Source organism: Thalassobacterium sedimentorum, from assembly GCF_031127905.1.
Lineage (GTDB): Bacteria > Verrucomicrobiota > Verrucomicrobiia > Opitutales > Coraliomargaritaceae > Thalassobacterium > Thalassobacterium sedimentorum.
On the sequence record NZ_JARXIC010000003.1, the window covers coordinates 172488 to 217805 of the forward strand.

The window sequence follows — 45318 nt, forward strand, 5'->3', positions numbered from 1 at the left end:
TGACGCCGATTCACGCACAATTACAGTCAATATGAACGGACGCTCCGAGCGCCTGACGCTAATGAGCGTCAGCGACGCCCCCCTCCCTGTGGTATCCTCGACCACTCAGCCCAAGCAAAGCGCAAACACTGCGACGCTCCCCCCAGGTCTGGAAAATGCAAACAACACGAACACCAACACCAGCGATAACCGTCGGCGCGTCATCCCCCGCAGACGTGTCATTTTACCGAAGAAGTAAACCACTCGGACACTTCGCTGAAGCAATCGGGCTTACTACGATGCCTGGTGCCCCCACTGAGAACCGAACCCTATTTTCCAGACCCATAAATACGCTATTTACAGCAACTTACAAATTCATGTAATTACGTCTTGTATGGCTTAATGCGTTATTGTATGTATGGGATTGTATGAAATCCAAGGTTCGATTCCCTAAACGCCTAGTCCAAGGTAACACCAAAATTACGATTTACCGCACCAAACACGGCAAAACAGCTGCCGGGCATATCTATCAAGTGGCTTGGTATGGTGCTGATGGCGCTCGCCGCATAAAACAATTCACTGACGAAGATGAAGCATTGAAGGACGGGAAACGACGCCTTGAGCAACTAGCAGCGGGAGAGGTGGAAGCAGCGGGAGCGACTAACTCAGATTTACGCGAACTGGCAAAAGCCCGCGAACTGGCAGGAGAAGTTCCTCTGCTAGCTGCACTTGAGGAATGGAAAGCAGCACGTGAGTTCGCCGACGTCCATTTGATCGAGGCCGCGAAGGAGTGGAAGGAGAGGCAAGGCCGCGCCGCGATGGATAAGACCTTTGAATTCGTTTATGCTGAGTTCCTTAAGGCGAAGCTAAAAACAGGCAGAGCAGCGGCAACATACACAAAACACCTTGACGCCTTCAGCGCGAAATATGGCAGCTTGAAGATAACAGAACTCAAAGAACCTACGCTGCAAACATGGCTCGACTCGTTCGAGAATCCGAGCACGCGCAACACAAAGCGCAAACGACTTGTGACGCTCTTTCGCTGGGCTCAGAAGAAAGGATACGTATCGAGGGCGATAAAGACAGCCGCCGAAATCACCGACACTGCCGAAGAAACGAGAGGTATAATCGAGACGATCACAGCGCCGTCTTTATTCGGCTTACTGGATTTCATGAAGCAACATCACCCGCAATACGTCGCACCACTTGCGCTAGCTGGCTTGTGCGGTCTTCGTCGTTCCGAGGTGCAGGGGCAACTATGGGATGACATAAATCTAGAGCGCAGATTCTTGAGAGTATCGAGCGCCAAGAAGGGCACACCCGCAAATCGCATCGTTCGCTTATCTGAGAACGCGCTCAAGTGGTTGTCAGTTTCAGCTCAACCCGCTGGTGAAGTTTGTCCCGGCACGACGTGGGCAATGGACAGGATACGCGACATAGGGCAGACAGGCAATCGCTTCACACTGCCCCCTAATTGCTTTCGCAATGGCTATATTTCGCACCTTGTGGCGCTCAGTGGTGACATGGCGCGAACAGCCCTCGAGGCTGGCAATTCCCCCGAAATCATCCGCAAACACTATCTGGAGCTATTCACCCGAGAAGATGGCAAGGAGTGGTTCGGTGAGTTCCCCGATATGACAACCAAGGCGGAAAGAAAAGAGACAGCAGTTAGAAAGGCCGCGAAGTAATGACTACTCAAAAACAAAAACCAAATCCGAGAATTCCAGCGATAGCCAATACGCTGAACGCTGACCTAATTCCAAAAGTCAAAAAGTGGTTAGAAAAAAAGCATCCTGAAGCGAATTTCACCGACTCCAATCTCTCAACACTCATGTGTTACGCGCTCGCACCCGATGACTTCAAGATGACCACGGCGACGGATGCGGTAAACGCTTGCAAGAACGGAAAGTCACTGAACCTAGAAGACGCACTCACTCTACTTCCTGACGCTGGAATTATCCTTGTTCATAAACTCATGACGCGTCATCCGATTGCCACCGTCGCAACTCTTGCACAGTTCCAGCATGAGGACCAGAAGCTAATGAAGAACAAAATCCGCAAGGCCCTCAGGCGTGAAAATCTGGAATTCCAGAGTGGTAATGAACTCGTTCAATACCTAGCTGACAAGGGGCAGATACATCCCGACCAGATCGACAGCGCACGTCGCAGACTCCAAGAAATGCGCAACGAAGATCTGCAGAACATCGACTCTAAAAACAGAAGGTATCATGATACCGGATACAAAGAATAGGGGTTAGCGGAAAATAAAAAAATTCCGCTAATATTTTTAGGGGGTGTTGTATGGTTTAATAGAGCCATCATGAACGACACCAAACAAAACCTAATTCCTAGTCGGCAAGTAATGGCGCGTCTGGGCTACACCAACCGCGCAAGCTTTCTCGAATTTATAAAAAGAGAGGGATTGCCATTTTATCGACTAGGCGCACGCCGTATAGTGTTCGACCCCGATGAGGTCGAAGCATGGCTCGAACGTCACCGCGTAGGAGGCATCCATAAGTGATCGACCTCGATCAGATTAAAGCGGCCGTAACCATCCCGGACGCATGGCGAAAGCTGGGCTTACCCGGCGAACCTCGCCCCGGTTGTATCCGCTCGCCATTTCGCGAAGACCGCAAGCCGAGCTTTTCGATAAGCAGCGACGGCAAGCGCTTTAAAGACTTCGCCACCGGTGAAAGTGGCGACGTGCTCGACTTCGTGATGGAAGCAACAGGCAAAGACTTCACGGAGTCGCTCGCATGGCTGACAGGCGGCACCCGTGCCTTCACCCTCAAGGCTACACCGAAACCCGCACAGCGCAGCACAGAGCCAACGCGACCGTTTACGCTGCCAGCGATCGACGACGGCAGTATCGAAGATCTGGATACAGTAGCCAGATCACGCCGCTTCGATGGGTGGTATGGTCTGCAGCTGGCAATTAGCGCGGGGCATCTCGGCTTTTGCCAGTATCGTGGCCGCCGTTGTTGGATAGCTTACGACGACGCCGGGCGCGTGGCACAAGTTCGCCGCGTGGATGGCTTACCATTCAACAATGGCGCCAAAGCACTCACCCTGTCCGGCTCGAATGCTCGCTACCCCATAGGGGCATCGAGTATCCGCGATATGACTACAACAATATATCTGTGTGAGGGTCTAGGCGACTGGCTATCGGCAATCTCCATGCACGCTTTCGAGGATGAAGGCGAATGGAGCGCGGTCTGTATGCTTGGTGCGTCCATGAAGATCGACGAGCTATCACTGGCAAAGTTCGTCGGCAAGCGAGTAATAATCTATGCGCAGCACGACGATGCCGGGCGCAACGCTGCGCAGGTTTGGGCGAACCAGCTAAAACCATTCGCCGCGCAGGTCACGGCGATGATGCCCGATATACCGGGCAGTGATCTTAATGACGCTTTTGTCGAACAACTGGAGAGCGAAAACAATGAGTAATTTAAGCGAACTCCCTATCGACCAGCCGAAAACAGGCGGGCTACTTCAGAAGCTGAAGCGGGCGACCATCAGTAGCGATGACCGAATTTCCGCAATGGAGAAGAAGCGCGTCGAAGCCGTCGAAGTCATTCCAGGCATGGCGCTGCAGGGGCAATCGACGGTATTTTACATGGAGCAGAACGGCGGCAAGACGCTGATAACCTTCGCGCTGTTGATTCAATCCATTCGCAATGGCACCATTGACGGCGACAACTTGTATTACATCTTGGCGGATGACACTTTCAATGGAGGTATCGAAAAAGCGAAGCTCGCCGCCAGTGTGGGCTTCAATCTTGTCGTTCCCGATTCGGACGACGACGCATTGAGTCTGAGTGATGTTGTCCCCCTGCTTATCGAGCTAGCGCAGTCCGGGGAAGCCGCGAAGAACATCATCGTCATCGACACGCTGAAGAAGGTTGTCAGCATGATGCACAAAAGCGCCAGCGCGGACTTCGGCAAGGTGTCACGGTCATTTGTGCAGGCGGGAGGAACACTGCTCACACTGGGACACGTCAACAAGCACAAAGGCGACGATGGCAAGGCGGTATTCGAAGGAACCAACGACATCGTGAATGATTTCGATTGTGCGTACGTGGGCTCAATCGACACAGATAAGGAGGATCCGAAGCGCCAAATCACCTTTAGCAATATCAAGCTTCGTGGACCTGTTCGAAGGAAAGTCAGCGTGTCGTATGACGCGAACTCGACGACACCATGGATTAAAAAGCTTGAATCCGTAAAGATACTATCGAGCGACGAGGCTGAAAAGGTCCGGGAGTTGAACGAGAGCCAGAAGCAATTAGAGCAAGACCTCAATATTGTATGCTGGATCTACGACTTCCTTGACGATGGCGCAAAGCTGCAAACGGCAATCAAGACCGGCGGTTGTCCTTATGGCGGTCAGCGGAGAGTGGAAGACGCATTGAAGCGGTATGGGAATATGCATAAGCACGAGCAATTCAGATTCTGGACGTGCCAAGTAGGGAACAAAAACGCACGAATTTATTCACGCACGATCAATGACCCGAGGGTCATAATTGAAGATAGCAGTGCGGGGGTGATTTTCTGAATAACTTGCATAACAGGACCACAGCACAGTCACCCAATCACCCCGCAAGCCGCATATATACTGAGATATTTAAGTTATGCAAGTTTGGCAGTAATGCACCCCCACCCAAAGGAATAATTCAGTTATTCAAATCGTATCCGCTTACTGGATACAATCCAATCACCACACCAACTAAAGGAAAAAACATCATGCACGACACCACCACAGACATCACGCCGAACGACTCACGCGTCAATTACATCACAGTGCCGCTCATAGCCAGCGCACCCGCCGGGCCTAATAGCCGCAATGCCACCACGAACGGCGATTGGTTACGCGCTGAGTGTCTTGCCTTCCTGCGCAACAGTGTCGACGTGGTTATCGTGGAAACCGACGCGACGCATCAAGCTTTAACATACCGCAGGCAGCGACTACCCGAGGACGTCATTGTGTTCCCACCACAGGGAGCCGCACACGCCGCCGCACAGGGCTAGCAGTATGAAGGTATCGGAAACGTTGATACGACGCCGCACATCGCAACGTCATGCAAGCAATGGGGCAATACGTGCCGCGGGAAAGCTTTGGGTCCTTACTGGGGATGGGTGCACACGGATTGGTCGCCTCGGTTGCACGAAAAATACACGCCACACCTTCCGTCACATGGATACCGAAAAATTTACAGCCGAAATAAACAAACCACATAAACATGAGTAAAAAGAAACCAGAAAACACCGATAAAACGGCCGACAAGGCCCCGCACGAAATCACCCCAACGGAGTTGTCACGAATGACAGGATGGAGCCGCGACAAGGCAAAAGCCCTTTGCGGGACACTCCGGCCGGTCCGTCACCGTGGCCGCACGGTCTTCTATGATCTTGGCGAGTGCATCCGTGCAGCACTCGATACGCGAGAGACGCAAGATGAGCGCCGGGCCCGCCTTCAAGGTGACATCGCCGAAGAACGTCTCAAGCGCTTGCGCGGTGAAGTGGTCGATAAAAAGGCCGCGCTCGACTTACTCACGGACGTATTGGTAACATTTCGCAGCACCGTTTGCCACATGACGGAACTCCCCGACGCGGTGCAGCGACGGCTACTAGACCACTGCCAACTTGAAATAACGAAAGTCCCCGGGCTGATCAACGAAAGCGTTTTTTCTGGCGACTATCTTTTTGAGCATGGAACCGGCGGCCAGCCATTCCCCCCGGAAAAACATGAACGTGTTCTGAAAAAAGTTAAGCAGATCACCAACACGCAAAAGTAAACAACCATCATGACCATCACACCAGCAACCACACAAGCAACCGAGCGCGACAAAGCCGCCGCTCTCATGCTAGACGTTCTCGATAAAGTCTTCACCGACGCCATCGAAGAATTGCAGCAGCAGATTAACGAGAAAGAAGAAGATGAAAAAAGTTCGCAATAAACTTGCGCGTATCCACATTATGGATACACATTGAAATCTTCAATCATTGTATTTCAACGGGGCGTTCGGCGCTTAGGCCGAAACCATAGCGCCAGACGCCCCAATTAATGCAAAAACGTTCTTTCGATCGACCACACGCAAGACAGCAGCTCGCCGTAGAACTGCCTTACCACTGCCGCCAGCGGTGCCACTCGCAAACCCGATCAAAGGCCCGCTCAACAGCCACACACACGCCGCCTGACCGCCGCGCCAAGTCACACAGCACAGCCAGCTGCATGACCGTGATGAAAGCCACCAGAGCCACCAAGGCCGCCAGCCGCCAGCGTCATTCGGAAAGTCATCGAAGCGCAGACCGAAGCCAAAGCGACCTTGTTTTGAAAACCACACACGCCAGCCGCAACACGTCGCAGCGGTGGCACAATTTCCAAGCCGACGAAATTTTATTTTATTATGAGCACACTTTCAGAGCGCGATCGTATCGCCGAATTACACCGCCTAGGCGCAAAATACAAAGTCGCACCGTCAACAATTCAAGACTACGTTGAACGCGGTGCATCTGTGGAAGCGTTTCAGAATCAATTGCTGCAAGTTCATCGCAGCACGCCAATTGCGATCGAAGATGCCGATAGTTTCGGCGACACCGAGCCCGTAGGCATGAGCCCTCGTGAGCGCAAAAGTTATTCGCTTCAACGCGCCATTCGCGCAAAGGCCGAAGGAAAACCGCTTGACGGTATTGAGCGCGAAGTGTCCGACGCAATCGCCAAGCGTATCGGCCGCGAAGCGAAGGGTTTCTATCTCCCCGTGGCTGAGCTGTCCGTGTCACGCTCGTTTTCGTCACGCGGAATGAGCGCGGGTATTGCGAACGCCGGGGGCTACACCGTGCAGACGGATGTTCGCGGTGAGTCTCTCATTGAGCTACTGCGGAACCGCACCGTATTGCATGATTTGGGCGTGAAATCCCTTAACGAGCTTCAAGGCAACTTGCAGATTCCTAAACATGACAGCACGGCGACTGCATATTGGGTTGCCGAAGGCGAAGAGGTCGAAACCAGCGCACCGACAGTCGGCAGCGTGAATCTCACACCGCACACGCTCGCCTCGTGCTCCGTCTTCACGAAACAATTACTCGCTCAATCGTCGATCGACATCGAAGATTTCATCCGCACCGACCTCATCGCAGGCTTGGCCGTCGAGACTGACCGCGCCGGCATCTGTGGCAGTGGCGTAGCCGGGCAGCCTTTGGGAATCATGAACACAGCGGGAGTCAACACTGTGACCTTTGGCTCAGCGCCAAGCTGGTCGAAGGTTGTTGAATTCGAGACGAAGGTGTCAGCCGATAATGCCGACGTCGCGACAATGGCATACCTTGCGAATCCGCTTGTTCGTGGTGCTTGGAAGTCAACAGTGAAGGCAGCAGGAACGGCTAGCTTCCTATGGGAGGAAAATCAGGTCAATGGTTACGCCGCTGTAGCATCCGCGCAGGTGCCTGATAGCCGCGTGCTATTTGGCAACTTCGCTGACGCCTTCATCGGCCGCTGGCAAGGCGTAGACCTGATCATAGACCCTTACAGCTTAGCTCGCCATGGGAAAGTCCAAGTTTATACAAGCTCTATGATAGACTTCGGCCTGCGCCACAGCCAAAGCTTCGCTGTCAGCACCGACTCAGGCGCGCAGGGCTCTTAACATTTCAGCGCCGCAGACGATAGGCCGTGATACAGCCTAGGGCGCGTGAAAAGCAGGGTGCCACTCATAGGGCGTTCCCTGCCCACACTAAGCCACGATTCGACCTGTCACCCCGAATCGTGGCTTTTTTGTGCCTGCACTACTCGCAGTCACGCACCGCGCAACCGTGAACCGTGGCGAGACGATCGAAGGCAAGGGGAACGCCGTGACGCAACTTGCCCGTCAGCGCTTGGCGCGCTGGATCTGACACGGCACCACAGAAGGCGCGCCGCTGGACTGCGTGAGTATTGACCGCCTTAATCAGCGCGCACCCAGCACGACGCACGCACCGTCACGGCCGCAACGGGCGAGGAGGGCAGTGAATGTGGCGACGCATCACGGCCCTCCGTCGAGCGCGCGAGGGCAATACGCAAGCACGGCGTGCCGGAGTTAGTCGAGGCGGTCGAAAATGGAAAGCTCACTGTCACAAAGGGCGTGTGTGTGTGGTTTAGTCCCCAAAATCTAAATTCCTAAAACCGCCACAGTGTATGGCATCTGTATGAAATATTATAGATGATTCTACAAACAGCTGAAAATCAATATACTTACAAAATTTCATGGTGCCCCCACTGGGACTCGAACCCAGATCGACTATTTAGGAAACAGTTGTTCTATCCATTGAACTATAGGGACCGCTGCTCATGAAATACTGGCAAATCATGAACAACTTCAAAAACGACATTCTCTAAGTCAAGCGCCCAAGTGTGTGCTCGTATGAAGTAAAGAACATCTTGTCTGAATACATTTGACCGAATGATCAACACAAGATCAAGAAAAGTACCATGAGCAGTGTTCTACCTGCAAAAAGCTTAGCTTCACTAAACAATCCAAAGCGATACGACGCTGCCACATGTAATAATATTTATCAAAAGTACATGAATTCCCCACAACAGGAATCAGCTGAAATTTGAAAAAGAACTCAAAGTATACATACTCCTCAAAATGGAAATGGGAATCACACTCGAAGAGCTATTTCGCTATGTTAGTTTAATGGGAATCGCCTATGTATTGGCTTTACCGATCGGGCTCAACCGCGAAATGAAAGCGCACGGTGCCGGACTTCGCACCTTTCCAATTGTCGCAATCTCTGCCTGCGCCTTCTTACTAGTCGGCCGCGCAGTCTTACCTGAAGGCGATCCACAAGCACGACTCATGTATGGCTTAATGACTGGCATCGGCTTTATTGGCGGCGGCGCCATCATAAAAGGTAATGGTGAAGTAAGCGGCACTGCCACAGCTGCTAGTATCTGGGCCACCGGCGCCATTGGCATGGCAGTCGCCTACCAGCAATACGCGATTGGCATCGTCCTGAGTGCCGCGAACTTCCTAACTCTTTATCTGGGCATGTCTGCAAAAAAAGAGCTGAACTGCGATCGGGAAGAAAAGAGCTAAGCAAGCAACAAGGCCATCATTCGACCAAGTGCACGAGTTAGGCTTGGCAATCGCATGAACATTTGCACAGTCATAGATTATGACTCCTGAATCCGCTCTGCAAAAATACTTTGGCATGCCCTCCTTTCGGCAGCCGCAGCAAGCGATTATCGAAGCTGTACTAGAGAAAAAAGATACTTTAGTGGTGATGCCGACGGGGGGCGGTAAAAGCCTCTGCTTTCAATTGCCCGCGCTACTGCTACCGGGGGTGACACTGGTGGTCTCACCGCTGATTGCATTGATGAAGGATCAAGTGGACGCGCTGCAAGCACGCGGCCTCCCTGCGGGGCTGCTCAACAGCTCGCAGACGCTGGAAGAGCAGCGCGCCACCCTCGACGCGATTCGCCAACGCACGCTGAAACTCGTCTATGTCGCGCCTGAGCGATTCCGCTCTCAAAGTTTCCTCAATGCGCTGCCGAAAGACGCCATCAGCTTGTTCGCCATTGACGAAGCGCACTGCCTCTCCCAGTGGGGGCACGATTTCCGGCCCGATTACATGCGACTGGGTGAAGCGCGCAAAGCACTGGGCTCGCCCCCATGTATCGCGCTGACAGCCACCGCCACCCCCGATGTGCAGAGCGACATCATGCAGGTGCTGGAAATGCGCGATCCTGCGGAATTCGTGGCAGGCTTTGCCCGTGAGAACCTAAGTTTTAAGGTGCGCAAAATCGGCTCCAACGCCGATAAGCAGGAGGCTCTACTGCGCCTGATCAAACAGCATAAGACTGGCATCATCTATTGCGCCACACGTAAGTCGGTCGATAAAGTGGCTGCCGCCATTGAGCCATTGGCAGGCTCCGTCATTCGCTACCACGGCGGGCTATCCGACAAGGAGCGCACGCAAGCGCAGGAAATTTTCATGCAGCGCAGGTCGGACGTAGTCGTCGCCACCAATGCCTTCGGCATGGGAATCGACCGTGCCGATATCCGCTTCGTGTGCCACTACGAAATGCCGGGGAGTGTGGAAGCTTACTATCAGGAAGGCGGGCGCGCAGGGCGCGATGGCGCCCCTTCGGTCTGCGAAATGCTCTTCTCCTACGCGGACAAGCGGGTGCAGGACTTTTTCATCGAAGGTGCCAACCCTGGCAAAGAACTGATCGCCCGGGTATTTGACATGCTATGCGCCGAAAGTGACGAAAACCACGAGGTGCGGCTGCCTGTCGATGACCTCTGTGAGCGTCTAAATACAGGCCGCAAGGTCAACCCGATGGCTGTCAGCACCGCCATATCCACACTCTCACGCCATAAATGGATCGAACGTTTCGAGGTGCCGGGGCGACGACTCAAAGGCACCCGCATTCTCAAACTTGGCCAAAGCGGTCGCGACCTACCACTGGACGGACAAGCTCTGGCCATCAAAGCGCAACGCGACGAGGCCCGCCTAAAGGCAGTCATTGACTTCGCTTACGCCTCCGGCTGCCGCCAGCAGTGGATTCTCAACTACTTTGGCGAACGCAACAGCCAGCCCTGCGGTCGCTGCGACGGTTGCCGGCAACGCAAGCAACTGGCCAATCGCGAGGTTAAGGCCGATGAGTGGACCTTGGTGAAGATGGCGCTCAGTGGCGTTGCTCGCATGAACAGCCGTCGCGCTCCCGACGAATGGACACCGCGCTTCGGCAAGCGTAAAATCATTCAATGCCTACTCGGCAGCCAATCGGCCCCCATCCTCGATGCGGGGCTGGACGCACTCTCCACCTATGGCATACTCAAGCGCGAAGGCAGCGCTTTTGTGGATGCACTCTTCGAAAGTTTCGAGCAAGCGGGACTGGTACAAGTCGTGACCGAAGAAGGTTTCCCCCTCTTAAAGCTCACCGAACTCGGCTCGCAAGTCATGCGCGGCGTCGCTCAACCGGCCCTGGCACTGCCCGAGCGCACCGCTGGGAGCGCCGGCAAAGTCACCACGGCCAAAAAGCTGAAAAAAGGACAGGCGCCCGAAGGCATTTTAGACAACGCACTCTATCAAAAGCTGGCTGCGAAGCGCAGCGAGATGGCCGCTGCCAGCGGCAAGCCTGCCTATACCGTATTCCCCAACTTTGTGCTGGTCGAGCTGGCCAACCTCAAACCAAGCAGCGAGCGCGAAGCGATCAAGATCCGCGGCATCGGCCCCGCTAAACTGAAAACGGTGCTACCCCCCTTCCTAGAGGTGATCAAAGCTCATAACGCGTGAACATTGAACATTGAACATTGAACATTGAACATTGAACATTGAACATTGAACATTGAACATTGAACATTGAACGGACGTCTGGCCCGTAGAGGCGAGAGACAATGAAAAATCCCCTGAAGAAGCCATTATTTCGACATTCAAACTTGGACCTTCGATGTTCGACCTTCTTTTGACTGAATTTTAAGCGAGCAACACTTAAATTTTTGCCAAAATTGTACTTGCACACTAGCGTGAACCCCATACTTTCCGTCGCTTCATGAGCACTGACAACAAGACACTTAATCGCTCCCGCAACCCGATGGACTACACGTTCAACGATGTGGAGCTACTTTCCCGTTTCGTCACAGAAACTGGTAAGATCCTTCCTCGTAAAGACACAGGCCTTTCCGCAAAGCACCAGCGTCGCATTACGAACCGCATCAAGCAGGCTCGTAACATGCTGACTATGCAGTAAGCCCTTGAGCTGAAACAGGACTTTCCAATCCTTCTCCTTTAATTAGGTGAAGGATTTTTTATATCTACCTGTCGTGTCCGCTTGCGGACCTCTCAGCGCTGCCTACAGTAATCAAAGACCACCGCAGATACGACGCACACCAGCCAAATGACCCACGCCTGCAAAATACTGCCACCGACCGAAGCGAATATTGACCTATGCGCGGATTTGCTACGCGACGAAGCAGTCGTCGGCGTCCCAACGGAGACGGTCTACGGACTCGCAGGCAATGCACTCAACGAAGTCAGCGTGCGAAAGATCTTCGAAGTGAAAGGGCGGCCCCTAATAGATCCCCTAATCGTACACTTTCATTCCTTGGAAGATGCAGAGGCTCATGTCGAATTCAACGATCGAGCTCGCAAACTAGCCGCCCAGTTCTGGCCTGGCGCGCTCACCCTAATACTCCCCAAAAAGGACAGCATCTCCGACCTCGTCACCGCGGGCCTTCCCAGCGCAGCCGTGCGTGTGCCCGCACACCCGGTATTCCGCAGTCTATTAAAACGGCTCGAATTCCCACTCGCCGCCCCCAGCGCCAACCCTTTCGGATACGTCAGCCCGACACTCGCCCAGCACGTAGATGCCACACTGGGCAATCGTATCCTCGCGGTGCTAGACGGTGGCGCCTGTGACCACGGAGTGGAATCCACCATTGTGGATCTGCGCGATCCAGCTGCGCCCAAAATCCTACGCCCAGGCCCGCTTTCAGCAGAAGCCCTAGGCATTCAAAATTGTATTCAAAACTCGGATACAAACAAAGCTACAGTCCCCAGTACCAGTGCACAGGCTGCGCCAGGCATGCTGACCCAGCACTATAGCCCGAAGACTCCGATCACATTATTTGCACACGGCACAAAAGCCCAACAAGTAAAGGAAACAGAAGCTGTGATCTATACCGTCAAGCCCAGCAATTCGAAGCTAGCGAGTGAAACATCCAACACTTTTTGGCTTTCAGAAAACGGCGAACTTGCAGAAATTGCGCATAATTTATTTGGGCTGATCCAAAAGTTGGACCAAGCCAAGTACACAAGATTACACATCGAGCGCGCCCTCAATCAAGCGATCGGCGTCGCGGTCAACGACCGTCTAAGTCGCGCTGCAGCCAAGCGCCCGTAGAATACTGACGTTCGCAAGCACTGAATCGACAAGCACTTAAAGCTATTAGAAGAAAGTAAAACAGGGATCAGCCAATCTAATCGGAAAATTATTTAGCTCTTTTTTTCCTATTTGGCACCAGATGTGCATTACACCGTGTATGCACCAAACGATTCGACTACCGCGGTGCGCTGGAGTGGCAACAGCCTCCCTTGCGTGCCTTTTTGCATTCACATCCGCTTCTGGCTCAGTTCCGAGTGAGACGCGCGACGTCCTACAAGAATGGGTCAAAGTGAAAGCACTGATCTCTCAAGAACGCGAAGAATGGGCCACTGAAAAGGCCCTGATCGCTGATACCATTGAGCTACTCAATGCTGAGAAGGAGATGCTGGCTGAGACCATTGATTCCCGCAAAGACGCCGCCGAGGCTGCTGCCAACGAGCGCACAGAGCTCTCGCTTAAAAAGGAAAGCTTAGATGCCGACGCCGCCACCTTAGGTGAAGTGCTCACCGGCTATGAGAGCGAGATGACCGCGTGGGTGCCTAGCCTGCCCGCATTGCTACAAGAGGAGCTCGCGCCCCTCATTCGTCGCTTGCCGACCGAAGAAAATGCCAGCTCCAATGCGGGAATCGGACGCCGCCTGCAATCGGTCGTCGGCATTCTGTCTCAAGTGGATAAGTTCAATTCATCTGTCACCTACCGTAAAGAGTTACGCGACTCGGGCGAAGCCACTAAAGAAACCGATACACTTTATTTCGGCCTAGCCTATGCCGTTTATAGCGATGCCGAAGGCAGTTCAGCAGGCTACGGAAAACCCGGCCCCGAAGGCTGGACCTGGGAAGCAGCCCCCGAAGCCGCAGCCGATATTAAAGAGCTGATTGCCGTCTATAAAAACGAGACGCCCGCAAAATACGTCTCGATTCCACTCTCGATTCAATAAGCGCTACGTACGCTCAATCGAAAACTACTACTACCAAACGATTCTTTGATCCATGAAACGTAGCCTATACTTTCTATTAATTAGCCTATTCTCTCTACAGTTACTCAGCGCGCAGTCACTGGATAGTGTGAAACAATCTGCCAATGCAGATCTCGAAGCAGCCCTCAGCGAACTTGCCGAATTACGTGCAGAAATTCGCGAGGAGAAAATACCACTCGCTCAAGAGCGACGTAACCTAGAAGCTGAAGTCCGCACCTTACGCGGCGAAGCCGAAGCGGCTCGCGCCGTGCAGGACAACGCCGACTTACGACTCGACCAACTGCGCTCCCAAATCAAGGGGCGCGAAGAAGAGATCCAGTATGCAAGCAACTTGCTGGACGAATACGTGCGGGGCCTACAAGCACGCATCCACGTCAGCGAAGTGGAAAGCTACGAACCGAAACTCTTGGAGATCCTCAACAGTGCGGAAGCTTCTGAAGACGGCGAGACTTCCATCACACAACTCGCCAACGGCATTGGCCTCGGCCTGGAGCGCGCCAAGGAAATCTCCGGCGGCAGCTCCTTTCAAGGCGGCGCAGTCCTTCCCGACGGTAGCTACACACAAGGCACCTTCCTGCTGGCAGGGCCTCTGGCTTACTTTTCCTCGGAAAAAGGGGGCGGTCTGGTCATCCGCGGCGAATCACTTCGCCCAGCAGTCGAGCCGATTCCTGAATACGACATTAGCGAGGCAGTCGCCTCCGCCACATCCGGCAGCACGGGCCTGATCCCGATTGATGCTTCGATGGGTAATGCACGCGCAATCGAGCAAACCAAAGAAACTCTGATCGAACACATTCAAAAGGGTGGCGTCTGGATCGTTCCTATTCTCGGCTTTGCACTGGTATCGCTCGTGATTGCAGCCTTTAAGGCACTCGAACTATACGGCATTAAAACTCCAGATGAGGGTGCCGTCGCCAAACTGGTGGGCCTAATCAAAGAAGGTAAACACGAAGAAGCCACAGAGTCCGCCGCCCACCTACCAGGTCCTGCCGGCGACATGCTGCGCATCGGTGTTCGCCACTCGGGTGAGTCTGTCGCACTCGTGGAAGAGCTCTGCATCGAGAAGGTCGTCGAGACTCAACCTCGCGTGCAACGCCTACTCTCCTTCGTCGCCACCACCGCCGCGGTCTCCCCTCTCTTGGGCCTGCTCGGCACGGTGACCGGTATGATCAACACTTTCAAATTGATCACCATCTTCGGCACCGGTGATGCGCGTAACTTATCTTCAGGTATTTCCGAAGCGCTGATCACCACCGAGTTCGGTCTGATCGTCGCCATCCCGGCCCTCATCTTACATGCTGTGCTCTCCCGCAGAGCCAATGGCATCCTCGCCACAATGGAGAAGCAAGCAATTGCCTTTGTTAATGGACTGAAAATCGCCCGCGAAAAATAATGAATAGCCACGAACTAATCACCACAATCATAGAGATATGGGTACAAGGTGGGTGGCTCATGTTCCCGCTGGCAGTGCTCGCACTATGCATTTACCTCGCGGGGTTTGAACTCGTGTTCTTCTTCCGTAAATACGGTTTCGATAAGGACGACAAAAACACCTGGGGCCACTGGATCGACAAACCAGAAGACGGCACCGGCATGCTAGGAGCCGCGATTCGATTCGCACAAGAAGGCAGCAAGCAAATGGATTCGATTCGCTCACGCGTTCACGAATTACGACACGCTTATATCAACCCTGCCCGCCGGCGCATCTACTACCTATCGATCCTAGTCACAGTCGCGCCCCTCACCGGGCTACTGGGCACGGTCATCGGTATGATCGTGACCTTCAACGGCCTGTCTTCAAGTCGCGGCAGCGCGCTAGACGTCGTCGCAGGCGGCATCTCGCAAGCGCTCATCACCACGCAAACCGGCCTCATCATCGCCATTCCTGGTTACATCTTGGTGCACCACGCCAAAACACGTTGCCAGCGATTGGAAGGCTTTTTCTCAGAGCTCGAAATACGCACAGCTCAAAAATTTGAACGCACACATAAAGAATCATGATACAACGACGCTTTTCCAGCCCAGCCGAAGAGAGTGAAGAGATCAATCTCTCACCGCTCATCGACATGGTGTTCATCCTACTGATTTTCTTCATCGTCACCACTGTCTTCGTCGAGGAAACAGGGATCGATGTGAATAAACCGGAAGCCGCCTCCGCGGTGGACCTAGACAAACAGAGTATTCTCATTGCACTCACTCCCAAGGGTGAAGTTGTTTACGGGGGCCGCGACATCGGCGTCAATGGTGTCCGCAGTCTCGTGCAACGACTCACTCGGGATGACCCCGAGATGCCAGTCATCCTACAAGCGGATAAGGCTGTCAGCACGGAGCGCCTAGTGCGCGTGATCGACGAATCTAAGCTCGGAGGTGCGCAAGTCGTTAACATCTCAACGGCGCATTAACCACCAGCCCAGACTATTTGTGAAGCATAGACCAGAAGATACCGCCCCCGATAAACCTAAGTTTTCATCGCGAAGCCTTGGAGTGATCAGCGCGGCGGCGGCCCTGACGATTGGCATCTTCGTCCTCTTTCCTTTTACTCAGTTCATCGGCAATCAAACCCGCGAACTAGTCACACTGCGATCGATCGACGTGGCTCCGCCACCGCCACCGCCACCGCCATCGGAGGAGCCACCACCGGAAGAACCGCCGGTCGAAGAAGCCCCCCCACCAGACCTATCGGAGCCACCACCTCCCTTGGATCTCGCACAACTGGAAATGGCACTGAACCCTGGCATGGGGGATGACTTCTCCAACGCGTTCTCAGTCGCTGGCTTCGATGTCGCGGGGGATACCGCCTCGGAAATCATGACCTTCGAGATCTCTGATCTCGACGAGATGCCACGTATGCTGAAAGGCCGACGCCCCAAGCATCCGCCGAATCTGCTGCGTGAGCGGGTCGAAGGCGTCGTTCGCCTGAAAGTGCTCTTGGACGAAACCGGACGCGTGAACGTGCAATCCGTCATTTCATCGACACATAGCGCTTTCGAACGCCCCGCCATTCAAGCCGCCGAAGACTTCCGCTACACGCCACCGACTAAGAACGGCGAACCTGCACGCACCGTGTTCGTTCTGCCCATGAAATTCTCTATCAATTAAACCACTCTTATCATCCATTTTGTTCAACCACGAGCGCTTATGAAAATCACACGCTTACTTACCATTCTCGCCAGTATGGCTGCTCCTTTTAGCAGCGGCTTACTCGCTCAAGACTATCCACTCAGCGAAAATCTCTGGACCAATCCTGAATTTCAAAATCGCTTCCTCGGCAGCTACGGCTTCGACACATCGATCACGCCAAAAATCACTGCCGACGAGCAAGAGATTTTCAAGCAATTGGTGCCCTTGATGCAAAACAACGCCAACGCGGCGATTCAACAATTGCGCTCCGCAATCACCAACGAGTCCAGCGCGGCACTCGACTACACCCTGGGCAATCTCTACGCTCAAGAAAACCAAGTGTCCAATGCGATTCGCTCCTATCAAACCGCGATCCGCAAGTTTCCTAATTTCTATCGCGCCTACAAAAACCTGGCATTGGTCATGGTCAATGAAGGTCGCTATGAAGAAGCGGTTCCCTTTCTGCTGAAAGGCCTCGAACTCGGTGGCACCGATGGCGCACTCTACGGCCCGCTGGGACTCGCTTATTTGAATCTAGAGAAGCCTAAGAGCGCACTGACTGCTTACGATAATGCACTGCTCTTCGCACCCGACAGCTTACAGTGGCAACAAGGCAAGCTCCGCTGCTTAATGGATCTGAACCTTTACAAAGAATCTGCCGGCATGCTGGAAGAAATGATTCTGGAAGACAGCCAAAACCAAAACTATTGGAAATGGCAGGCCAACGCCTTCCTGAGCGAGGACGACATGGCCAAGGCCAGCGCCAACCTGGAGATCCTGAAACGCTTGGGCAATGCCGACGGCGCCTCCTTAGGCCTGCTGGGCGACATCTACCTCAATGAGGGCATGACTCAAATGGCACTGGAGAATTACCTCCTCGCCGCCGATCAAGAATCACTCAGTTCCGCACGTCTAATTCGCACCGCACATAGCTTTGCAAGCCGCCGTCTATGGAACGAGGCCTCCACCTATTTGGATAAGACCAAGAGCCGACTCGACTCTCTTAGTCCGAAAGAACAATCCACCTTCCTCACACTCCAAGCACAAGCAGCCATGGGCCTGGGTGAAACCGAACAGGCTTCCACAATCCTAGAAGCACTGGTCGCGGAAGACCCGATGAACGGTCAGGCGCTATTGACCTTAGGCAACCTGCAACGCGAACTCGATCGCATCGAAGACGCGGCCTTCTCCTATGAGCAAGCCGCACAGGTCGATGAGACACGCGTCGACGCACTAGTGCAACATGCACGCATGCTGATCTCACTACGCGACTACTCACCTGCCGTCACACTACTGCAACGAGTCGTCCTACTCGAGCCAGGACCTCGCTATGAGGATTTCCTAGAGCGCGTGCAAAGCGCCAACCGCGCATCCAAGGGACAGATCTAATCGCGCACAACGACAACTGACCAAGAGCACATATATAAAATGATTCGCATTGAACAGGAAAACGACTGGCTTTTGCTCAGCCATCCAGACCACGCCGCACTCGCGGGTGAATTTGCCCGGCATTGGAAGAACGATTTCTTCGCACCGCCTAAGCCTTTCACCCACATATTGGATGCCACCGCACGTCACGACGACAGTTGGAATAACCGCGATGCATTGCCACTCCTCACGCATGAGATGAACCCCAGCGCCTTCTCCGAAGAGCTGGTGGGCACTTACGATGCATTTGAAGAAATTGATTTGCACGACTATCTGGGCGTGCGTGGTCAAGCTACGGAGGATGCCGCTTTGCGTGATCCTTATGCTGCGATTCTCATTTCGATGCACACCGTCAATCTACTCACGGTGCAAGCAGACCTCTCCACCTTAAACGATGAAGATCGCGCCTTTCACAAGGCCTTCATTGATGGCCAAATTAATCGACAAGAGGAGCTCAAGGCACGCCTGCAGCTACAAGCCGACATTGCGCCCTACCTCACAGACGAGTGCCTGCTCGCAGGATTTAAATTCCTACAGGCTTGCGACAGCTTCTCGCTCCACGTCGGTGTCGCATTCTCCAAGCCTAGCAAACTGCAGCACGCGCACCCACGGCGCGATGGCAGCGAGACTGAAATCGAGTTCATTCCCAAGGGCGATAACCATTACGTATTGAGCCCCTATCCACTGGACGAGCCGACCGTCGTATTTAAAGTGCCTTACCGTCGTGTGCCTAAAACAGCCACTTCCGGCTTGGAAGCGTTTCAAGCGGCCTATGCGGCTGCACCGATCGAACTAGTCACCGTCACCGTCTCTCAAAGCTAAGCAAACCATGAGCGCCGAAGCTAAACTTGCCGAACTCGGCATCACTCTCCCCACCGCACCCACACCGGGCGGCAACTACCTAACACACCGTCGCATGGGTAACATGCTGATACTCGCTGGAGTCATTAGTTTTAGTTCCACCGGCGAAAAATGGCAGGGCCAAATCGGTGACACCCGCGACCTGGACGAGGGTTATGCCGCCGCCAAAATGTGCGCCTTGAATGTGCTCGCAACCATTCGCGACATCACTGGCACACTCGATGCAGTCAAACAGTTCTTGTATGTGGGCGGCTATGTCAGTGCCATTCCCGCTTACGGCAAGAGCCCATCGGTGATCAATGGTGCTTCGGATTTATTCGAAGCTGTATTCGGCGAAGCGGGCAAGCACGCACGTGCTGCCGTATCCGTAGCAGGACTACCTAATAATGCTACCGTCGAAATTCAAGTTACAGTAGAATTACACTAAAACAAAGAAGCACATTAGACAGGGCGTAGTGAGTGCGATGCATTTATTGCCGTAACCAGTATTACGGCTGAATACGTGCTGTAGCGCTGTTATGGATTTTCGCCCTTTCAAACCCAATCGACCTTTCGATATAAAAAAATGGCCCGGCTATTACGGCTGGGTCATTTTAGTCGTCGGCACCCTCGGCATGATTTCTGCCGTGCCAGGCAGCCCACCGGGCATGAGTGTGTTTGTCGACGATATGATCGGCGCACTGGACCTTGAGCGTAGCAGTTTCGCACTCGCCTACACTCTCGGCACCATCGCTGCAGGCGTATGTGCGCCCATTGCTGGCCGCTTTATTGATCGCTTAGGCGCACGAGTCATTGGCTGCCTGAGTTATTTCGGCCTGGGGCTCATCCTACTCTTTACCGGCTACATCGGGCAAATTTATTCCATGTTTCCGAGCGCGGAGACGACCTCGGTCCCCTACGCCTTTATCCTGATATTTATTTCGTTTGCCGGCATTCGCTTGATGGGTGTCAGTTTCTCAATGACGACTTGCCGCTCCATGGTCTTTCGATGGTTCGAAGGTAAGCGTGGTTGGGCCGCTGCCATCAATGGCACCATGCTCTCGCTCAGCTTCTCAACCGCCCCCTTACTCCTGAACGGATTTGTGATTTCACTCGGCTGGCAACGCACATGGATCACTTTGGGCTGCATTTTCATCTTTGGCATGACGACAATGGCCTACGTCTTCTTTCGCGACAGCCCAGAGGCCTGTGGCGTCGAAGTGGAGCAGTCGACTTCCAAGCGCAAAGACAGTAAAATCAGAGTGCCGATCGTCAAAGAATTTACCGCTCCGGAAGCACTGCGCACCAGCACATTTTGGTATTTTGTCGCGGGCTTGGCATTGAATGGTTTGATCGGCACTGGTATTTCATTCCATATCATTGGGCTTGGTGACTCGCTGGGAATGACTCGCGAGGCTGCTGTGGGCGTCTTCCTCCCCTCCTCGTTTTTTCACATTGGTACCACGATACTCATCGGCAGCTATGCAGAACGCTTAAAGATGAAGCATGTGCTGAGCTTTATGGTGATCGCTCAGCTGCTCTCACTGGCCGGGGCTTACCACTTGTCAGACACTTTCTGGCGCTGGTGCTTCATTGTGGGCAGCGGCTGCGCCTGGGGCTCCTTTGGGGTTCTGGTCAATGTGCCATGGGCACGCTTCTACGGCCGTAAAAACCTGGGCGCAATCAATGGTTGGGTCACGGGCGTCATGATCGTCACCAGTGCACTCGGCCCCTACTTGTTCGGACTCTGCTACGAGCTAACCGACGCCTTCTCGATCGCCATCATCGCCTGCTCCGTGCTCTGTCCGATCGTATTCATATTCTCACTACTCTCAGACAATCCACAAGCAGTCATCTACTACAATAAGAAGGCAAAAACCAAAGGCCCATGAATCGACGACATTTCATAAAAAACAGCCTGATTGGCGTGTCCGCAAGCATCGCCCTGTCTCCCTGGTCAGCCTTCGGTCAAGGGCCCGCGATACTCGGCTCAGATAAGCTACGCCCACAACTCAAGCACGGAGCCGCCAGTGGTGATGTCGATACGACCAGTGCCGTGCTCTGGTCGAAAACAAATCAGAGCGCTCAGATGTGGGTCGAGCTCAGCACCCTGCCCGATTTCTCAAAAGTTGAAACACTCAAAGGGGGGCACGCACTCCAACAAACGGATTATAACGCGCACACCCTAGTCAGGCGTTTGTTGCCCAACACCCGTTACTTCTACCGCGTTCATTTTCAATCGTTGAAAGATCCCAAACTGCGCAGCGAGCACTGCAGTGGACAATTTAAGACAGCGCCCACTGAAGCCTGCGATGTGCGCTTCTGCTGGTCGGCCGACACTGCAGGACAAGGCTTCGGCATCGATCCCGCCCACGGAGGTATGCTCACCTTCGCCTCCATTCGCGCACGTAAGCCGGACTTTTTCGTCAACTCGGGCGACTTGATCTACGCCGACAACCCGATGTCCTCCGAAGTCACACTCGACGACGGCAGCATCTGGCGCAATCAACTGATGGAAGCCAAAACACGCGTCGCAGAATCCACCGACGACTTTCGACAAAACTTCTACTACAATTTGCAGGACGATCACCTACGAGCCTTACAAGCCGAAGTGCCGATGATCCAGCAGTGGGATGACCACGAAGTCGTCAACAACTGGTATCCGCAAGAAATACTCGATGACGACCGCTATACGCTAAAGGATGTCAAGCAACTCGCACACAATGCCAAGACCGCCTTCTTCAACTGCAATCCCATCCGTCCTCACGACACGGATCCCGGCCGCATTTACCGCAAAATTAGCCGCGGCCCACTCTTAGATCTATTCGTGATCGACCTACGCAGTTACCGCGGCCCCAACAGCTACAATCATCAGACTCAACAGAGCGAGGAAACTGCTTTTCTAGGTGCGGACCAACTCAAGTGGCTCAAAGCCGAGCTCAAAGCCTCCAAGGCGACTTGGAAGATTATTTGTAGTGACATGCCGATCGGACTGGTCGTCGCCGAATGGGGCAAAGAAATCTACGAAAATGGAGCGAACGGCGATCACGGCGCCCCCCTCGGACGCGAACTGGAACTGGCCGACCTGTTCCAAAACATTGCGCGCGAAGACATCACCAACGTGCACTTCATCACCGCCGACGTTCACTACTGCGCGTCACACTATTACAATCCCGCCAAGGCCAGCTTCAAAGACTTCAAGCCCTTCTGGGAATTTGTCAGCGGCCCACTACATGCAGGTAACTTCGGCCCCAACCCACTCGATGGCACCTTCGGCCCCGAGGTCAAATTCACCGGCATCCCCGAAGGCATGGCCCCCTTCACGCCACCTTCCGAAGGCCTCCAGTTTTTCGGAGAAATGGAAATCGATGGAAAAACGCAAGCGCTGACCGTCCGTCACTTCAATCGAATCGGCGAAGAAATCTGGTCTAAAGAACTCCAGCCAGAGCAAGCAGCCAAGGTATAAAACGACAAGCCGTAAAGAAGAAATCAGGCATAAGAGGACACGGCCTTGTGCCGCACCAACAGAGTGGAGGACAAAGCGACATTGGGTTTAACGACTCCCTTTTCTTCCCCGGTTCAAAGAATCGAGGCCACGTATCTTCAATCCTTGGGATTGGAGCTATCGGCAAGCGCGAGACAGATCGTCCGACCTACGCTCCCGGCTCAAAGAACCGAGGCCATGTATCTTCAATCCTAGGGATTGGAGCTATCGGCAGGCACAAGACAGATCGCCCGACCAACGCTCCCCGGCTCAAAGAACCGAGGCCACGTATCTTCAATCCTTGGGATTGGAGCTATCAGCAACCCCAAGACAGATCGTCCGACCTACGCTCCCCGGTTCGAAGAACCGAGGCCACGTATCTTCAAGCCTAAGGATTGGGGCTCTCGGCAGGCGCGAGACAGATCGTCCGACCTACGCTCCCCGGTTCAAAGAACCGAGGCTACGTATCTTCAATCCTAAGGATTGGAGCTATCGGCAGGCACGGCGCACTCACGCCTACATGTGATCTTCAGGCTTGGTATTCTTCGCTGCCGCTGCGATACGTGCCACGCGTTCTGCGACCTCACTGCGCAATTCGGGCAGATCATGTTTCAAGACTTCACCGGCTTCCACTTGCTTCACTCCGCGCACCCAAACGCTCTCAATATTCGAAGCATCACTGGCAAAAACTAAAGTGGCGTATGGGTCGAAGACCGGAGAAACGGGATCGATGATTAAAAAGTCCGCATACTTCCCCGGTGCCAAACTGCCCACTTGATCCTCAACCTCCAGCACTTCGGCCGTCTTTAAGGTGTGCATCTCTAAGATCTGATAGCAGCTCATGATTCCGGCATCGGAATCACGCATACGGAGTGCATACATGCCCATTCGCATATTCTGAAAGGGATCCGCAATGTCGGCGCTGGCGGCGCCATCCACCCCCAGGCCGACTTGCAACCCCTGATCTATATAACGTGGAACATCCGCCAGGCCTGAAGCCAAACGTCCGTTCGAAAGTGGATTCCAGATCATCTTCGCACCTGCCGCAGCCGACACATTAAGGATCTCATCCGTCACATGTATAAAATGAGCATATACCAGGCCATCCCAGACGGCACCTCCCTCTTTCATCGTCTGGAAGTTAGATTGTCCGGATTTAAGTGATTCCGCCTTCTCTTCCAGGTAGTGAACCTGCATATCGAGCCCCAACTCTTTAGCCACGGAGACTTCTTCACTCATTTTATCGGCGCCGCGATAAATGCCCACTCCATGTAAGCCAAAACCCAGACAAGGATGCCCGTCGGGCAGAGCCTCGGTCTCTGCAATCAAATCGACCAGTTTTGCTTTACGAGCCTCAACATCGGGCTCATCGGAATCGAGCACATAGCTGTAGATGAAATGCTGTCCGGCATCCATCTCTGCCGCAAATTGCTCCATATAATCCTCGTAGCTGGGAGCGATTGTTTGCGAATGATTCAACGTAGTGGTGATGCCATTGACCATCTGATCGAGAGCTCCATGCAAGGTAAAGGCATACATGTCGCCGGTCTCAAAATGCCGGCCGAAGGTCCAATGTAGACTCTTCAGCCAGCCATAGAGTTCTTGATCCGCGCCAAGTCCACGAAAGGCACTTTGCCACAAGTGATTGTGCCCCGAAACAAAACCGGGCATCACAATACGCCCACGCGCGTCGACGATCTCCTCGGAGGAAGATGCCGGTGGCTCACCCGCCTCGATCGCGACGATGCGACCATCTTCGCCGACTTCCATATAACCATCAATCACCGTCGCCTGCCCATCCGCCATAGTGAGGATCATATCGGAGCGGACCTGATAGGCGTGAACGATGGATCCTGTCGCTAGAGCGAGCAGGACTGCAGTGCGTGTGATGCTAGGTTTCATAGGTTTTATAATGAGGTCTTCAGTTTAACTGACTAATTCGGTGAGTCGCGCGGCGAGGGCCTCGGCGGCGCGTGAGATCCAGAGCTCGCCCTTCTCGCGGGTGGCCACGGTGGCATCGCCCACCACTCCGGAACGTGAAATATCTAAAGTCTTCCACGCATAAGTTGCGGGGGCGAATTCAGATTTTAAGATCTTAGGATCGTCCAGAGTGCCCGTCCAGCAGCAGGTAGCGGACGCGGGGTCCACCATATCGGGGGTGGTCGCATACATCAGCGAAGACTCCACTTCGTTGGCATGTATGCCGTAGGCGCGCTCACGGGCACAGATGTCAATTTCGTAGGGAGAGGAAAGCACTTGCACTTCCATGCCATAGTCTAAACTCAACTCACGCAGTGCACTTTTAATCACTGAGATATTGCCACCGTGCGTATTCAAAACTCCTATACGTTTGAATCCCCACTCCGAAAGCTGACGTCCCGCAGACACAATCAATTGTCGTAGCGATTCACGATGCAGTATCAAGGTGCCTGGATATCCGGTATGCTCATTACTTTTGGCAGCCTGAATAGGCGGAGCCACATAGACGGGGGCATCTTCTGCCAGCAGTGGCATCGCTCGGTCTAAATAAATCTGCCCGAGCAGTGCATCCACACCTACAGGTAGTTGCGGACCATGTTGCTCAATCGCTCCAGTTGGCAAGACTACAAAGGCTTTGTCCTTATTCGGCAATGTATCGATTGCCCCACGTGTCATCGCAGGCAAATAACGGTTTCTATAACTGGGCCAACTCATTCTGTTTCCTCCTTATTCAAAGCGTAATCTTGCAGGGGTGCGTGGGTATCAATTTCGCGCAGTAAGCGCGCGGTGGATGCCACCACTTCGTCCAATAGCACCGAAGCGCCCTCAGGGTGTGCCCCCAATGGATCATTTGTTTTCACGACAGAGCCTGGAATCGGATCCAGTGCTGCTGCGGCCTCCGTATCGACGCGCTCTGCCGCCTCGCCAAGCACCTCGGTAAGAATCGAATCGAGACCACTGCGGTCCCCTCCCCGACTAGGGTGGAAGTCGAGCCCAACCCCGGAAAGGTTGACACAGAAGATTTGCAAATCATGCACCACCCGCAGGTCGCGCGCGCACACATCGATCCATTCCTCAAGAAATGGGCTGGTATTGAACAAAACAAAGCGCTTGAAGCCGGGCACGGCTGCGGAGCGAATCGTCTCAATCATCATTTGATGCGCGAGCTCAATGTCTAAGTGAAATTGTGTGCCGACCGACTGACGCGGACTGAAACGGATCGGAGGCAGCACTAAAGCCGTCAATTCCTCACGCGTCGCTTCCAGTGCCTGGTCTAAGACGACTGAGCCCACAACTTCCTCCGAATCCATTGGACGCCCCATGCACCAGTCGGCAATCGAGTAAACGGGTAGTATCACAAGCGTTTGCTCGGGTGATGCGTATTCATCAAATTGCGGCCAGCGCCTGGCATGCCAGGCGAAGTCGTCGTTTCCTTCATAAAGGTAATGTTTCATATTAATTGTGTTGGTAGATCACTTTCCCGGCGCGCACAGTTTGTAGCACGTCTTCGGGAGTGACACGGGTGAGCACAGACGCGACGAGGTGTGCACTTCGTCGCAGATGCGTTTGATTAAAATCTAAGACCGTAAAATTGGCGACACTTCCCAGCTCAAGTGCGCCCGGCAGTTCTTGTCCCCAGCGTGTTTTAGAGACATTGGAAGTGGCCATTTTTAAAATTTCTGCCGGATCGGGGCGCAGCGCATCACCATACTGGCTCTTGGCGAGCTTATAGGTAAAATCAAGTTCAGCCAACATGCTGGGACTGTTCAGTAGGCCATTATCAGTGCCTAACAATAGGTTCACGCCCGCATCCATTAATTTTGCTATAGGCGGTAGCGGCAGCCCAAGGTTCGCATTGGCACGTGGGTTCAACACCGCAGTGATTCCAGAATCTGCCAGCAATTGTATTTCGTCGTCATTGGCGACTGTTAGATGCACAATCAGATCTGGTTGATACAACTCGATTGCTTGAATCAAATCCCCACGCTGCGTCCGCTGCAATGAAAGCTCACGGTAGCCCTCATTCTCCAAACAATGCACCGCACGCGCTTTGCCCATGGCATGGGTTAAATTGCGCACGCTTTGCCACGCGGGATCGGTCAGGTCGTTCATGGTACTCTCGGAGAAACCATCGGCGACTTCCAACAGCGCACGTAGCTCATTCATCGCCGTAGCATCGAAATCGGCCGTATTGCGAGTCAGGGCTGCGAGATCAAAAGGTACACTATCGAACTGCCCAAGGATGACTGAACGCACACCCGTGCGATCACTGGCTTCTCTTAAGCGTGTCGCGCCCTCGGCTCCCTGCTCTCGGAAATCAAAATGCGCCACCGTGCCACTGCATGCCATGTAGCTAAGCGCATCGCTAATAAAGTCTACATGCGACGCGCGATCCAACTTCGCAATCTCGCGATACTTGAAACCATCTGGCCGAAAGAAGCCCTCTTCCAAGGTCAAGCCAGTCGCGCCATCTGGAATAAAGCTGTCGCCCATGTGAGTATGCGCATTCACCAAGCCGGGAATGATCACAATCGCTCCATGCTCAATGCGCTGCACCGGCTCGATGAGGTCCATCTCAACGATTCGATCCCCCTCCGCACGGAAAGACGCGCAACGCATCGGAGCCATTTCGGGTCCGTGAAAAACAATACAATCCTGATAATGCATGGCGCGTGCCTAGCTTTCTGACTCTTCCCCGAACTCGGGCAGATAAAGAAACAGCATGACGATGCCGATACAGGCAAACATGCGAAAGGCGGCGTCCTGCCCATTCCAGCTCGGAGATTGCCACATGGTAAACCACTCACCACCCACTGAAATAAATGCGATAAACCACTGTAACATGCTCAAAACCAAACCCGCGATCGCGAATTGCTTAGCACCTTCAAATTCGGCCTTAGTCCCCTTCAAGCGCTTGAATAACTGATAGCCGCCAAAGATACATAGGCCCATTGCGGATGCTTCCCAGAGAATGATTGAGAAATAAAAGATGGTATGAATCGCAGGCGAATCAATCGCACGCCACATCAGTTGATTCCCCTCAAAGACAGTCGTCATGCCGAGCACATTCTCAACGAAGAGATAGTTGGATCCGTAGTCAGTAATATTATTAAGGACCACAAGGAATAGGAAGAACGCAACCGAGAGTACGAGCGCGATTTTAGATAGTCGAATCAGTATCATGCAGACCTCTTAGCAAAATCAAAGCCAAGTTCACATTCAGGCCGCGAAAGATAAAAAGTATACCAAATGCATCAGAGCTCATCGTATGCAGGCACACTGCTCGCATCTGAATGATAACCGATCAACTCGCGTGTTTGATTGGGGCGCGAGAGTAACTCATTAAAACTCTTCGCCGCGAAAGCAACCATTCGGGCATCCATGCCAACTGCAATTTTACCGTATTGAGAAAGCCCCATAATCGCAGCTGGTCCGGAAGTCACCATCGCACAAGCTGCAGCGGGTTTTGTATCAAGATGAGCGATACGAATACTTTGCGTAAAGACTTCAAACATATCAAAATCACCCCATGCGTAAAAGGCGTCCCGCACATTATCGCTAGCGCAAGCCGTCGTCACACCGGCATCATGCAATTCATGTAAAAGTGTCACGCCGCGCCAGCGCGGCGTACCGCGGTGCCCCGTCTCCGTAGGGCGCCCTTGCAAATACAAATTACACAGTGGCAGCGAAATAATCTGCACTCCGGCTTCCCGCACCAGATCAATCGTGGATGCCGCACGCTCCGCATCTTGCACGGCCAAACTACAAACATGGCCACAAGTGACAGGGTAAGGAAATTCTTTCTCCAAAACAATCTGAGCAATATGTCGCAAACACTCCGCCTCGGCATTGCCATTTTCATCCACATGTAAATCAACACCCACGCCCATCTCGGCTGCGAGATCGAAAAAGTAGCGCAACTGTTTATCCAAGTCCGGATTCATTTGCGGCATCCCTCCCAGCAGCGCGTTCGGATGCTTCAGCGTCCACTCCGCAATGCGCCGACCGGCAGGTTCCAGGTATGACTCGATCCCACACAGACTGACTGTCTGTAAATCGATCCGGCCCGCCCACTCTTCGCGTAAGGTTTGCATGGCATCGTGACTGACCTCGCCCCAATCCAGCCCCGTATCGACATGGGTGCGTAGCGCCACGCTTCCGTGCGCCTCAGCACAGCGAAGCGCAAAAGTCCCGCGCCGATAGAGATCTTCGGCGGTCCAATTCTCCTTATCCTTACTGAGCAATTCAATCGCATCCCAGAACTCGCCACGCACATTAGGTGCACGAGCCCAGGTAAAGGCCTTATCAATATGCACGTGGGCATCCAAGAAGCCGGGCATCACAATGCGCCCCTGCAAGTCATTCACCGAGGCTGCTTCACTGGCATGGCCTGAACCAGCGGGATCGACAGCTGTGATCAAGCCATCCTGCATACGGATATCACAATCAACGAGTACACTTTCTCCTTGAGGAAAAGGTGAGAGACTGCGCGGAATACGCGCATTTTTTAAAATAATTTCAGTCATTGGGGATCATTAAGGGAGGTATTGTTGCACCAAGAGCGCATCGATATCGACTGCTTCTGGAATCAAATCATATTTCAACAAGTGCGCTTGGCCTGCCTTCAAGACTTCGGGGTCCATTGGACGGAATAAGGCTCCTGGCTCAGGCACCATCAACTCCTCAACTTTTGCCAGCGAACGAATCTGATAGTCACGCTCGAGCTTTGGATTATACTTCGAAAGAATCAAATCAATCGTGGCTTCCTGATGCGCGAAGGCATATTCCCATCCGCGCTTGGTCGCGGCTAAAAAATCTGCCACAACTTGCGGATGCTCCGTAGCCGTCAGTCCGGAGGTGTACATCACTTGCGAATACGCACGGTAGCCATAGTCACGCGCCAGAAAAACCCCCGCACGATCGCCGACCATTTGCTCCAGTTTCACAAACTCATCGATATAGTAACATTGCAACGCATCGGCCTTACCATCTAAGAGCTGCTGAGGATCATAGCTAGCGGCAAAAGTCTCCAGCCCACTGGCATCCACCCCTTGCTGCTCCAGCAGCAGAGCGATGACTCGCGCACCATCGGCATGAATGCCCACGCGCACGTTGACCAAATCCTCAAAGGATTCGATGGGCCCCTCTTTCAAATACATCCAGCCCATCGGACTATCTTGAAACATCGCACCGATCGCAACCGCATCCGCCCCTTCGGCAACTTTGCCGATCAGCACATTGCTCTCGGTCGAACCGAAGCTAAAGACTGGCTCACGCGTATCGCCCAGCTTAATCTCGTCCGCGCCGACACCTGGCAGGATACTGACCTCGAAGCCAACATCGGCATAATACCCCTGCTCGACCGCCTGAAACAGGCCTGCAAACTGTGCATTATAAATCCAGTCCAACTGCACGCGTACCGGTGTTAATTCAGAGACTGAAGCAACTGCGGGGCTGTTGGCGCTTTTTTCAGAAGAGGCGCAACTACAAAAAAGTGAAGTGCTCAACGCAAGCGCGGCACCGAAAAATTCAAATTTATTAATTGGGAACATGGGTCAGGAATTGGCGGATTTGCTCAATGGTTTCATCGCTATAGTGGGGATGCTTCGGCATTTTTGAATCTGGCATCGTCACTTGAGGGTCTTTCACAAAGTCGTGAAAATATTGTTTATTATATTTCGCGTGCATCGAAACAATTTTTACAATTCGATTAGAAAGGTTACCACCGGGCCCCACAGGATCCCAGGAATGGCAGCTCATGCAATTATTCATCCAGATCTCACGACCCGCTTGCGCGTTCGCATCCATCGTGTCGAAGGGCGCCTCAAACAAGGGCCCGACTAAACTCTCCTGACTCCCCAGCTTGAGCTTATACACACCGAATGGCCGCTTATTCGCAGGGTCGAGAATCTCCTCCGACCCCGCAGTCAACTGTTTCGCAAAAGTAATATAAAATGGGCCCATATCGGGAGTGCCTTCCAGTTGCATATCCCCCCGCTCATTCCCCTCTAAGTCCAGTACAACATAAGGATCATACTCAGCAATAAACTCAGATGTATAATAAGATATGTATCCATCGTAACAATACGCAAATGCTGCATCAAACTCTGGATACGCATCAAGTATAGCTGCGAGCGGCAAGACCGTGCATTGAATAGTCTTCTTTAAATATGGGATATAAACAGCTTCAGTCTTCACCCCCATATCATAGAGCGCATCCCGCTGTATGACAAAATCCTGCGCAGGGTCACTGGCTAATTCCACAATTAAATCACCAGTCAGATCAGCCTTATCAACATAAGCGGCCTGCACACTGACAGGCAACAGCAACACAAGCAGCGACGGCAACAGTAGTGGAAAAACGAATGCACGTACACGCCGCAATCGATTAAATAGATGAATAGATAGCATGCCACCGCTTAGCATAGTGCATACCAGCGCACCGCAGAAATTCATTTTTATCCGAGCGATTCGCATCCGACAAAACCACAATATAAAAAAATCGAGCGCAGTGCACCCGAATGGCAATGATTATGCTAAGAGCACAGAATGACAATTGATTCGACACCAATAACCAGTACCTCAGTCACGACTGAAAACCTAGAAGCGCTGCAAGCGATTCTAGGTGAAGACCAAGTAATTACCGGCAAAAAGACCGAAAAATACTCGAAGGACTTCTACTGGTATTCCCCCGTATTAAAGGAGATGCTTGAAGACAAGCGAGCTGAAGTGGCCTTGCTGGTCAAAAGCAAAGAGCAACTGAAAGAGGCAGTCGCCTACCTCTATGAGCACAACATTCCACTCGTCGTACGCGGCGGTGGCTCCGGCAACTACGGCCAATTAATCCCACTCTACGGCGGCGCGGTCATCGACATCTCGGGCATGAATACCATCTTCAGTGTAGATGGCGTCGTGCATGCAGAAGTGGGCGCGACCATTCGCAAGATCGAGATCGCGGCCCGCGAAAAAGGCTACGAAATGCCCTGCATGCCATCGACCTGGATCATCAGTACCATCGGTGGCTTCCTCTGTGGAGGCTCGGGGGGTATCGGTTCGATCAGGAACGGCGGCATCGCCTATAAGGACAATGTAAAATCGGTCACAATCATGACAATGGAAGCCGAGCCAAAGTTTATTAAGCTGGAAGAGCGCGATGCCATTAAAGCGCTCCATACCTATGGCACCACTGGCATCATGGTCGAAGTTGAAATGCGCCTAGCACAAGCGTTCCCATGGGAGCAGCTAATCTTCGTGCACGACGACTGGCAGGAACTGCTCGACTGGTCCTACGAAGTTGCCTGCGACGACAGCATTCCGAAGCGCTTGGTATCCGTATTCGAAAATCCGATCTCCAATTTCTTCAAACCACTCAGAAAGCATATACCTGCGGACAAGCACACCACCTTCTTCATGGTGGACGAAGCATGCGCGGAAAAAGTTATCGCATCGGCCAAGGCAGCGGGCATTGAACATGTTTTCTCCAAGCCATTTGGCAGTCCACCCAAGCCACCATTTATCACCGACTACACATGGAACCATACCACACTCTGGGCGATTAAAGCCGACCCGAGCATCACCTATTTGCAGTGCGGGTTTGGCGAGGACTTCAATGGCAACTTCAAGAAGCTGAAAGATAAATACGGCGACGAAGTATTGATACACATTGAAATGACACTCGGTAATTCAAAATTCAGAACAGAAAAGCCGGGCGTTTCCATCGGGGGCATTCCATTGATTCGCTACACAACTGAAGAACGACTCAACGAAATCATCGCCTTCTGTGAATCCATTGGTGTGGCTGTGGCCAATCCACACACCTACACGATGGAAGGAGGCGGCGCACATCCCGACCTATCGGAAAAGCAAGCGCTGAAAGATCTCGCCGATCCCAAGGGTCTAATGAACCCAGGCAAGATGGCCTCATACAAACATAACCCACTCGCGACTGCAGAAGTTTAAACATCAATCGCCTGGCAGTGCTGGCTTCTCCCTACCAGCTCAGAATGCAGCACCGCCGATAACGATGTCAGTAAGCAAACTACCCTGAAGCACACAGCTTCATAACGACCACGGCACAGGGCCTGCATTCGCAGGCCCTGGCCGATCTATTTAAAATGAATTCACAAGACTACGACGTCTCGGTGGAGCGCAATGTAAGTATGGTGCTATCCGATGGCACTCAACTTAGCAGCGACATCTACCGAGTCCCCAGTGAGCAGGCGCAACCAGTATTGTTAATGCGTCAGCCCTACGGACGCGAGATTGCATCCACTGTTGTATATGCACAACCTGAATACTTTGCACGAGCCGGGTTTATTGTCGTCATTCAAGACGTCCGCGGCCGTGGAGAATCCGAAGGCGACTTCTACACCTTTCGCAACGAAGCAGCCGATGGCCGCGAGACGATTGAATGGGCCGCTCAACTAGACGGCGCCGACGGCCGGGTATGCATGTATGGCTTTTCCTATCAGGCATACACGCAGCTGGCGGTGCTAAAGGATAAGCCGAAGGCCTTGGTGGCCATCGCCCCCCACATGGCTGCAGCAGATCTCTACAATGGCTGGTTCTACAGAAACGGCATCCTGCGCCTGGCCACGACACTCAGCTGGGGCAACCAAATGCTACGCGAAGACGCATGGCGCCGCGGAGCGACGGAGAGCGCAGCTGCACTGGAAAAGTCTTACAGCAACTTTAAAGAGCTCACGCAGCAGTTTCCACTCGCCAGCGCCGAACCGCTCAGCGCCGACGACATCCCTAGCTATGCCGTCGATTGGATGGCTCACACAGAAAACGACGATTACTGGCAAGCTCTCGACTGCACCCAGGCGCTCGCCGAGTCAGAAGTCGCCGTCTTCCATCTAGCCGGTTACTACGACTTCTACTCTGAAGGCAGCACACTCGCCTACCAATGCAGGAAAGACAGCTCCAAGGACTTCTTTCTCTTTGGCCCATGGAAACACATCCCGTGGGAACGATGGATGAATGGGCGCGACTTTGGTGACGCTCTACGCATCGACACAGACGCCATGCTGGTCGAATTCTTCAACGCACAACTTGGCCGCGGCGACGCCAAGCACCAAGGGGTTCAATATTTTGTGCTCGGCAAAAACTGCTGGCAAACCGCTTCTCACTGGCCGCCGAATAGCAGTAGCATCGACTACCACCTAAGCTCAGGTGGCAATGCGAATAGTAGCTTTGGCGATGGACAACTGCTCGCAGAAGCCGCCTCAGACTCACCCTCCGACCATTTCGCCTACGACCCTGAAGTGCCAGTGACCGCCCCTGGTGGCTTCATCCCAGTCTGGGGCCCGGTAGATTTAAAGGCGCAGCAACAAGGTAACAACATCCTCGTCTACGATAGCGCCCCCTTCACCCGCGAACAAACAATCGTCGGACACGCCGAACTGGAGCTCAGTGTCGGCACAACCGCCGAGGCCACCGACTTCGTCGCGCGTCTCTCTTGGCTACGCCCCGATGGCAGCGCCACCTTCCTCTGTATGGCCGCGGCAGCAACCAATCCTATAGCAATCGGCGACAATGATGTTTACAAGTTAAAGCTGAAGTTCGATGCCACCGCAGTCTGCATTCCCACAGGCGATCAACTGCGCCTCGACATCGCCAGTTCGGCCTTCCCACTCATCGCACGCCATCCCAACACCAAAGCAGATCGCTTAGGCCTGCTCAATCAAAGCCAATTTAAGCGCGCCCGACAAACAGTCTACCACGACACGGTGCGCCCCTCGCGGCTCAAACTTCCAACCCTGTGAATGACGCGTCCTCTCTATGACTACCAAAAGTAATAACATTCCAATGGTCCAATTGACCCAAGCCCACAAGCGGTTTGGTGAGACGACCGTATTGGAAGACATCAATTTTCAAGCATCCAAAGGCGAGTTCATTAGTTTGGTCGGGCCCAGCGGTTGCGGCAAATCTACCTTGCTCAAAATCATTGCCGGCCTCCACTCCCTCAGCGAAGGCGAAGTCGTGGTCGATGGAATGAATCCTAAAAATGCCCGCGAGGAAATGGCCTTCATTTTCCAGGAAGCCAACCTCTTGCCCTGGAAACGCGTGCAGCAAAATACAGAATTGCCACTCAAACTTCGGGGCGAATCAACAGAGCGCCGAGTAGAGACTGCACGCAAGATGCTGGAGCTGGTCAATCTCTCACACGCCCTGGACAAATTCCCATGGCAGCTCTCCGGCGGCATGCGGATGCGTGTCTCCATTGCACGAGCGCTTACCTTAGCACCGCGCGTGCTCTTGCTCGACGAACCATTTGGCGCTCTCGATGAGATGACGCGCGACAATCTAAACGAAGACTTACTGCGCATTCACGCACGTGATCAATGGACCGCATTCTTCGTCACACACTCAGCCGCTGAAGCGGTGTTCCTATCCAATAAAGTCGTCGTACTTTCCGCAAATCCAGGACGCATCTCTCAGGTGATCGAAATCGATTTGCCCAAAGAAAGAAACGCAGAACTACGCGAAGACCCTGCCTATCTCAACTACGTGGCGAAGGTCTCTAATGCCATCCGAACCGTACACTAAAAAACATCATGGCCACGACTTCAAAAAAGATTCAATCCGCACTACTTCCAATTGCTTCCGGGATTATCATTCTAGCAATTTGGAATTTGATCAGCTACTTATACGGTCGCTCCGTAGGCTACGACGTGCAACGCATAATCATTCCCTTTCCACATCAAATTGCCACGGCACTCTGGTCTGAAAGGGAAGCGCTCTGGTTATCAACCCGACAAACCGCTCTCTCCGCTGTGATTGGTTTCATCGCTGCCGTTACAGTCGGCTACATATTATCCATGCTTCTCGCATCTGCAGTATGGGTCAAAAAAGCACTTTATCCATGGATACTAGTGCTACAAATGACGCCAGTCGTCGTGCTAGCTCCCATCTTCGTACTATGGATGGGACAAGGGCTGCCAAGTATCACCGCGATTACTTTCATGATCGGATTCTTCCCGGTCGTGGCCAACACGACCATGGGCCTCGTTTCGACCGATCGCAATCTGCTCGACTTATTTGAAATGAGCAACGCCAGCAAGGCACAAGAAATCATGTATCTACGTGTGCCTTTTGCGATGCCATATTTCTTAACAGGTATGAAAATCGCAGGCACCCTCGCTCCTATCGGAGCCATTGCCGGCGACCTGTTTGCTGGTAGCTCACAAGGAGGCGTCGGAGGCATTGGCTACATGGTCATTCTCTACAACTCACAGCTCAAGATCCCGGAACTCTTCGCCACAGCATTAGTTGCCTGTATGCTAGGCTTCGTATTCGTCGGCTGTGTCAACTGGCTGCACTGGTATCTACTCAAAGACTGGCACGAATCCGCGCGCAAAACCGACAACACATAAATCCACAGCACTTCTTACAATGAAAAACAAACTTCCTCACCTCTCCCTATTGCTCACGGCAGGCCTCTTTTTAATGGGCTGCGGAAAAAACGCCGAAGAAAGTGAGACAGGCCTAATCCCCGTTACATTACAAACGGACTGGTATGCACAGGCCGAACACGGAGGCTTCTACCAAGCAGTCGTCGAAGGCTACTATGAAGAAGTCGGCCTCGACGTGACAATCAGCCAAGGTGGTCCCAACGCGATGGGCACCCAGAAAGTTGTCAGTCAAAAAGTGGAGTTCGGCATTGGACGCGCCGACGATATGATCGTGCACGCATCCAACAACCTCCCCCTGATTATCGTCTCAGCCTTGATGCAACACGATCCACAAGCCTTTCTGGTGCACGAAGAGAGCGGGATCGACAGCTTTGAGGACTTAGACGGCCGCACCGTTATGGCCACACCAGGTGCCGCCATGATTCGCTACCTAGAAAAGCGATACAACATCAGCCTAAACCTTGTGCCACTCGACTTCGGAATGAGCCGCTTCTTAGCTGACATCAACTTCGTACAACAATGCTTCATCACCAATGAGCCTTATTATATCAAGAAAGAGGGCGCGAACGCCAAAACACTGCTAATCGCTGATAGTGGATTCGACCCCTATCGTGTCATCTTCACCAGTAAAGGCTATGCGGAGAAACACCCAGAAATCGTCGAAGCTTTCGTCGCCGCATCGATTAAAGGCTGGAAGTCCTACATGGCTGGCCCCCGTGAACGCGCCAATGCTTTGATCACACAACTTCACACCAAAATGAAACCTGAGTTCCTCGAATACAGCGTCAACGCCATGCTGGAAAATCATCTAGTTGCAGGTAATGAAGCAGTCGACCAAACTGGCTTAATACAACCCGCACACATGCAAAAGCTCATCGACACCCTGCACGACGTAGGACTCATCAGCGAGCCGATGGATGCGAAAGAACTCGCCCCCACGAAGTATTTGCCCGCTGAGGTTCAGGCAATGATCACTGAATAAAAAACCAAAGTGTCAGCGATATAGCGCCATGGAACTCAACACAGCCTTCCTTTCTCAATTAGCCAGCATTGTTGGCGAAACGAGCCTGATCACCAGCGAAACATCCACGCTCAAGCTCTCACGCGACTACGCCTGGTATTCACCCTTCCTAAAGGAATCACTCGCCAGCAAGCGAGCCGACGCGGTGGTCAAAGTTACAAGCGAAGAAGCACTGGAGCAAATAATTGCTGCCTGTGTCGCCGAGGAAGTGCCGGTCACGATTCGCGGCGCGGCCACTGGAAATTACGGTCAATGCACCCCCTTTGAAGGTGGCGTACTGATCGACATCAACGGGCTCAACGAAATCATTGAGATTGGTGACGGCTGGGTCGAAGCCCAGGCAGGCGTCCGCATCCAAACACTCGAAAACGCCGTGCGCAAAGAAGGTTGGGAACTACGCAGCTACCCATCCACATGGGTACGCTCCACCCTCAGCGGCTATATCGGCGGCGGCTCCGGCGGCATCGGATCGGTCACATGGGGACGCCTACAAGAAGCTGGCACCATCAAAGCAGTCGACTTACTCACCGTAGAAAACCCACCTCGCAAATTTCGCCTGGAAGAGGAAGAAACACGCAAGGTGCACCACACCTATGGCACCAACGGCATCTCCACTCGCATCACCCTACGTCTCGCGCCCAAAGCTGATTGGCGACAGATCATGGTGACAAGCGAAGACTGGTGGGCACTGATGGAATTTGCCGTCGAAATGGCGGATGATAAAAGCTGGAACAAGCGCCTCATCAGCGTCCACGAATGGCCCATCCCCAGTTATTTCAAGGGGCTGAAGAAATGGATCCGCAGCGACTCACATCTAATCTTTTTCGAAATCGAAGAAAGCCAATCCGAAGCCTTCAAGGCATTGGTCGCAGAGCGCGGTTTATCCGTGCAGCACGAGATCGAACCACATGAACCGCGTAAAGCGCCCATGTATTCGGATTTCACTTACAACCACACCACACTATGGGCCCTCAAATTTGATCCAAGCTATTCCTATATGGCCAATCGCTTCGATCCCACAAACTACAAAGAGAAGATGCTCGCGATCAAAGAAAAGTTCCCCGACGAGCTCTGGTGGCACTTGGAGATTTTGCGTGACTACACCCAAGACGAACCGATCTACGCCTGCCTCACCATCTTCCGCTACACCACCCCCGAGCGCTTCACTGAGATGCGCGAATTTATGCAAAGCATCGGAGTCCCCACCGGCAGTGCCCACACTCCCTACCTCGACCAAGGCATGCACATTCATGATCTCGATGACAAACTAGCAGTCAAAGACTACGCGGATCCCAAGGGCTTACTCAATCCAGGCAAATTACAAAACTACCAGCCCGGCAGCTACGGCAATTGGGCACCTGAATCCAGTAAGAACTAATGCGGCAACTCTCGAGCGAATGCACCAGCACCGAGCTCAAGAGCGCACGCGCTCAACGCGCCCTGCTGGTCTTTGGAGGCACCGAGCAATGCGGCCCCTGCCTGCCCTGCAACATTGACACTCTGCTCGCAGACTTCCTCGCCCAGGAATATGCCACGGCACTCAGCGCCTATCGCCTGCCCACGATCCCCTTCAATACATCACAAGAGCATGGATCACTCGCAGGCACGCTCTCCTTTAGCGCGCGTATGATGCAAGCGATCAGCAGCACCTTGATTGAGCAATTGCAACAACAAGGCTACCGCGAGTTCATAATCCTAAGTCCACACGGTGGCTCCCACTGGGAAAATGCCACAGTCAAAGAACTCAATGCCACGCACCCGGACCTCACCATCATCTCCGCAAAAGATGGCGCAGCCGCAAGCATGAAAAGCGCATACCAGGCCGCCGGGCTGAGCGATCTGCGTGGCATGCACGGAGGCCCAATGCCACTCTACACGACCGCCTTTTTACGCCCGGAACTCATCCGCCCAGGTCGCTACGGCCAATGGAGCCCCGAACAAAGCGAGATGGCCTTCAATTACGGCCTACTCGAAGCTTTGTCAGCAGACGGATGTTGGGGTGAGCCCGTAGAGGTCAAACTTTGCGAACTCGGCAAATATCAAACGATTGGGCAAAAGCTATGGAGCACATTTGCACAGCAACAGAGTCTGCACTTAGAAAACACACTCAAACGTGTCCGCACACTAAGGGCCGAACTCACATGCCGAAAACTTTAGTAGCAAACATCACAGCTAAGGAAGATAGCACTATGAAATCATTTTGGGACGAACGGTATGATAAGTTTGAATACATTTACGGCACAAACCCCAACGACTTTCTCGCCGAAGTCGCACCGACAATCGCTCAACCCAAGGGCAAACGAGCCCTCTGCCTCGCAGACGGCGAAGGCCGCAATGGCGTCTACCTAGCAAAGCTCGGCTTCGACGTCACATCTGTCGACCTCTCTATCGTCGGCCTACGCAAAGCACAAAAACTCGCAAAGAGTGAGCAACAAAAGCTCACCACCATTCATGCCGATCTGGCTAATTTCGATCTAGGAATTGAGCGATATGATCTAATTGTGTCCATCTTTGCTCATTTTCCAGAGGATTTGCGCAAAAAGATTCATAAACAAATTCCACCCGCATTACGACCAGGCGGCTCTCTCATATTAGAAGCCTATACCCCCGCAAATGTGGGTCGCGGAGTCGGAGGCCCACCAACAATCGAAACGGCCTACAGCTCAAAAATCCTAACGGAAGACTTTGAACAACTCCTCATCCAACGCATCGAAGAACGAGAAAGAGAGATACATGAAGGCAGTATTCATAAGGGCTTATCTGCAATCATCCAACTACTAGCCTGCAAGAAAAGGTGAGGCATACACCTACACTTTTTTCTCAAAGGAAAAATAACACTGTGATCAATGTCATGCAGAAAACGAGAATGCATGCTCACAACAGAAGGTCGAATAATCCGACTCAGCATTAGTAATTTTGTTCAAACAAATTAGAAAATAAAAATTGTGGCATGGCTGTTGCTAAGCATGACGATGATTCGACTACCAACAAACTAAACAAAACAACCACACCACACATGAAGATAACCCAAAATAGAGCATTATTGTCAATGCTGTTTCTAACACCGATAGCCTACCCGGGCCTTCAGGCGCAAGAAAGCACTGAAGCGGAAGAACTTCCAGAACTGGAAATGTTCATCGCTGAAGAAAGTGCTGCTGCACTCAACGATAGCGTGTTACCTACTGACCGAGCCATTTCAGGCCTATTTAACGACGCCACCAGCGTGTTGGAAGTGCCGAGATCAGTGACACTGATCTCTCCAGAACTCATGGAGCAGTTCAGCATCGATGACCTCGACGATCTGGAAAAGATCGGCGCCGGCACACAGACCGTGAACTACTACGGGCTTGCGGGTGCGCCCACAATTCGTGGTGTCAAGGGGGGCACATTCATCAACGGCATGCTGCGCGCTTACAATCGTAACGAGATGCCACTTTCCTTCGGTTCACTAGAAGCGATCGAAGTCGTCAAGGGCCCAGCTCCTGCAGATTTCTCGGCCACTAAAGTTGGTGGTTTCGTAAACTTGATTCCCAAGTCTCCTTTCTTTGATGAAGAAAAAGGATCGATCAAATTAGAACTCGATAATTGGGGTCGCAAAACACTGTCGGCCGACTTCGGCGCACCCTTCCTACTGCCGGGTGATACCCCTGCGGCATACCGCGTATCGATCACCACGCAAGACGGTGAAAGCTATTACGACGATATTTATAACGATTACACATCCGTTTATGGTGCAATCAAGTTTCGCCCCAAGGACGGCGTCTCCGTTTTCTTGGGCGGTGAGTATTTCGACTACAAGTCGAATGAAAACGTAGGTTGGAACCGTCCGACACAAGAACTGATTGATGACGGTGAATATGTCATCGGTGAGCCACTCAATGCAACCAGCAGCGATTGGTATGGAACCGTAGACCGCGGGCAGATTGGCTCAACTACAGCGCTAGCACTGACAGCCGAAGTCGCCGAAGCCAGAATTGACCCAGCTCTCATTGGCTTCATGACATACGACGCCGGTGAGGATAAATATGTCTACACACAAGCTTACTTCGACAACGGAGGTGAGGTACTCACTGAAAAAATCGACGGCAACGAAGTCCTTTCCGACCCGGGTGACTACGCAAACTCGAATGACTTAATTCTATTCGGCGATATCGTATTTGATTCAGATCCGGATCGCACAATCACAGTTAAGGGATTGTTCGAACACATGGAAACTGAAAAGAATTCGTCATACGGCTATGCTTTCGAATCCGAACAAGACGTTATCGAATTAAAGACCACCGTCACAGATCGCACGTTGATCCCATACACCACACTGACTTATGGTGCAAGTATTCGTTACAGTGAAGCGCTGCAGCTAACAGACTTCTGGGATGAGCCCTTCAGTCGCCGTGACATCACCCAAGACACAATCTCGTCAAACACAATCGTCCTAGCAGGCGATGACTCTCCAATCGGCGGGGTAAACCAATGGGGCCGTTTTGGAATTGGCTCTAACGGTGAGTCCGAGATGACACAACTGGCAGCTTTCCTCAGTGGTCAAACTAAACTCTTCGAAGATCGTTTAATCCTACTGGGATCCACTCGCTACGAATACGCAGACTATGATGTCGGCGTTCCATCCGTAGTGGATTTCACCAAATGGCCTTGGAATGATGAAGCAGGTTGGGACGCAGATTTAGCAGAGCACGAAGCAAATAGCGGTGACACAGACTTCTTAAACTGGAGCATTGGCCTCAATTTCGAGTTGATCGATAATGTCTTCCTCTACGGAAATTACCAAGAAGGCACATCCGTCAATGCTAGCCAAGCAGGAGTGATCTCTGGCGCAGGGAACTTCGCCGAAAACAATCTGTGGGAAGTTGGTATTAAAGCTAACTTTTTTGAAGGCTCTCTCTTCACCTCACTCGCTTACTATGAATGGGAACAAAGTTCATTTGATTCACGCGAACAGAAAAGTAATGAAATCGAAGGTGAAGGTATCGAAGCTGAAATCACATGGCTAGTTACCGACCACCTAACATTGATCGGATCCTACACATGGCAAGAAGTTCGCCGTGTATCAGGCTTGGATTACAGAAGTCAACCTCACTCAGAAGAGGACTGGGCCTTGTTAGGAGGCGCACTCGACGCCAACACTGGCAACTCAATTCCAGCAGCCAACACAGACCTAGTCTACCCAGGCTCGCCACAACAAGTGATCAAGCTGTTCGGGATTTACGACTTCCACAATGGATTTCAAGTCAACGGTGGTGTCACATGGCAAGAAGAGTTCTACTCTAGCTTCGACCACAACATCGAGCTTCCCGCCGCGCTCATCTCTAGCTTAGGTGCTAAGTATACGACAGAGAAGTGGGAAGTTGCTTTCAACATCGATAACTTGACCAACGAAGATTACTTCTACGGCAGTGACCCCACATTCGCAGCGAATACACTCGTCACTAAAGCACCCGAACGCACTTACACAGTATCGTTCAAATACATGTTCTAAACGGAGCATTAACTAAACTCTCCAGGGCGGACGGATTATTCTGTCCGCCCTTTTTTATTCAAAATCTATCCAAACTCGAATGCATAACAGACTCCATTTACTCGCCTCTCACGTTATCACAGTAGCGGCAGCACTCGCACTTATCGGATGTGGGGATCAAGCCGACATTCAAGCCAAAGATGGCCTATTCCCGCTCTCCATCCAACTCGACTGGGTGGCCGAACCTGAACATGGTGGACTCTACACTGCCAAGGCACTCGGCTACTTTGAAGATGAAGGTCTCGACGTCACACTCGTCCAAGGCGGCACGGGCTCCTACTCGCTCAACAAAGTGGGCGCCAACATCGCCCAAGTCGGCCAAGCTGACAGCACCAGCGTAGTCATGGCGACTGCCAATGGCGCCCCACTCATCAACATCGCAGCCGTCTTCCAACAAGATCCTAGCGCTATGATGCTGCAAGCCAGCAACCCGATCACTGAATGGAAGGAACTCGACGGCAAAACTATCATGGCTCGCCCGGAATGGCCCTTCCTTCCGTATGTGCAAAAGCAATACAATATCACGCTCGAAGTGATCCCGCAAAACTTCCAACTCCAGCGCCTAATTCAAGATCCGAGTTTCATTCAACAGGGCTTCTACATCGCGGAGCCATTTTACGTCGAACAGCAAGGTGTCGATCTCAAGTATCTTTACGTATGGGACGCTGGCTTTGATGCCTACACCTCCCTCTTCACCAACAAGCGCTTTGCGCGCGAGCACCCAGAAGAGCTCAAGGCCCTACTACGCGCGCTCAAGAAAGGCTATATCGAATATGTCGAAGGCGATCCGACACCAGCGCACGAGATCATGTTAAAGATCAACCCCAAGGTGACGCCCGAATATTTAGCTTGGTCTCGTAATCAGATCATCACCGAAAAGCTACACCGCGGCAATCCGAGCGCAGGTTTCTTTGCCGATTATCTGGATATCACAGCCGAACGTTTCCAGAAGCAGATTGATCAACTGGTCGAACTCGAAGTCATCGAAGCAGATACAATCACAGCGAAGGATGTCATGACCGCAGAGTTTTTACCGAGCGAGTAGAGCAGAGCCGAAGCATCGTGGCGTGTTCGCTCATCGGACGTCTGCACTTGATCAGTCAGCCAAGTCATCAGCCCCTTCGGGCATGACAAGCGTACGCAACCTGAAGCAAAGCCTTTATTGGTAGGGATGCCTTGCCAAGGCGTCCGTTCGAAATGAAGGAGCGCTGAAAAATCCACGACCCGACGATTTTCGGACTCAATGCGCGAACGGACCTCTCGGCGAGAGGTCCCCACCTCCACACAAATATATTCTAGTATATTTATGAGACAGCTTCCAAGCGAGCACAGCAACCTCAAGCAACGTACATCATGACAGACGTGCGTGCCCGCTTGCTGGATGCCTTCGTAAAAATCAGCCGAAGTGAGATGTAAATCTCACTTCAAATCTGAATAGGAAAATTCCAAGAACTTATCTAAATCGATCGCCTGCTTAATCATACCCGTCTCTAGGTAGTTTTTTTGCATCGCCGCCCACTTAGCCTTGGTCATCGATAAGGTGTGATGGCCCTCTTTCATGACAAATGGCTTTAATGCTTTAGCCTGGACGGGCACCATGGCTGCGTCAACTTCCTCACTGGCATAGGGTCCATTCACAATCAAAGCAGCAATTTCGGGCGCTCTCATGGCACGCTCCCAGCCAGCAGCCGAGGCCGCGACAAAGGCCTTTGCGACTTCCGGATGCGCCTCCACATATTTGCGACTACTGTAAATCACCATCGAATACATCGGCATGCCCAAGTCTTCAAATAACAGAGTCCCCACGGGCTGATCCGTCATGGATTGTAACCGCAGCATTTCATCAATCGCATAACCTTGATGCAGGTCAACCGATCCATCCAGCAAGGTTTCGATCTTATGCTGCACTTTAACGGGCTCGACGGAACCCTCCGGTAGGCCGGCGGTGGCGACGAAGAACTTAAACAGCTCATCCGTGTAGGCATGAATGCCCACTCGCTTTCCCTTTAAGTCGGCGGCGCCTTCGATGCCACTTTCCTTTAAATAAATATAGCCCGCAGGGCTCTTAACGAGTACGGCACCTAAGGCGACCAAATCGGCCCCCTTTGCAACCGCATCGATCAAAATATAGGCTTCAGCAGTACCAAAGGTTGCTTTGCCCGAAGCCACGTCTTCAATGAAGTGTGTGCCATATTCAAATGGCAAAAACTTAAAGTCTAATCCGTGCTCGGCATAGAGACCGCCCTGCTCGGCCCAGAAAAATCCAGCAAACTGAGCATTGGAAAACCAATCTGCCTGGAAACTCACGGGCGTCAATGCAGGCGTCGCGAGATCTTCTGCAGATAATTCAGAATGCATCCAGCAGGAGCTCAAGCCCAACAATAGCATCGAAAAATGAGGTGATAATCGAATCATGCCAACAATTAGCAGGAAGAATGACAATTAGGCGTGCCTGAAAAAAATGCGCTGCGTTAGTAGGTCAAGCACCCTTCTAAAGGTTTGATCACGCTAGCCAGAGGTAGGGCGCGACTTGTCGCGCCCGCAAATCCCAAGCAGCCATCACGATGCGGGCGTGACAAGTCGCAATGCCATTGCATATTAAAAATATGATAAGCCAGCAACAATATCTGTACTTTGAATGAAAAGGATCTAATAAGTTTTGGATGGCTGAAACATCC

45 protein-coding genes and 1 tRNA gene (1 of these 46 cut by a window edge) are annotated in these 45318 nt (G+C 52.7%); 34 read left to right on the top strand and 12 right to left on the bottom strand.

Annotated features, from left to right (window positions below; all coding sequences use genetic code 11):
• The 9 genes from QEH59_RS03000 to QEH59_RS03040 form a co-directional block, all read left to right on the top strand.
• On the top strand, positions 1–238 hold the end of the coding sequence (locus QEH59_RS03000; protein WP_308983882.1) for a hypothetical protein. It extends 368 nt beyond the left edge of the window; the window shows 238 of its 606 coding nt (coding positions 369–606); the start codon falls outside the window, past its left edge; it ends in the stop codon at positions 236–238.
• Between the two features lie 169 nt (positions 239–407).
• The gene (locus QEH59_RS03005; RefSeq protein ID WP_308983883.1) at positions 408–1667 is read left to right on the top strand and encodes a tyrosine-type recombinase/integrase; all 1260 of its coding nucleotides are present in this window, start codon (positions 408–410) and stop codon (positions 1665–1667) included.
• On the top strand, positions 1667–2230 hold the full coding sequence (locus QEH59_RS03010) for a hypothetical protein (RefSeq protein WP_308983884.1): 564 nt from the start codon (positions 1667–1669) through the stop codon (positions 2228–2230). Before QEH59_RS03005 ends, QEH59_RS03010 begins: the two co-directional genes overlap by 1 nt.
• Before the next feature lie 69 nt (positions 2231–2299).
• A complete protein-coding gene (locus tag QEH59_RS03015; protein WP_308983885.1) occupies positions 2300–2500 on the top strand; it encodes a helix-turn-helix transcriptional regulator in 201 nt (66 codons plus the stop codon).
• Positions 2497–3426 (top strand): CHC2 zinc finger domain-containing protein, encoded by a 930-nt coding sequence (locus tag QEH59_RS03020; protein WP_308983886.1) that lies wholly within the window; start codon positions 2497–2499, stop codon positions 3424–3426. The genes QEH59_RS03015 and QEH59_RS03020 overlap by 4 nt, the downstream gene beginning before the upstream one ends.
• Complete coding sequence (locus QEH59_RS03025) at positions 3419–4534, top strand: hypothetical protein (RefSeq protein WP_308983887.1); 1116 nt, start codon at positions 3419–3421, stop codon at positions 4532–4534. The genes QEH59_RS03020 and QEH59_RS03025 overlap by 8 nt, the downstream gene beginning before the upstream one ends.
• A gap of 5 nt (positions 4535–4539) precedes the next feature.
• The gene (locus QEH59_RS03030) at positions 4540–5007 is read left to right on the top strand and encodes a hypothetical protein (protein WP_308983888.1); all 468 of its coding nucleotides are present in this window, start codon (positions 4540–4542) and stop codon (positions 5005–5007) included.
• Between the two features lie 212 nt (positions 5008–5219).
• A complete protein-coding gene (locus QEH59_RS03035; RefSeq protein ID WP_308983889.1) occupies positions 5220–5774 on the top strand; it encodes a hypothetical protein in 555 nt (184 codons plus the stop codon).
• Between the two features lie 9 nt (positions 5775–5783).
• A complete protein-coding gene (locus QEH59_RS03040; protein ID WP_308983890.1) occupies positions 5784–5936 on the top strand; it encodes a hypothetical protein in 153 nt (50 codons plus the stop codon).
• A 72-nt stretch (positions 5937–6008) separates the two neighbouring features.
• Here QEH59_RS03040 and QEH59_RS03045 read toward each other — a convergent pair whose 3' ends face one another.
• Positions 6009–6323: a hypothetical protein gene (locus QEH59_RS03045; RefSeq protein ID WP_308983891.1), complete on the bottom strand. Its 315-nt coding sequence runs from the start codon at positions 6321–6323 to the stop codon at positions 6009–6011.
• 63 nt (positions 6324–6386) lie between these two features.
• Here QEH59_RS03045 and QEH59_RS03050 point away from each other — a divergent pair, with 63 nt between their 5' ends.
• Positions 6387–7619 carry a phage major capsid protein gene (locus QEH59_RS03050; RefSeq protein ID WP_308983892.1) on the top strand — a complete coding sequence of 411 codons (1233 nt, stop codon included), beginning with the start codon at positions 6387–6389 and terminating at the stop codon, positions 7617–7619.
• A 597-nt stretch (positions 7620–8216) separates the two neighbouring features.
• On the opposite strand, the gene QEH59_RS03055 is transcribed toward QEH59_RS03050, so the two are convergent.
• Positions 8217–8291 (bottom strand) — tRNA-Arg (locus QEH59_RS03055).
• Between the two features lie 309 nt (positions 8292–8600).
• Here QEH59_RS03055 and QEH59_RS03060 point away from each other — a divergent pair.
• The 14 genes from QEH59_RS03060 (at position 8601) to QEH59_RS03125 (ending at position 22674) form a co-directional block, all read left to right on the top strand.
• Positions 8601–9050, top strand: coding sequence for an MgtC/SapB family protein (locus QEH59_RS03060; protein WP_308983893.1), 450 nt, complete (start codon positions 8601–8603; stop codon positions 9048–9050).
• A 79-nt stretch (positions 9051–9129) separates the two neighbouring features.
• Positions 9130–11256 carry a RecQ family ATP-dependent DNA helicase gene (locus QEH59_RS03065; protein ID WP_308983894.1) on the top strand — a complete coding sequence of 709 codons (2127 nt, stop codon included), beginning with the start codon at positions 9130–9132 and terminating at the stop codon, positions 11254–11256.
• A 256-nt stretch (positions 11257–11512) separates the two neighbouring features.
• Positions 11513–11710, top strand: coding sequence for a 30S ribosomal protein S18 (rpsR, locus tag QEH59_RS03070; protein WP_308949616.1), 198 nt, complete (start codon positions 11513–11515; stop codon positions 11708–11710).
• 147 nt (positions 11711–11857) lie between these two features.
• Positions 11858–12862 carry an L-threonylcarbamoyladenylate synthase gene (locus QEH59_RS03075; protein WP_308983895.1) on the top strand — a complete coding sequence of 335 codons (1005 nt, stop codon included), beginning with the start codon at positions 11858–11860 and terminating at the stop codon, positions 12860–12862.
• Positions 12863–13037: 175 nt separating this feature from the next.
• Positions 13038–13781: a DUF3450 family protein gene (locus QEH59_RS03080; protein ID WP_308983896.1), complete on the top strand. Its 744-nt coding sequence runs from the start codon at positions 13038–13040 to the stop codon at positions 13779–13781.
• A 52-nt stretch (positions 13782–13833) separates the two neighbouring features.
• Entirely contained in the window at positions 13834–15213 is a 1380-nt protein-coding gene (locus QEH59_RS03085) for a MotA/TolQ/ExbB proton channel family protein (protein ID WP_308949619.1), read from the top strand.
• On the top strand, positions 15213–15821 hold the full coding sequence (locus QEH59_RS03090; RefSeq protein ID WP_308949620.1) for a MotA/TolQ/ExbB proton channel family protein: 609 nt from the start codon (positions 15213–15215) through the stop codon (positions 15819–15821). The genes QEH59_RS03085 and QEH59_RS03090 overlap by 1 nt, the downstream gene beginning before the upstream one ends.
• Positions 15818–16222 (top strand): ExbD/TolR family protein, encoded by a 405-nt coding sequence (locus QEH59_RS03095; RefSeq protein ID WP_308949622.1) that lies wholly within the window; start codon positions 15818–15820, stop codon positions 16220–16222. The genes QEH59_RS03090 and QEH59_RS03095 overlap by 4 nt, the downstream gene beginning before the upstream one ends.
• 19 nt (positions 16223–16241) lie before the next feature.
• Positions 16242–16919, top strand: coding sequence for an energy transducer TonB (locus QEH59_RS03100; protein ID WP_308949623.1), 678 nt, complete (start codon positions 16242–16244; stop codon positions 16917–16919).
• Positions 16920–16958: 39 nt separating this feature from the next.
• The gene (locus QEH59_RS03105; protein ID WP_308949624.1) at positions 16959–18329 is read left to right on the top strand and encodes a tetratricopeptide repeat protein; all 1371 of its coding nucleotides are present in this window, start codon (positions 16959–16961) and stop codon (positions 18327–18329) included.
• Positions 18330–18368: 39 nt separating this feature from the next.
• Positions 18369–19190 carry a DUF3891 family protein gene (locus QEH59_RS03110; RefSeq protein WP_308983897.1) on the top strand — a complete coding sequence of 274 codons (822 nt, stop codon included), beginning with the start codon at positions 18369–18371 and terminating at the stop codon, positions 19188–19190.
• Positions 19191–19197: 7 nt separating this feature from the next.
• Positions 19198–19656 carry a RidA family protein gene (locus QEH59_RS03115; protein ID WP_308983898.1) on the top strand — a complete coding sequence of 153 codons (459 nt, stop codon included), beginning with the start codon at positions 19198–19200 and terminating at the stop codon, positions 19654–19656.
• Positions 19657–19747: 91 nt separating this feature from the next.
• Entirely contained in the window at positions 19748–21100 is a 1353-nt protein-coding gene (locus tag QEH59_RS03120) for an MFS transporter (protein ID WP_308983899.1), read from the top strand.
• On the top strand, positions 21097–22674 hold the full coding sequence (locus tag QEH59_RS03125; protein ID WP_308983900.1) for an alkaline phosphatase D family protein: 1578 nt from the start codon (positions 21097–21099) through the stop codon (positions 22672–22674). Before QEH59_RS03120 ends, QEH59_RS03125 begins: the two co-directional genes overlap by 4 nt.
• A gap of 534 nt (positions 22675–23208) precedes the next feature.
• Here the strand turns inward: QEH59_RS03125 and QEH59_RS03130 are convergent.
• The 8 genes from QEH59_RS03130 to QEH59_RS03165 form a co-directional block, all read right to left on the bottom strand.
• Entirely contained in the window at positions 23209–24594 is a 1386-nt protein-coding gene (locus tag QEH59_RS03130) for an amidohydrolase family protein (RefSeq protein WP_308983901.1), read from the bottom strand.
• 24 nt (positions 24595–24618) lie between these two features.
• Positions 24619–25386 (bottom strand): creatininase family protein, encoded by a 768-nt coding sequence (locus tag QEH59_RS03135; protein ID WP_308983902.1) that lies wholly within the window; start codon positions 25384–25386, stop codon positions 24619–24621.
• Positions 25383–26126 carry a creatininase family protein gene (locus QEH59_RS03140; protein ID WP_308983903.1) on the bottom strand — a complete coding sequence of 248 codons (744 nt, stop codon included), beginning with the start codon at positions 26124–26126 and terminating at the stop codon, positions 25383–25385. The genes QEH59_RS03135 and QEH59_RS03140 overlap by 4 nt, the downstream gene beginning before the upstream one ends.
• Position 26127: 1 nt before the next feature.
• Positions 26128–27339, bottom strand: coding sequence for an amidohydrolase family protein (locus tag QEH59_RS03145; RefSeq protein ID WP_308983904.1), 1212 nt, complete (start codon positions 27337–27339; stop codon positions 26128–26130).
• A 9-nt stretch (positions 27340–27348) separates the two neighbouring features.
• On the bottom strand, positions 27349–27855 hold the full coding sequence (locus QEH59_RS03150) for a DUF2165 family protein (RefSeq protein WP_308951461.1): 507 nt from the start codon (positions 27853–27855) through the stop codon (positions 27349–27351).
• Between the two features lie 71 nt (positions 27856–27926).
• On the bottom strand, positions 27927–29198 hold the full coding sequence (locus tag QEH59_RS03155) for a cytosine deaminase (protein ID WP_308983905.1): 1272 nt from the start codon (positions 29196–29198) through the stop codon (positions 27927–27929).
• A 9-nt stretch (positions 29199–29207) separates the two neighbouring features.
• Positions 29208–30224 carry an ABC transporter substrate-binding protein gene (locus QEH59_RS03160; protein ID WP_308951457.1) on the bottom strand — a complete coding sequence of 339 codons (1017 nt, stop codon included), beginning with the start codon at positions 30222–30224 and terminating at the stop codon, positions 29208–29210.
• The gene (locus tag QEH59_RS03165) at positions 30211–31083 is read right to left on the bottom strand and encodes a c-type cytochrome (protein WP_308983906.1); all 873 of its coding nucleotides are present in this window, start codon (positions 31081–31083) and stop codon (positions 30211–30213) included. Before QEH59_RS03165 ends, QEH59_RS03160 begins: the two co-directional genes overlap by 14 nt.
• Positions 31084–31221: 138 nt before the next feature.
• Here QEH59_RS03165 and QEH59_RS03170 point away from each other — a divergent pair, with 138 nt between their 5' ends.
• The 10 genes from QEH59_RS03170 to QEH59_RS03215 all read left to right on the top strand — a co-directional run bounded on the left by QEH59_RS03170 (position 31222) and on the right by QEH59_RS03215 (position 43685).
• On the top strand, positions 31222–32631 hold the full coding sequence (locus QEH59_RS03170) for an FAD-binding oxidoreductase (protein WP_308983907.1): 1410 nt from the start codon (positions 31222–31224) through the stop codon (positions 32629–32631).
• Positions 32632–32786: 155 nt separating this feature from the next.
• Positions 32787–34439 carry a CocE/NonD family hydrolase gene (locus QEH59_RS03175; RefSeq protein ID WP_308983908.1) on the top strand — a complete coding sequence of 551 codons (1653 nt, stop codon included), beginning with the start codon at positions 32787–32789 and terminating at the stop codon, positions 34437–34439.
• Positions 34440–34455: 16 nt separating this feature from the next.
• A complete protein-coding gene (locus QEH59_RS03180) occupies positions 34456–35223 on the top strand; it encodes an ABC transporter ATP-binding protein (protein ID WP_308983909.1) in 768 nt (255 codons plus the stop codon).
• 8 nt (positions 35224–35231) lie between these two features.
• Positions 35232–36050 (top strand): ABC transporter permease, encoded by an 819-nt coding sequence (locus QEH59_RS03185; RefSeq protein ID WP_308951452.1) that lies wholly within the window; start codon positions 35232–35234, stop codon positions 36048–36050.
• Positions 36051–36069: 19 nt separating this feature from the next.
• Entirely contained in the window at positions 36070–37071 is a 1002-nt protein-coding gene (locus tag QEH59_RS03190; RefSeq protein ID WP_308983910.1) for an ABC transporter substrate-binding protein, read from the top strand.
• Between the two features lie 28 nt (positions 37072–37099).
• Positions 37100–38488, top strand: a complete 1389-nt coding sequence (locus QEH59_RS03195) for an FAD-binding oxidoreductase (RefSeq protein WP_308983911.1) — start codon at positions 37100–37102, stop codon at positions 38486–38488.
• The gene (locus QEH59_RS03200) at positions 38488–39267 is read left to right on the top strand and encodes a creatininase family protein (RefSeq protein WP_308983912.1); all 780 of its coding nucleotides are present in this window, start codon (positions 38488–38490) and stop codon (positions 39265–39267) included. Before QEH59_RS03195 ends, QEH59_RS03200 begins: the two co-directional genes overlap by 1 nt.
• Before the next feature lie 32 nt (positions 39268–39299).
• Complete coding sequence (locus tag QEH59_RS03205) at positions 39300–39908, top strand: class I SAM-dependent methyltransferase (RefSeq protein WP_308983913.1); 609 nt, start codon at positions 39300–39302, stop codon at positions 39906–39908.
• Positions 39909–40159: 251 nt separating this feature from the next.
• Positions 40160–42601, top strand: coding sequence for a TonB-dependent siderophore receptor (locus QEH59_RS03210; RefSeq protein WP_308983914.1), 2442 nt, complete (start codon positions 40160–40162; stop codon positions 42599–42601).
• 79 nt (positions 42602–42680) lie between these two features.
• Positions 42681–43685, top strand: a complete 1005-nt coding sequence (locus QEH59_RS03215; protein WP_308983915.1) for an ABC transporter substrate-binding protein — start codon at positions 42681–42683, stop codon at positions 43683–43685.
• A gap of 374 nt (positions 43686–44059) precedes the next feature.
• On the opposite strand, the gene QEH59_RS03220 is transcribed toward QEH59_RS03215, so the two are convergent.
• Both QEH59_RS03220 and QEH59_RS03225 read right to left on the bottom strand, forming a co-directional pair.
• Positions 44060–45055 carry an ABC transporter substrate-binding protein gene (locus QEH59_RS03220; RefSeq protein WP_308983916.1) on the bottom strand — a complete coding sequence of 332 codons (996 nt, stop codon included), beginning with the start codon at positions 45053–45055 and terminating at the stop codon, positions 44060–44062.
• A 56-nt stretch (positions 45056–45111) separates the two neighbouring features.
• Positions 45112–45318 (bottom strand): hypothetical protein (locus QEH59_RS03225; protein WP_308983917.1); only part of this gene is annotated, 207 nt, incomplete at its 5' end.

Bases quoted from the DNA above. Each gene is read 5' to 3' on its own strand.
- QEH59_RS03185 (WP_308951452.1), top strand. From the start codon at position 35,232: ATGGCCACGACTTCAAAAAAGATTCAATCCGCACTACTTCCAATTGCT.
- QEH59_RS03135 (WP_308983902.1), bottom strand. From the start codon at position 25,386: ATGAGTTGGCCCAGTTATAGAAACCGTTATTTGCCTGCGATGACACGT.
- QEH59_RS03120 (WP_308983899.1), top strand. From the start codon at position 19,748: ATGGATTTTCGCCCTTTCAAACCCAATCGACCTTTCGATATAAAAAAA.
- QEH59_RS03190 (WP_308983910.1), top strand. From the start codon at position 36,070: ATGAAAAACAAACTTCCTCACCTCTCCCTATTGCTCACGGCAGGCCTC.
- QEH59_RS03005 (WP_308983883.1), top strand. From the start codon at position 408: ATGAAATCCAAGGTTCGATTCCCTAAACGCCTAGTCCAAGGTAACACC.
- QEH59_RS03130 (WP_308983901.1), bottom strand. From the start codon at position 24,594: ATGAAACCTAGCATCACACGCACTGCAGTCCTGCTCGCTCTAGCGACA.
- QEH59_RS03010 (WP_308983884.1), top strand. From the start codon at position 1,667: ATGACTACTCAAAAACAAAAACCAAATCCGAGAATTCCAGCGATAGCC.
- QEH59_RS03210 (WP_308983914.1), top strand. From the start codon at position 40,160: ATGCTGTTTCTAACACCGATAGCCTACCCGGGCCTTCAGGCGCAAGAA.
- QEH59_RS03175 (WP_308983908.1), top strand. From the start codon at position 32,787: ATGAATTCACAAGACTACGACGTCTCGGTGGAGCGCAATGTAAGTATG.
- QEH59_RS03095 (WP_308949622.1), top strand. From the start codon at position 15,818: ATGATACAACGACGCTTTTCCAGCCCAGCCGAAGAGAGTGAAGAGATC.
- QEH59_RS03150 (WP_308951461.1), bottom strand. From the start codon at position 27,855: ATGATACTGATTCGACTATCTAAAATCGCGCTCGTACTCTCGGTTGCG.
- QEH59_RS03085 (WP_308949619.1), top strand. From the start codon at position 13,834: ATGAAACGTAGCCTATACTTTCTATTAATTAGCCTATTCTCTCTACAG.
- QEH59_RS03145 (WP_308983904.1), bottom strand. From the start codon at position 27,339: ATGCATTATCAGGATTGTATTGTTTTTCACGGACCCGAAATGGCTCCG.
- QEH59_RS03075 (WP_308983895.1), top strand. From the start codon at position 11,858: ATGACCCACGCCTGCAAAATACTGCCACCGACCGAAGCGAATATTGAC.
- QEH59_RS03195 (WP_308983911.1), top strand. From the start codon at position 37,100: ATGGAACTCAACACAGCCTTCCTTTCTCAATTAGCCAGCATTGTTGGC.
- QEH59_RS03200 (WP_308983912.1), top strand. From the start codon at position 38,488: ATGCGGCAACTCTCGAGCGAATGCACCAGCACCGAGCTCAAGAGCGCA.
- QEH59_RS03015 (WP_308983885.1), top strand. From the start codon at position 2,300: ATGAACGACACCAAACAAAACCTAATTCCTAGTCGGCAAGTAATGGCG.
- QEH59_RS03125 (WP_308983900.1), top strand. From the start codon at position 21,097: ATGAATCGACGACATTTCATAAAAAACAGCCTGATTGGCGTGTCCGCA.
- QEH59_RS03215 (WP_308983915.1), top strand. From the start codon at position 42,681: ATGCATAACAGACTCCATTTACTCGCCTCTCACGTTATCACAGTAGCG.
- QEH59_RS03060 (WP_308983893.1), top strand. From the start codon at position 8,601: ATGGAAATGGGAATCACACTCGAAGAGCTATTTCGCTATGTTAGTTTA.
- QEH59_RS03155 (WP_308983905.1), bottom strand. From the start codon at position 29,198: ATGACTGAAATTATTTTAAAAAATGCGCGTATTCCGCGCAGTCTCTCA.
- QEH59_RS03180 (WP_308983909.1), top strand. From the start codon at position 34,456: ATGACTACCAAAAGTAATAACATTCCAATGGTCCAATTGACCCAAGCC.
- QEH59_RS03220 (WP_308983916.1), bottom strand. From the start codon at position 45,055: ATGATTCGATTATCACCTCATTTTTCGATGCTATTGTTGGGCTTGAGC.
- QEH59_RS03050 (WP_308983892.1), top strand. From the start codon at position 6,387: ATGAGCACACTTTCAGAGCGCGATCGTATCGCCGAATTACACCGCCTA.
- QEH59_RS03025 (WP_308983887.1), top strand. From the start codon at position 3,419: ATGAGTAATTTAAGCGAACTCCCTATCGACCAGCCGAAAACAGGCGGG.
- QEH59_RS03165 (WP_308983906.1), bottom strand. From the start codon at position 31,083: ATGCTATCTATTCATCTATTTAATCGATTGCGGCGTGTACGTGCATTC.
- QEH59_RS03090 (WP_308949620.1), top strand. From the start codon at position 15,213: ATGAATAGCCACGAACTAATCACCACAATCATAGAGATATGGGTACAA.
- QEH59_RS03105 (WP_308949624.1), top strand. From the start codon at position 16,959: ATGAAAATCACACGCTTACTTACCATTCTCGCCAGTATGGCTGCTCCT.
- QEH59_RS03160 (WP_308951457.1), bottom strand. From the start codon at position 30,224: ATGTTCCCAATTAATAAATTTGAATTTTTCGGTGCCGCGCTTGCGTTG.
- QEH59_RS03140 (WP_308983903.1), bottom strand. From the start codon at position 26,126: ATGAAACATTACCTTTATGAAGGAAACGACGACTTCGCCTGGCATGCC.
- QEH59_RS03205 (WP_308983913.1), top strand. From the start codon at position 39,300: ATGAAATCATTTTGGGACGAACGGTATGATAAGTTTGAATACATTTAC.
- QEH59_RS03065 (WP_308983894.1), top strand. From the start codon at position 9,130: ATGACTCCTGAATCCGCTCTGCAAAAATACTTTGGCATGCCCTCCTTT.
- QEH59_RS03035 (WP_308983889.1), top strand. From the start codon at position 5,220: ATGAGTAAAAAGAAACCAGAAAACACCGATAAAACGGCCGACAAGGCC.
- QEH59_RS03040 (WP_308983890.1), top strand. From the start codon at position 5,784: ATGACCATCACACCAGCAACCACACAAGCAACCGAGCGCGACAAAGCC.
- QEH59_RS03115 (WP_308983898.1), top strand. From the start codon at position 19,198: ATGAGCGCCGAAGCTAAACTTGCCGAACTCGGCATCACTCTCCCCACC.
- rpsR (WP_308949616.1), top strand. From the start codon at position 11,513: ATGAGCACTGACAACAAGACACTTAATCGCTCCCGCAACCCGATGGAC.
- QEH59_RS03170 (WP_308983907.1), top strand. From the start codon at position 31,222: ATGACAATTGATTCGACACCAATAACCAGTACCTCAGTCACGACTGAA.
- QEH59_RS03110 (WP_308983897.1), top strand. From the start codon at position 18,369: ATGATTCGCATTGAACAGGAAAACGACTGGCTTTTGCTCAGCCATCCA.